The organism is Christiangramia aquimixticola (genome assembly GCF_048285835.1).
In the GTDB taxonomy this organism is placed as follows: domain Bacteria; phylum Bacteroidota; class Bacteroidia; order Flavobacteriales; family Flavobacteriaceae; genus Christiangramia; species Christiangramia aquimixticola.
Window position 1 is genome coordinate 547237 of record NZ_JBLVTL010000001.1, and the last position, 57671, is coordinate 604907.

The window sequence follows — 57671 nt, forward strand, 5'->3', positions numbered from 1 at the left end:
TCTTTAAGCAATCTTTGATTTGTTTCTTAGTTAAAATAACTTGATCAAAATTCTCAATATTTTTAAGAATTACATGGGAAGTGAATACATGATGTTCACCTTCCTGAGACCAGATATGCGTATGATGAAGTGATTTTACATTTTTAACATTCAGTATCTCCTGCTTAATTTTTTCAATGTCCAAATCTTGAGGAACTCCCTGAAGAAATATAAACAGTGTTTCTTTCAACCTTTTAAATACATTATATAAAATGTACAAAGTGATTATTAGCGACAAGGCAGGATCAAGGTAGTGGATATCCTTAAAATAAAGAACAATACCAACTACTAACACGGCAACCCAGCCCAGTACATCTTCCATTAAATGCCAGGATACTACCTTTTCATTCATAGTTTTTCCACTACTTAATTTATAGGCCGCATAACCATTTACGACAACTCCAATAATCGCAAAAATGATCATTCCCTGTGCATCAGAATGTTCTGGTTCCAGAATCCTGCCAACGGCTTCATAAATCACATATATAGATCCCCCAATCAGAACTAGACTATTAATCAAAGCTCCTAGCAAGGAGAACCTTCGATAACCATATGAAAATTTTGAATTGGAGTCTTTTTTACTCTTATTATCCAGATACCATGAAGTCCCGAGAGACAATGAGTCTCCCAGGTCATGTACGGCGTCAGATATTATCGCTACACTATTAACATATAATCCCCCAATAAATTCCAGGATCGTAAAAGCTAGGTTAAGAAAAAATGCCAGCTTTAAATTCTTACCCGAATTATCATGTGAATGTTGATGTCCCATTTTCCTTAGTTTTAGTGACTATGTCCTCCATCGCCTTTATTCATTTCAGCCATAAGGTAATACGCATTATTAAAAGCAAACTTCATTTTTTCAGGCGTTATTTCCAGAAAGTTCACGGTGGTCCACTTATCTTCTGTGACTCCGGTGGTAATTTCCACCGGTTTAAAACTCCATTGTTCACCTTCCCTTTCAGCAGAAAAGATATAAAACCTATCTCCATTTTTAGCAATCGCGGCTTCCGGAAAAGATAATGTCTTATTATCTTCTATGGCAATTCTACCTTTTACATACATTCCCGGTACCAGTTGGCCCGAGCGATTATCAATTTCGGCATGTACATGCAGCGCTTTGGGATCCTGTTCGAAGTTTTTACTAATCGAAAGTATCTCGGCAACCATTTCTTTTCCTGGCTGTGCAGAGGTACTGAAAAAAACTTTTTGACCTTCTTTTACCTTCGGAACATCTTTTTCAAAAACCATTAGATCTACATGTACATCATCTGTATTTATAATTTCAAACATATTTGTTTGGGATTGTACAAACTGTCCTGTTTTAATATTAACCGCCTGCACTGCACCCTTGATAGGGCTTAAAACGGGAATTTGCTGCTGAATATCTCCATTTTTAATAGTTTCAGGGTTAATATGAAGCTGCCTTAACTGAGCTTCCATACCCTTTAAATGTGCTTTTGCACCTTCCAGTTCAGATTCTACTTTCTGAAAAGTTTCTCCTGAACCTACACCTCCATCGTACAGCCTTTTCTGCCTGGAATAATCCTTCTCCAGAAACTTCAGATTGCTTGCCGTGTTTACATAATCTATTTGTACTTTAACAATATCGGGATGACTAAGATAAGCCAGAACACTCCCTTTCTCCACAGCATCACCTTCGATCACTTTAATAGAACTGATGTTACCACCAATTACCGGTGTTACCATAGCTTCACTTTGTGGTGGCACCTCCAGATGACCGTTGGCCTCAATGTAACCACTCATAAGCCTGGATGTTAAAGTGTCAATTTCCATGTCCAGAGCATCAAATTGTTGCTGGGTAAGCATTACTTCTTTTGAAGCTTTAACTTCGCCTGAAATATTCTTTCCTTCTGGAACCTGTTTTTTATTTTCTCCACAGGAAGCAAGAAAAATAGCAGTACTTGCTAATATGATTTTTATAATTTTCATCTCTTTATTTTCTTTTTAGGTAAAATTCCATTTCGGCCAGAGCGACCTTGTAATTTTTATAAGCATTGATGGACCGAAGTTCAGATTGAATGGCATTGTCCATATTCTGGATCATTTCTGTATAATCTATTGCTCCTACATTAAACGCCAGCAAGGTTCCCTGCCGCTGATCTTCCAGTAGCGGAACAACTTCAGTGTGATAAAATTCCCAGGAAGTTTTCCATTTTCTGAAATTTTCTAATGCCGATTGATATTCAGTAGAAATTTGTTCTTTTCTGAATCTTAAGTTTTCTTCGGCTATTTCCTTTTCAATTTTTGCTGTTTTCACATCGGCATATTCCTTGCCTGAAAAAACCGGAATTGAAATTCCCGCCTGATAATTGTAAAACCCGCTGGCTCCATTTACTTCCTGTATTCCATACTGAAGATTAAGAGCCGGAAGAAAATCAGTTTTCTCAACCCTTATCCTGGAATTTGCTATCTGTACTTTTTCTTCGGAAATCTGAATTAATGGATGTTCCTCAATATATTCTGGTAGCAATTCATTTTCAGGATTAGGATTACTTATAGATTCTGCTGCAACATCAAAATTTCCTTCTCCAAGCCATAGATTTAACTCCCTTATTGAATTTTGGTAATCACTTGCTGCCTGATTTTTTTGAATTTCAATTTCCCTGATCCTGTTTTTCGCAGCGAGCATTTCCAGCCTGGAAATCGCTTCGGTTTCATATCTCAAATCCACTGCCTTTTCCAGTCGGGTATACAATGAATCTAATCTATTGAAAAGTTTCAGCTTTAATTTGGCTGAATAGGCAGAAATCCAGACCTTCTTAACCTCGCGGCTAAGCTGTAATCTGGACAATTCCAGGTCACTCACCGCAAGATCGATGCGATCATTGTAAAGTCGGTTTTTACTGGCAATTCCAAAGAGGTCTATTCCCTGTTGCTGAAAACCAACAGTGGTATATATACCTCCTGTTTCGCCAATTTCTTCACCGCCGGTAAATACACTCGTCTTACCAAAATCCCAGGCTGCGGCTTTCATAGCATTTTCCCTATCAACTTCACGGGCCTTATTTTTTAAAAGCGGATAATTCTCCAGTGCTTTTTCAACTGCCTCTTTCTGGGTTATCTCCGGCATATCGTATGTTTCCTGCGCCCTCAAATTATTGCTAAAACCAATTAGCATTATAAGGGGTATAATTCCTGCTAATTTTGGATTCATTTTTAGGATGTTTTTTCTGTTTTCCATCCAGCGATATAGAACCGGAAGAATGAATAAGGTTAGGAATGTTGAAGTTACCAGGCCGCCAATTACCACTGTGGCCAGAGGTCTTTGCACTTCAGCTCCGGCCGAAGATGAGATTGCCATGGGTAAAAATCCTAAAACGTCGGTTAGTGCCGTTAATAAAATAGGTCTTATTCTGCGTTTGGTTCCGAGTTTGATGCGTTTTGATATATCTGAAACTCCTTCTTCCTTCAATTCATTTAAGCCACTTATGAGTACAAGTCCGTTTAATACCGCAACCCCGAACAACACAATAAAGCCTACTCCGGCAGATATGCTAAAGGGCATTCCTCTTAGCCACAAAGAATAGACTCCTCCAATGGCGGCAAGTGGGATTGCCATGTAGATCATGGTGGTTTGTTTAAAAGATTTCAAGGCGAAATAGATTAGGATAAAGATCAGAAACAGGGCAATTGGAACTACAATTTGTAGTCTCTTCCTGGCGCGTTCGAAGTTTTCAAAAGCTCCCCCATACCGGATATAATAACCAGGAGGAAGACTTAATTCATCATTTAATTTAGTCTGTATATCTTCCACGACAGATTTCACGTCACGGTTTCTAATATTTACACCTACATAAGTTCTGCGATTTGTGTTATCCCTGCTTATTTGCATGGGACCAGATTTATAGCTTATGTCGGCCACTTCTTTGAGCGGAATTTGTTCGCCGGAAGGTAGATTCACATACAAATTCTGAATATTACCGATGTTCCTCCGGTTTTCCGGCTGTAGCCGAACTACAAGATCGAATCGCTTTTCTCCTTCAAAAATAACTCCCGCTTTCCCTCCTGCAAATGCCGACTGGATCTGAGAATTAAGGTCATAGATCTGGAGGCCATACTGAGCGACCTTATCTCGGTCATAAACTACAGTGATCTGTGGTAATCCCGTGGTAGCTTCAACCTTCATATCGGCTACACCTTCAATTTTACCAATGAGACCACTAATTTCCTGTGCTTTCGTAGCAAGAAGATCCAAATCCTCTCCATATATTTTCACTGCAATATCTTCACGAACCCCTGTTAATAGTTCATTGAAACGCATTTCTACCGGCTGAGTGAATTCATAACTCACTCCGGGTATAATGCTAAGACTTTCTTTTATTTTTGAGATAAGCTCCTCCTTACTGTCTGCAGATGTCCATTCAGATTTATCTTTTAAGATGATAAAACTGTCCCCAATATCCATAGGCATGGGATCTGTTGGAACATCAGACACTCCAAACCGGGTAACCACTTGTTCAATTTCGGGATATTTGTCCAGTAACATCTTTTCTATTCTGGTTGAAGTTTTTATTCCCTCATCCAAAGAACTTCCCGGTTGAAGAATAACATGAAACGCGATATCACCTTCATCCAGCTGCGGGATGAATTCGCCACCCATTCTGCTAAATAAAAATATGGCAAAAGCAAAGAGCCCGATGGTTAATCCAATAAGAAGTTTACTCTTGCTCAGTGCATTTTGAAGCAGAGGCTCGTATTTATTCTGCACCCATATAACAAATCGATCTCCCCATGTGTTTCTGATCTTTTTAGGTAGCTTGAGAAAAACCGAAGATATCATTGGCACATAGGTTAAGCATAGAATCATGGCACCCAGCATCGCGAAAATAAAGGTGAGCGCCATTGGCTTAAACATTTTACCTTCTACACCTTCTAAAGCGAGTAACGGAAGAAATACGATAAGAATAATTAACTGACCAAAAAATGCCGAATTCATCATCTTCTTGGAAGAGGATGCCACGATTTTATCTTTTTCTTTTTGATCATTCTGCTGATTCCTGCCAATTCTTTGGTATAGCATAAAAACAGTACTTTCTACAATAATTACAGCTCCATCTACAATGATCCCAAAATCGATCGCGCCAAGGCTCATCAGGTTAGCCCAGACATCAAAAGCATTCATCAATATAAATGCGAATAATAATGATAGTGGAATAGTTGAGGCTACAATGAGTCCTCCTCTCCAGTTTCCAAGTAGTAAAACCAGAACAAAGATTACAATTAATCCACCTTCGATCAAATTCCCTTTAACTGTAGAAGTGGTATTAGCTATAAGCTCACTTCGATCCAGGAATGGTTTGATACTCACACCTTCCGGTAATGATTTTTGTATTTGTTTAATCCGGTCTTTTACATTTTCTACCACCTCATTAGAATTCGCTCCTTTAAGCATCATTACCATTCCGCCTACCGCTTCGCCTTCACCGTTTTTAGTAAGAGCACCATAACGTACCGCACTGCCTATTCCAACTTCGGCGACATCACCAATAGTGATAGGAATTCCTTCAGAATTGGTAATCACAATCTTTTGAAGATCTTTAATACTTCTGGCAAGGCCTTCACCTCTGATAAAATTGGCCTGATGATTTTTTTCGATATAAGCGCCACCTGTATTTTGGTTATTATTTTCAAGGGCATTAAAAACATCGGAAATCGTTAGGCCAATCGCTAGAAGCTCATCCGGATCTACCGCTACTTCATACTGTTTGATTTTGCCTCCCACGCCATTAACTTCTACCACGCCGGGAACCATCGCCATCTGTCGACGTACGATCCAGTCCTGGAAAGTTCTAAGTTCGGTGGGCGAATACTTACCCTTATGAGCTTCATCTACCTCTAGAGTATATTGAAATATTTCTCCCAGTCCGGTAGAGATAGGGCCCATTGATGGCTTTCCAAAACCTTGGGGTATATCCTCTTTAACCTGGCCCAGCTTTTCAGCAACAAGTTGCCGGGGAAGATAAGTCCCCATATCATCTTTAAAAACGATAGTAACGACAGAGAGTCCAAATCGTGATACAGATCGTATTTCCTGCACTCCCGGAAGATTACTCATAGCAATTTCCACGGGGTAGGTTACAAATTGTTCTATATCCTGTGTTCCCAGATTGGGCGCTTGGGTAATTACCTGCACCTGGTTATTGGTAATATCGGGTTGGGCATCGATGGGAACCTGGGTCATGCTCCAGATGCCAGCACCTATAAGTACTACGGTAAACAACCCAATAATAAATTTATTATTGATTGAAAAATCAATGATTTTATTAATCATGAATAGTATGTTTAATTCAGTGAATATTAATTCGGTCCAAACAATTAGTATGGTTTGGACATAGGTATCCTAGGACTGAATTAAACCCGGGGTGGTTGGAAAAAGGATTTCGGAATATCGTCTCCCAGCTGGTAATTTACTTCCGGGATTTCTGTGGAAATTTCTAAGGAAATTAACTCCTTATCTTGTGAATCAAAACTTGCTATATGCACATGACAGCAATGGCATTGGCAAAAAGGACTACAATCATCTGCAGAAGAATTGGTGGAATGAGATTTATCAACCTGATGAAATTCTGTAATATCTTCCTGTGCAATAACTTCGTCCTCGCAAGGCATAAAGCTGAGCCCAAGAAAGTATATAGAAAATATGACTGCCAAAATCTTCATATTGCAAATGTAGAAATAATAATATACATTGAAAATACCATGGTTTATCAATTCCTTCAATAATAATTAATAAAATTATAGAAAGTAATTGCACTGGCTACAACAACGGTTATCGCAAATAGTCGGTACCGTTAGAAAGAAATTATTTAACTTGATCAACTATTAAACACTAAACCGACAAATCCGCGTTCCTTACTCCGCCAACTTGCGTTAACCGGGATCGTTGTGGTGCATTTTAAAGAAATGATAAACTTATAAGGATATTGAAAGAATAGTAATCCTTTTATTTTAGAATTATTTGTAAATCTACTTCAATAAATATTCAAATAATCACCAAGAAAATCCCCCTATTTTATTAATAATTTCGATTGTTATTTCTTCTATATTTATACGGTTTTAGCAATAATTGACAATCATTAAATGTACCGCAATAAACATGGTTGTGATAAGTATAATTAGAAATTAGAACAGAAAATGGTAATAGCATTACTATTAATATTCATTGGTTTTACAGCTTTAATATATGGAGCGAATTGGATGGTTGACGGAGCTTCCTCATTAGCCAAAAAACACAATATTTCCGATTTAGCCATAGGATTAACTATAGTTGCTTTTGGAACTTCCGCGCCTGAGTTAGTAGTGAACTCTATGGCATCATTTGACGGATTATATGATATAGTATTAGGAAATATTATAGGTAGTAACAATTTCAATTTATTCCTAATTCTGGGTATAGCTGGCTTAGTTTATCCAATTAAAGTCCAATCTTCTACAGCATGGCGGGAAATTCCCATTTCACTACTCATTACTATACTATTTTTGGTATTAGCAAACGACTTATTTTTAAACTCAAATTCCCGTATTTCCAGATTTGATGGTCTAATTTTATTCACCCTCTTTTTGGTATTTATATTTTACGTCTTTAAACAAATGAAAATTGATGAAGGTGAAGTAGTAGCCTATGAACAAAAGTCAAATTTGAAAATTTGGAAACTGATCTCATTTGGCCTTTTAGGACTTATTATTGGCGGTAAATTAGTTGTAGACAATAGCATATCTGTTGCAACAGATTTAGGAGTGAGTCAAAAGATAATTGGTTTAACTATCATTGCTGCAGGAACATCACTACCTGAACTGATAACGTCGATTGTGGCTGCACTTAAAAAAAACAGTGATATTGCAATTGGAAATGTAATAGGCTCAAATATTTTTAATATTCTACTAATTCTCTCTATTAGTTCCTTCATTAAACCAATTAATTATAATGACATTTTCAACATTGATTTATTCATATTAATTGGCGGAACTTTATTTCTGATTCTTGCTATGTTTACAGGGAAAAGAAAAAAGCTTGATAGATGGGAAGCGGCTTTACTTGTGATATTTTATTTGACTTATACTATTTATTTAATATTAAAGGAAACGTAATAAAACGCACCACAACAACGGTTATCGCAAATAGCCCGTAATGCAAGAAAGAAGTAAATTAACTCTTGCAGTTTACTAGGATTAACTCATTGAGTCGCGTAGAATACCTTTTAGATAACCTTTCCTGTTTTATCTTCCAGGTACGACCTAGATCCTGACCACCGAATTTAACTTTACCATTTTCCCTAAAGTTTAATTGATCTACAACCTTCATCAATTTCTCGTGATTAGGATTTTCCTCTGAGAATAATTTGAACTGTTTTTGTTTTGCCGGAGTAAGTTTCATGGCGATGATCCCAGCCTTTTTATACTGGTAACCTTCCTTATAAATCATCTCCAATCCGATTAAGGCTGTTTTAACCAATGTAATACTCGAGTTAGTTGGAAAAGGAGTATATACTGATATACTTGCCCGATACTGCTTAAAATCATTCCTAAATGGATTTGTAAGCAAGAATACCTGGAGTAGAGAACAATTGCTACCCTGTCGCCTGAGTTTTTCTCCAATTTTAATGGCATAGGTAGATACACGTTCTTTTAATTCATCATAATCACTATACATTCTTTCAAAGGCTCTTGTGACAGCAATATTCTTTTTAACTGGGATAGGTTCTAACGACAAAGTGGTTAGTCCTGATAGATCTCTTTTTAGTCGCAGACCGACAACTGAAAATTCTTTTCGAACATATTCGTCATGTAATTCCACGAACTGCTGTGCGTTTGTGATTTTCATTGAGAGCAATCTCTTTTCATATTGCCTGCCGATACCCCACACATCTCCAATCTTGGTCCACAATAAAGCTTTCCTGGTTTTTTCTGGATCATCAATGATATAGACTCCACCCGTTCGAGCATCAAATTTCTTAGCGATCTTATTAGCAACTTTTGCCAGGGCCTTTGTGGGTGCAATGCCGATACTAATTGGAATACCGGTCCTGCTTTTAACAGCTTTGATCATTTCTTTACCGTAAGAATTGAGATCAAAATGTTCTTCAAATCCTTCCAGCAGCAGAAATGCCTCATCGATAGAATAGATTTCAATATCCGGCGTAAACCGGGAAAGAATGTTCATTACTCTTCTGCTCATATCTCCGTACAAAGCATAGTTCGAACTGAAAACATAAACACCGTTCTTTTCAAAAAGCTTTTCAAACTGAAATGCCGGAGCACCCATGGGAATGTCTAGGGCTTTAGCTTCGTTACTACGAGCAATGACACATCCATCATTATTTGAAAGCACTACCACCGGTTTGTTTTCCAGGGCCGGATTAAAAACTCGTTCACAGGAAGCGTAAAAGTTATTGCAGTCTACCAGGGTGTACATTATACATACTTTATTACGTTGGTAACTATTCCCCAGATCAGGAAGTCATTTTCTGCCGTAACCTTAATAGGTTTGTATTTCTGGTTTTCCGCAACCAACCAGATTACATGTTTCTCAATTTTAATTCGTTTAACGGTAAATTCGCCATCAATAAAACAAACAGCTATTTTACCATCTCTTGGTTCCAATCCTTTATTTATTACCAAAAGATCACCATGTTCAATCCCTGCTCCGGTCATGGAGTCACCTTCCACCCTACCGAAAAAGGTAGCGTCTTTATCTTTTATAATTTCAGCATTAAGATCTATAGATTTATCCAGGTGATCATCAGCAGGGGAAGGGAAGCCCGCAGTTATACTTCCTACAAAGGGAAAATTAAATATTCCTGGAATGACTAAATGAAGCAATACTTTCATGCTTCAAATTTACAAAAATGGAATTATTCCTACTTATAGGAAATAATCCTATTTTTTAATTAATTTTGAGGAAGTGGTTTGCATTTTGTCTTGTCAACTATTTTACGTCGCATTACCCCTTTATCTGTAAAATGCCTTGAAATCTCCATCACTTTTTCTGAGAAATCATCGGTTTCATCATTGCGCCTATGATAAAATACCTTTATGGATTTGCAATTATCATGTTCAAAAATTTCTCGAAGCATGGTTCTATCTGACAAGCCACAAGAATGTCCATATACAAACACCTGATAATTTTCAGCATCAATAAATCTCATCAGATCATGGTAATTTGGAGTCAAGCTATATCTGAAAGACTTAATATGTTCGAAAAAATCATTATCGTTTTGCTTTTCAATTTTAGAATAATCATCATCAATCTCGTCCCCGAATCCGAAGATCAGAGGATTTTTTTCGCTCTTTAATTCTCCATGAATATAATTCCATGATAATTCCGCCTGAGTATATGAACTGAGACTCTGAGTTATCTGAAATAGGCAATTGGTATAATTGAAAGAAAGGAAGAGAATTTTTTTAGGAGAAATATCATTATCAATTAACTCTTTCTCCAATAGATCTTCTTTTTTGATGTTCTCGGAAAATTGACTACTAACATTCCCAATGAAATATCTTGAATTTGGTATATCAAGATGATCTATTTCTAATAGGTATTCTTCGAGTTTTTTAGTTATAAAATTTAGTTGATTATTTAAATGTTGAATTTTATGATGTTTGCTATTAAGTTCCTTTTTTAAGTTTTGATAGAATTCATTTTCAATATCTACCCAGCCTTTATTTTCAAAGTTTTTTAAAAGATCTGATAACAATCCATTTTTAAAGGAAAAATCGACGTTGTAGTGTTCCCGAAAACGATTTAACAATTCAATATTTTCAATCCTATTAATTTCTACTTCATAATCAACATTTGAGTATTCGGTTCTAAAACCAATCCTGTAAAATTCATTTTCTGCGAATCCGGCATTATACATAATACTATTGGAATATTGTCTGGGGGTCCCAAGGGTACTGGTTAAAAGATCTTTAATCAGCCAAAGCATGAAATCTGAATAGGAGGTCTTCAGGCCCAAAGCCAGATCGAATCCATTTCCAATTAGAATTAATCTATTCATCATTAACTATTTTCAACAATTTGGATCTCTTCCTCGGTAAGCCCATAAAGCTCATACACCATTTGGTCTATCTTCTTATCGGTCTCGTCTATTTGTTGCTGAAGTTCCACCGCTTTTTTCTTGTTTTCCTCAAAAAGCTCCATCCATTCGAACTCATCCTTTTTTGTCAATTCTTTTACCGGTTCCAAGCTTTCCTTAACCCGCTCCCTATTTTGCTTTTTAATTGCTTTATTTAGTTCTTTGATAAATTCACCGAATTCCAGTTCGTGCCAAGTTTCTAGATTTCTAGATATTGAGTCAAGACTGGAAGCCTGTTTAATATATTTTATAAAATTTTCAGATTCAACTAACATCTTTTTATTAAGTTCAAGCATCCTATCAACTTTGGCTATAAATGGTTCTTGTAGATCAAGATTTATACTTTTTATTGGAAATTTTCTAAGATCCTTCAAAATAATTTTTGGGAACATTTTCCTTACTGATTTTGCGGTGTTTTTTAAGAACCAATAAGAAATAAGGGTACTATTTAATATTCCTAAAACATACTTTAGCGAAATTTCAATGGAAGGCTTGGAAATAATGGCAATATTACTTCTATTAAATAGATACAGGTCATCGGAATAGGTCGCTATAATATTTCTGGGGTATTTACCTGTTATTTCCCGAACTATAATTTTTTCTCCCTCAAATAAATCAATAGATCTCGGTGAAGCTAGATGTTCTCCATATCTCAAATATAAACTGGACCAGGTATTATAATACCTAGATACATCTTTTCCTTCCAAATATTTATATGTGTCTTTATCATATTTGTAATCGTAATCGTACGGCCTATCTTTTACATCTTGGGCGGTCTGTTTGGGATTACCTTTATTTTTTTCATAGGCTTGTAATCCAGCTTTTATGAGGACTAACTCATCCAAAATTACGGATCCCTTCTTCAATTTATCAGTTAATTCGAAACCTTTACGATTTGAGAAAATTCTAAATTCGAATCCATCATTTTTCAAAAAATCAGACTGATTTCTTTTATGAAGTAACTCAAACATTTTTTCATTATTCTGATAAATGTGAATATCATTATCAGAAGTCTCAATTTTTTGAGCTATAAGGATAATTGTTTCAACGTTTACCCCTTCAAATGAATATCCCGAAAGGTTTAAAATTTGGTTTATCCTACTGGTCTCCAAAAGAAACTTCCTCAACTCTTCACCTGAATAGACCATTAACCATGCATTTGGAACAATTAATCCATAAGCACCGTTTTTCTTTATGATTTTTACTGACTGTTCAATAAATAATACATAGGTATTAATCTGATACTTCGAAGATTTGAATTTTATTTGGTAAAAGTCTTTTTCTTCAGTTTTAAAATTATCCCTTGCAAATACATAGGGTGGATTCCCTATCACCACATCAAAACCTCCATTTTTAAATACCTCTGGAAATTCGGCATCCCATTTAAAAGCCTTATCGCCAGCTACCTTTTTATCATCAATTAGGGAGTTACCACATTTGATGTTGCTGCTTAAATCGTTCAGCTTTCTATGGGGCTTAGCTGTACGTAGCCATAAACTTAAACGAGCGATCTCTACGCTTTCTTCGTTGATATCTACCCCGTAAATATTATTCTCCAGGATGGTATTCTCGATACCTGGAAAGCGAAAACTTTCACCAAGCAGTTTACCGCGCATTTCATCGATATAGTGGTGTTCCCTAATCAAAAAGTCTAGTGCCTGGTTTAAAAAGGCTCCAGAACCACAGGCTGGATCGCATATGGTAAGTTTCAAAAGCCAGTCGCGGTAATCATTAAGAATTTTTAAAAGTTGTTCTAAAGTTGCTTTATGGCGTTTTTTTCTTCCTTTATAATATTCTTCTTCCCGGAAGCCAAGTTCGATCTTTTTTTCCTCGCAAAGCTTCCCAACAGTATTTTCCACGATATACTTGGTGATATACTTGGGCGTATAAAAGACTCCATCCTTCTTCCGCTTACTATTCTGCTTATCAAAGTCAGCTCCCTCGATCTCTGCATTTACGCTTTCGATCTCGTTCAGCGAGTTTTCGAAAATATGTCCGAGGATATTCACGTCTACCTGGCTTTCAAAATCGTAAGTAGCCAGCTTCTTTGTATGCTTCAGTAACAGCTCGTTATCGATCTTCAGCATATCCAGAATGGGATCTGGTTTAAAGAGTCCGCCATTATAAGCGAAGATCTCTGCATGGTCGCCTTTGGCCTCTCTACCAGTATTTAGATAATTGAAATAGATCTTATATCTATCATAAAGCGATTGCTCTACATCCATATCACGTAACATCTCCCAGTTCTGTATGATCTTATGAATGGAATTGGGAGGAAGCAGTCCGCGATCTTCCGCGAAGAAAACGAAAAGAAACCGGTCTATCAGCTTCTGGGATTTCTTAAAAAGGTTAAGCTTGACGTTCTTTTCCAGGCCATTTACCTCTTTTTGGAATACTTCATCTTCGAGAGATTCTGAAGCAAGTTCTGAATGACGAATAGATTTTAATTCTTTCGCATTTTTCTTAACCAGGTCACGGTATAATTCCCTTTTAAATACAGAGTAATCCTTATAGAACTCCTTAGTGATCGCCTCTTCTTCCACTAGAGATGCTTCTTTGATCTTGAGAGGTAGGCCGTTCATGATATTATCATGATGCAAGCAAAGCCATAACAAACCAAAGTCATCACGGTTAAGTTCAAAAAGATCGAATTCCAGGAATTCGGTCGCATCGTTTATATAGAATCTTAGCTTCTCGAAATTGGAAGTGATCACATAAACGCAATTTTTCTGGTTGGCCTTGTAATCGAACGCCTGTTGCCTTATCCCTTCCAGATGCTTTGTGTTAGTTCCCTTTAATTCAATTACCCCAATGGCATTTCCCTGTTTCAGGATCGCACCATCAGCCTTGCGGTTGTTCGATTCGTTCTTGAATTCCGTAGTAAGATTATAATTAGGATTGGGATTCAGTTTATACCCGAGAATATTGACAAACAGTTCACTTAGAAAGGTTGCCTGGAATTGTTCTTCCTTGGACTTCCTGATATTTTCCTGGATCTCGGGATGCTGAAAGTAAGAGGTGAATTTTTTATACGCTTTATCGATGATCTTCTCATCCTGAAGTTTGAGGTATTTCTTTAAAACAGAAACCTGGAATAAGGCCATAAAATCGATTGGTTAGTATTACTTTCTGCCTTACTTATAGTAGGGTAAGAGTAGTAGCAGATTTTAGGATAGTAAAACTAACCAATCTTAAGTATTAATCAAATAAATTTTAATAATGTACTAACTATGTAATAATCGTATATATACTGACTACATTTCGATATTCTCGCCGTTGCAATGGCTTTTGTATTCACCGTTGCGGTCACCGTTGCGGTCACCGTTGCAGCACTTAAATTAACAAAAAAAATATCTAAACACCTTATTTTCAGCAAATAGAAAGTTATCATGTTGTTGCAACAGTTATTATACATACCATTGCAACGGTTACTCATAAAATACTTTATTAGGTTTTATAAAATTTAATATACAGAATTTTTTCTACTATGTAGAGAATGTACAAATTTCAAATTTATATTCCCTTTAATTATAAACCTGCATGTGTATATTTTTCAATTATATACACGGACTACATTTCTAATTAAAACAAAATGTAAATCCTTCACTTGTTCTTGGGCCTCTTAAGACTTTTAATCCCTTGTAATTTGCATATAACTCAACCCATTCAATCATGGTCTTTACATCCCTTTTTAAGAACATATATTTCTCACCATAAATAGCAATCATTTTATCCCGAATTGAGACAAAGGAATTATAAACATTTTTTTCGGCATAATTTGATTCCATAAAGTCAATAAAGTCAGGAGAAGTTTCATTTTTTAAAATTTTCAATTCCCATTCTGGATCGTTATATTTTATAAATCCCATAGACAGGTATAATCTCAAACAACACATCATGAAGAAGTCGAAATAATACCACTCTTCCTCATCCCAACCATGGAAAAATTCATTCCCGAAATCATCGGCAGGTGTATGACTAGCATTGTAATAATTATTAAGAAACACATCAAATCTCCTTCTTTTAAAACTAGAACTAGTACCTTTTATAGTATAGTTAGTAGTAATTACAAATTTTGGACTTTCCTTATATGGCAAGGCTAATACAGGCTGATGTTTTCTTTCTATCGGCATATCTTCTGTCAGAACACTAAATAGAGCTTCAAAATTAAAATTTCTGGGAGCATCGTCTATAAATAAAATATTTGATGTTTCTGAAACATTCTGATAGGCAAATTTGTTATTTGTGAAATCAGCATTCTTTCCATTATATAATGCTTTTTCAACAATCTTAGATAAACCTTTAATTAATAAGCCTTTTCCTGTTCCCCCTTGCGGTTTTCCATCATCAATTAAATTTTGATCATTCACTATTATAGCTACTGGCTTTCTTTGATCCTTGTAATTGTGTAGCAAATATCCAACTGCGCTACAAATAGAATTAAAATGGTCTTCATTATTAGAAATATTCTTAATGAACTTAGCAAATATGGCATCCTCAATAAATTTTTCTTCCAAAACTTTAAACTTCCTTTTTATAATGGTTTCTTGCCAAATGAAACCGTCTATTTCTTCATATTTTAGGATTTCAAATGCTTTATTTTTTTCCACTTTTAAAATGGCTCCATCATAAAATTTATAGCTTATAAACTCACTGTCTTTTAAAGGTCTAAATTCGCATTCTTGTAGAGATATGATGATTGCTTTATTTCTTAATAATAAGGCTTCTCCCATTTTTATAAAACTCGCTTCTAGATTCTTATCTTCAAAAGTTTCAACATAGCGTAGGGTATAATTAAATATGTCGTCTGCGGTAACCTTACTAGCAACTCTACCCGTCAACTTAATAGGTTCATTTTTAAATAACCTATAACCTTCATTTTTCAAATATACCCTTAAGGCTGGAGCATCAATTTTATAGTCATAAGCTTTCAACCTAGGATTATACTCTTCGGTCCAAAAGACTTCTTTATTTTTAATTTCTTGTTTTTTTGATTGATTTCTCATAAAATGATTGATGAGCATATAAAAGACGTTGATTAAGTTTCTTTCCTAATCCATTACATCCAATAAATGCAGGATGATTAATTTCTTTTATACTTAATTGATTTTACTTCAGAAAGAGCTTTCTGAAATTCTTCTTCCTCGATAAAGATTCTACGGCCAAGACGCTTGGCTTTAATTTTACCATCGGTGATCCAGTTGCGAACAGTAAGTTCTGCAACCCCACAATGACTAGCCAATTCCTTAATTGATCTCTTATTAATCTTTTGATTTAGATTTTCTAATCGATCAATTTTCTGGTTCAGCTCGTCAAGCTTTTTACTAATTTGTTGAAGTGGTTCAACATCAAATACTAATTTCATAATACTGTGTTTTTAAAAATTATTTTTACAAATTTTCAAAAAACAGTACTGGAATGTACTTTATATATACTACGTATAGGGTATACGAAATTTAGGTGGAATGAAATACCATCTTTTCAAATTGAGGTATCAGGGAGGGATAATCATTTTTTAACAATATTAAAACAGCCTGGATATCTTTGTTAGAATAGCCTTCTAAACCTCTACTATTATTAATGGCATTATATTTCATTTCGAAATTTTTCCAGCCAATTTTATATTCCTTGGCCAAAGCTTTAATTTCACTTGTTTTTTCATGAAAAGGAGGCATAATTTTATTTTCCTGTAAAAAATAATAATACAGTGCCCATTGAGCTGCAGTAGTTTTTATATCTTTTTCAGAAATAGCTTCTGTTTCTCGAGTCTTTAAAAATTTCAGTATTTTACCAAAACTAATACAAAGATTTTGTGCGACCATTCGGTCTATTTCTCCATTCTCTTTCCTAATTTTCTCATATACCTTCCAAATTACACCATCGCCATTCAATAAGCTTTTTGGAAACCACCCTATGGTATCACCTGCAAAGCCTCGATCAATCTTCGCAGTTTCCAGACACTTCTGATACCATTCAGTTTGCAAAGAAATGAACTCATCTTCGTCGTTATCTTCGTAGGCATTTACGAAATCATTCTTAATTTTTTCATAGTTTCGTTTATACTCAGTAAGAGTAAAGAATATTTCATCAATCATTTATTCAGCTTTCTTTACGGTATTGAAATTTATTTTAAAAGTTTCTGCTACGGCTTCTTTCTTAGCGTCATCATCAACCTGATAATACTGGTTTAAGGTTTTTAGGTCTTTATGTCCCGTAATTTTCGAAATAAGCTTATCACTTTTCCCGTCTCTTTTCAGCATTGTAATAAAAGTCCTTCTTGCCGTATGGGTGCTAACTCTATCCTTAAATAGAACAGGAATTCTTTCTACCTGTTTTCCTCGAATAACGATTCTTTCAACTTCATGAGTATATCCTGCTTTTTCAAAAACTTCTTTGATGTACTCATTTTGTTTTTGATTTGCAATAAGTGGTAGTTTATATTCGTATTTTCTGAGTAGATAGAGTGCTAAATCATTTAAAGGAATGGTTCTTACCTCCTTTTCAGCTCCTTTCTCCTCTTTTAAATGTAGAAGATCATCTTTAACACTGGTTTTGGAAACCAAGCTTAATTCTCCAAATCTGAGTCCAGTTATACAAGCAAAAACAAACACGTCTCTCACTCTTTCTAGACGATCATTTTTGAAGTCATGCTGCATTAGCTTTTCAAGATCAGTTTTCTGCAATGCTACTTGCGGAATGATGACCTTTGGAACCTTTTGCATTTCTCTAAATTCTTCATTGTAAGTATACCCATTTTTAAATGCCCACAACATGAAAGTCTTGAAAAGTCCAAAGTTCCTAGAGTATGTATTATTTACATGTTGCTTTTCACCCATACAATAATCTGTAAATTCAGCGTGAAATTTACTATTAATCGCATTAAAGGTCAGTTTGTACTTTCTATCCTTTTCAAATTCTTTAAGGATATTCTTAATATTCTTATATCGCTTCTCAGTGGAAGGCTTCCACTCCTGATTCTTTATCTTTTGATCCATAAATTCATCATAGGCATCGAAAAAAATGTTCTTCCCCCCTGGCGCCTTTTTGAATTGCTCATCAAATTCCTTTTTTAGAAGCCTCGACGTGAAATCTACTTGCATGGAGATACAACGGTTTCGGATTTCATTAAAAATCCTTGAATACCGATCTAATTGACCTTTAATAATTCCCCTATTAGCTGCTTTATTTTTCCCTTTAGTTCTTGGAATGCGTCCTTCCTGATCCCAATGAGCTGGTAAAATTCTTTCGCCTGTGGAGTACACAAACTTTTTTCCTTCCTCTTTAAAATAGCAAGAAAAGTAAATTAATGATTCCTTTTTTGACTTGGGTTCTTTGAGATAAAAAGTGCTGGTCATTGGATTATCTTTTACCGATCCGGTGACAATATAAGGTGACAAGATCGGTGACAATATTACATATAATTACTATATAATCAAATGATAATAAGTTTAAGTTTATCAACAATACCAGGCATTTATCAAGTAACCATAACAGTTGAGTAAAATTAAAACTAAATAAGTTCGATAGCCTCCGACTCCACTATCAAGCGCAGCGATGCTGCGGATTAAAACAGGAAAATCCCGCTAAACACATTGGTGTTTAAGTGGGATTTTTTCGTTTGAGACGCCAGGGTTGTAGGGACAAGAAAGAATAGCTGCATTTACAGAAAGGGGACAATTCTATATATGTTGGCTGCACTTCCAATTTTACACGAAGGGAAAAGAAACATATTACCAGGCTCAACTCGAAATTTAAAAACCAGTTAACACTTGATTGTTAAACACTGTTAGATATTTTCTTATCGACCTTCAAAAACCTTTTCCTTAAGCTAGAAAATAATAATTTTAAAACATACTATCTTATGGAAACACCAAATTACGACAAGCAACAAGGGAAACATCCAATTCCACATGCCGAAGGAATTGCAAAAGATGAGAATGCCGAGATCAAGAAGAAAAAGGATGATGCCTCAAAGAAAAAAGATAAGAAAGAGGAATAGGCAGCAAATAACATTTTAATCCCGTTCTCCAAGGAGCGGGATTTTTTTTTGGAGAATCCTTTAGCTTCTCAAGGATCAGGATGCATGTATCCAATTTACAATCAGAATTTAAGAAAGCTTTAATCCTGGATTTCTCAGCTTATAAAAGCAAAAACCTAACTTTATTCTGCAACAAATTTTCGGGTTTAACCCCCGGGCATAATATGGATATTCTAACAGATTTGCTGAGATTTTTTATTTTTTATACGGGTGTATTTTTTCTGCTTATCGTATTCCGCTACTTTCTGGCCGCGGGAATCTTTTACTACTATTACTACATAAAGAATAAGCAAAGACACCTTTCAAAAAAGTTAAGCAAGCGAAAGCCTAAAAACCGGCAGATTAAAAATGAAATCAAATGGAGTATCATTTCTTCTGCGATTTTCGCCGTTGCCGGGACGCTTATATATTATATGTATGAGCAAGGCTTAACAGGCATTTATATAAGTGTTGGCCTATCTGATATATTTTATATACCCTTCAGCTTGTTGTTGATCCTACTTATCCATGAAACTTATTATTACTGGATTCACCGATGGATGCACCTTCCTGCGATCTATAAATATGTTCATAAAGTGCATCATGACAGCCTTACTCCCACTCCCTGGACCGCATTTTCCTTTCATCCATGGGAAGCTCTGATAATGGCCATTATCATTCCGGCGGTTTTAATATTTCTTCCCGTTCATCTATATGTCATCATGTTCTACCTTATCCTAATGACCATTAGCAGCGTTGTGAATCATTTAGATATTGAGATCTATCCCAGAAAGTTTAGAAACAGTATTATTGGCCAGCAGTTTATAGGTGCGACTCATCATCATTTTCATCATTCAGAATTTAATACAAATTATGGTCTGTATTTTACCTTTTGGGACAGATGGCTGAAAACTGAAAGTAAGCAGATGCCTCAATAAAAATATTACTGCCGTGAACTTTTCACTTGACCAAAGGGATTAACCACGAAAAATTCCAATTATACCATTTTAGAAGAACGGAGCTTGTAGGATTGGGTACCTTTTCAGTTGGCTGGATGAAACAGGGGCATTAAATATTTTTTATATATTTAACACTTCAATCATCCCCGGTTTAAATGAATACATTGTTTTCAAGGATACTCCTTTGTGTTATCCTTTTTCCATTTTTGGCCACAGCCCAGGAAATGCCCGATCCTTTAGTCCCAACCGAACGTATAACCTATGGAAGTAATGACCACACCAGCCGGGATGCAATATTTTTTTCAGAAAAAGACAGCCGTGGAAATTTAATAGTTGCTGGATATACAGAAAGAGATTTTTCATTTGCTGATGTTAAGATCATCAGTCTTAATGAGAACCTGGAGGAGAACTGGAGCAACCAGTTGTCCTGGGACGGTGTTAGTTATGATTATCCTATGAATCTCCTGTTAGATAAAGATGATCATATCTGGGTGATTTCAAAGAATTATATCGGGGGATCCGAGGCCAACTATATAATTGTAAGATTTAGCCCTTCCGGTGAAAAGCTTTGGGAATACAAATCACCCGAATCCCTGGAGAGTCATACTCTCAACGTGAATCAATATTATTATTTTATTGATGATGACGGCTACCTCAACTTTACATATCGGGAGAAACCGGAGAATGGTGACTTACATCTTCCCCAAAACTTTTTTAGAATATCTCCGGAGGGAATACCTTCTGAAGAATTTCAAGCCAATGGGCCATTTTCGCATTTATCCTATTCCGGGGAGCACTATAAGGGATTTAGCTTAAAGTATATAAACCAGCAGGAACTTTTATATTATGTGAAATTCAATAAAACTGAATATAAAGAGGAATTTTTAGACCTAAACGTAGATCAAATTTCCGAAATAAGTAACACTCTTTTTGAGAAAACTACCAGTTCTTTTATTGATCGTGATGGAAATTATATTTACGTGGGAGGTGGAAAGTTTATAAATGAGGCTCAAAAACAGCATCCCGGGAATATTATCTTATCCATTTCCCCTGCTAATCAAATCAATTTCTACGTTGAAGATGAAGGTATAACCGATAAATATATTTTAGACGCATTTGTAAATGACAAAAATGAAATTATCCTATTAAGTAACACTCAGCCAAATTCTGATGTAGTTAATGAACCATTCCTAACTCTAGAAAAATATGCCAATAATGGGGACCTTCTATTCAAAAAGAGGATTGAAGCGGTAACAGGAAATATGGGAAAAATTGCAGACGGAGAAATTCTGGTTCGAACATTATCTGGCGATTTGCACAAGTACGACCTTGATTTGAACCTGCTGGAGTCGATAAGGGTTACTCCAACCGAAGTATTTTTTCAACCACAGGACCTCCACTCTATCAATGGAAATACATTTTTAGTAGGAACCACAATTTCTTCAAAGTATGAAGGGTCAGATTTTGTTTCTGAACAGAATTATTATGTTAGGAAATTTGAGAATCAAAATCTTACCGCAGAATTTAATTATAATGGTGAAGGCACCTCAGGGCATTATTATTACCACATGATTCAGGATACCAATAGTGATATTCTTGTTTCCTGCAGAGAATTCTACGGTCCTAATAATCTTTTAAAGGGAGGCTCCAGGGCTCCATATAAGAAAAAAGTAATTCGTTTTAATTCTAAGCTGGAATACCTGAATCAGGAGGTTGTAGAAGAAAATTTTCATTTATGGAAGGAACCCGATTTAACCTTCGAAGCTATGAATGGTGATCATTACAGATATGAAATTTCTGAAGACGAAAAGACCATACATTTCTATAAAAATGAAATACACACCTGGGAACGATCACTATTTCTTGGAGCTGGTAAAATTAGCTATCAGCATGTTATTGACAAAGAAGGAAACCTTCTTATAACCTCCACCTTGTATGAAAGTTATGAAGGCAAAATTCATAAGTTAAGCCCAGAAAATGATTATAAGTATATTCCTACAGGAGATGTCGTAGGCAGGATGGCTATTCTGGATAATGACAAAATATTCAGTTTTTTAAAAGATTATTCGATAAGAGTTTATTCACCAGAGCTTGAGTTGCTAAGCCACAAGCAGTTTGATAAAGATTACTTCGATGGAGAGTCCTACCCTACACTTATGGTAAAGAACAATAAGGTTTTACTTAATGTAAGACATAGGCAACTGGTAATGGTGTTCAATCAATTTGGAGACTATGAGAGCAGGTTCCGTCTTGATGGTCAAATGCATCCAAGTGTTGCCTTTTTCGATGAAAACGATGTGCTTAATGTATATCATACGGTTGGAAAAGGAGTTTATCTCGCACATGGCTTTAGCTGGACGCGGCTGGCGATAAGCCGATATTCCAATATAGTAGATGATTTTATTGGACAAATTGAAGATCGTGATCAGGATGGTGACGGAGTTTTGGATTTTAGTGATCTATGTCCCAACACTCCGGCGGGGCAACCTGTTAATGAAAAGGGTTGTCCAATTATAATTCTGCCTGAGGACAACTTTTCTTTATCAACGAGAGATGAAACCTGCAAAGGCAAAAACAACGGCCATTTTAGGATTAATGTGCTTGAAGAGCATAATTATATTGTTAATTTAAATGGAGAGGAGCATGACTTTAACCTGGGCTTAAGCTTTGAAATGCTCTCCCCGGGAAATTATACAGCTTGCATGAGCGTAAAAGATCAACCTCATACAGAAAAGTGCTTTGAATTTGAAATTAAACCGGGTCGAACCTTTGAGGCTGACAGCAAAATAGACAACAAAACAATGACAGTTAAAGTAAAGGACGGAAGCGGACCTTTTCATGTTAGAGTAAATGGAATTGAATCCGGCATTTATCATAATTCGAATTTCGACATCTCCATACATGACGGAGACCGGGTAGTCGTAAAATCTTCCAAAATTTGTGAAGGGAATCTGGAATTTCTGGTAAGCCTGGCGAATGTGCATCTGGTTTCGAATCCGGTTGATGAGGAAGCGTTAATAGTGATTCCAGGTTCAATTAATGATCTTGTATTTGTTCAAGTTTATACCAGTTCAAGTCAACTGGTCTTTTCAGAAAAATTAAAGCCGGATAACGACCAAAAATTAAGAATAGACACCTCAGCTTTTCCTACCGGGATATATTATGTACAGGTGCAATTAGGAAAACTACATTCCCTTAAATTGATTAAAAAATGAAAATAATTTTTCGATTCGTTTATATAATACTGGGTCTTGGTATTACGGCATGTTCTGGAGAAGCTGTAGAAGGATCTAAAGGCCCCAGTAACAAAGCACCTTCAGCTCCCAGGCTAATATCTCCGGAAAATGCTTTGGCCTGTTCTTATTCCCCTCTATCCTTTGAATGGGAAACTTCTACAGATCCTGAAGGAAATAATGTGAGCTATTATTTAGAGGTTTCAAAAGACGAAAATTTTAATGATCTCTTTGCTCAACGGGAGGTTGACACAACTAAAGCAACTCTGGATTTAGACAAGGGTTCGACCTATTACTGGAGAGTTTTAGCCATGGATGAAAAAAAGAAAAAAAGTGGCTATGATGAAACCCGTTCATTTTATACCGAACCTAACCTTGCTTATAATTCCATTCCACAGACCCCACATTCAGAAACTCCTGTAAATAACTCCAGCATAAATGAATTTTCTGTTTCTCTGGGATGGGAAAGTCAGGATGCTGATGGTGACTCAATAAAATACGATCTTTACTTTGGCACTGACAATCCTCCATCTTTAATCAAGGAAAATCTGATTCAAACTTCATTAGATGTAGAACTTGAACTAAATACCACTTATTTCTGGCAAGTTGTCGCTAAAGATGATAAAGGAGCAAAAGCCATAGGCCCGGTCTGGACCTTTAATACGATCTAGGGCCTTTTGTTATAAGAATTGCAGATAAGGCTTGAATCTCAAAAAAGGAAACGAAGGATTTTATTATTTTTTAGAAACAGCTTTCCAAACTTTCTTCCCTAAAGCAACCAGCAGTAGCACTACAATCCCGACTATAAGGCCAATTAAAAACTCCACCATAATAGCAGGGATATTTTCGAGGATGCCATGAAGAAAATGGATATTATGTGTAAAAATTCCTCCGGCAACTAGGAGTAAAGCTATCGTTCCAATAATCCCAAGACTTTTAATAACCCATGGCAATGCATTCACAAGAAGTTTTCCAACTTTATCTGAGAAACTATCATCCCTGTCGTTTAAATCAATGAGTTTCGCGCCAAATTCATCCATACGAACAATTAGGGCAACTATCCCATAAACTCCAACGGTAGCAACCAAGGCGATCAATGAGACCACCATGATTTGGGTGACTATAGGCTCACCGGTAACTGTACCCAAAGCAATTATTACAATTTCTACGGACAAAATAAAATCTGTAAGAATTGCCGATTTTATCTTTTCCTTTTCATGGGCCAGTACTTCTTCTTTAGAGAGATCTTCTAAATCCTGAATTTCGGAATGATGCTTATGAGGGAATAAGTATTCATAGATCTTTTCAGCTCCCTCGTAAGCCAGATATAAACCTCCAATTACAAGAATGACGGTTACTGCTGTGGGCAAATAAGCACTTAGAAGAAAGGCTATGGGAAGTATGATCAATTTATTAAGAAAAGACCCCTTGGTAATTGCCCATAAAACGGGAATCTCTCTGGAGGATAAAAACCCTGATGCCTTTTCGGCATTTACGGCCAGATCGTCTCCAAGAATCCCTGCGGTCTTTTTACCGGCAACCTTGCCCATTACCGCAACATCGTCCATAAGTGCTGCTATATCATCTAATAATGCGAAAAATCCTGAAGCCATTTAATATAAGTTTTCTTTTATGCCTGGGGAAGTTCCTATTTTTAGTTGAATTGAAAAAAAAATTATCAATTTGTTAGCAGCCAGGTGGGAAATTCTTCATTCCTCTTTAAAATTAGATATATCTATTCTAGAAATATTCCCTGAGGCAGAGATACCCAGTACATTACCAAACAACTTCCCTAAACCAAGACGAATTCCTGACTTTAAATTGAAAAATTAAGGATTCTGAACTTTTTACCACATTAATATTTTAGATTTAACCTGATCTCTTTTTACAAACGAAGATTTATAATACAAGTTAATTTTTGCACATCCCAGGCCGGGCTACAGATATCCAGTACAGAATTGAAATTTAATTAATCCAATTACCGTAAACCAGACAGACCATGAAAACCTTAAAATACATCCTGGTTTTATCCATTTATTTAATCTGCATTTCCTTTACCATAGTAGACCCGGATTTTAAAATTCTTTTTGTTGGAAACAGTTTAACCTATACCAATGACTTGCCTAAACTTGTTAAAAAATCCGCCGCAGAAAAGGGAATGGCTATTCAGGTAGAAACACTCGCTTACCCCAATTATGCGTTAATTGACCACTGGAAGGACGCTAAAGTTCAAAAACTAATATCGAACAATAATTATGACCTTGTAATTGTGCAACAAGGCCCGTCTTCCCAGGCTTATGGAAGAAAGATCCTGTTGGAATACGGAAAGAAATTTAGTGACCTTTGTAAATTGAATAACTGTAAATTGGGTTATTTCATGGTATGGCCATCCCGGGAGTATTTCCATACTTTTGAAGGAGTGATAAAAAATTACCGCGAAGCTTCAAAAGCTCATGCAGCCATCCTATTCCCGGTAGGCGAGATTTGGAAAGAACATTTTGAAACAACCGGCGATTTTGATTATTATGGTGCAGATCAATTTCATCCTTCTAAAAAAGGGAGTCTTGCCGCGGCGAAAGTGATCGTTAATGAACTAATGAAGTTGAAAATTACTTCTGAATAAAGTCCTCTATTGTTGGGTTTCTTTCACAGAGAAATTAGCATTAGCTAAAGAAAATCCCGCCTAAATTAAGCGGGATCTATTTTTAATAAAACTTGTACCTGAAAGTAAATTAGGCCGGGATCATTTTTGCCTGATCCTCTCTTTTCCAATTTCGGTGCATAGCGATAGCTTTTATAAAATCTGCAGGTTTTTTATTGATGCAAACCGCCTCATCATCTTTGAAATCTTTTCCATAGGTTTCATCAAATAATTCCTCAGCTTCAGTATCCACAGCGATGGCCTTACAATGTTTTAAAGCTTCGTTTATAAATTTCTTTGCCTTTGCTTCTTTTTTCAAAGCTTTTACACTTTTAGCTCCCCCCGGGATATAGATCGCATCAAAAGCGACACTTTCCGTAGTCATTATAGCGGCATCAACTTTATGCTTTTTATCATCTGAAGCTTGTACCGTTCCTCCATGAGGGGCAACCAGATTTACGATTGCATTTTTCTTTTCGAGCTCTTCTTTCATAGCAGTAGCCTTTTCTGCATTAAAGCCATCACTTACCAAAAAGGCAATTTTTCTAGTCGCAATACTATCGGTTTTAATGTGAGTTTGACTTAGTGCCTCAGATTTATCAAGGTAGTCCTTTCTTTCCTTAGGTTCATTCTTAGTACCGTCATCATCTGCTCCAATAGCCTGGTTTACCGGTTTTTCAATTTTTGAAGGAATCTTCAATCCCAGATTATCTGCAACCTTTTTCGCCAGATCTTTATCTATTTTTTCAATAAGCCACAACATACGCTCCTTAATATGGTCCTGGGTACATTTACCCAGTTCAAACGAGTAAGCATCTGCAACATGATTTTTTCCCCAATCTTCTAAACTTCTGTAAAAAATTCCCGGTTGGGAAAAATGGTCGTTAAAACTTTCACTACGTGCTCTCACCTTATTGGCGTCTATCCTTTCTTCATAACTGGTAAAACCTCCATCGGCCATTTTTGCCAAATGTGGACATCCTCCGCCCATCGAATTAGGAAAATATGCTGTATTCCCTTTATTTATAGTCATCCTCATATGACCATCCCGCTGATTATTATGCACGGGATTAATTGGTCGGTTAATTGGAATCTCATGAAAATTAGGACTCCCCAACCTGGAAAGTTGAGTGTCTGTATACGAAAATAGTCTTCCCTGCAGCAATGGGTCATTACTAAAATCTATCCCGGGAACTATATGCCCCGAATGGAAGGCAACCTGTTCAGTTTCTGCAAAGAAGTTATCCGGGTTACGATTAAGGGTCATTTTTCCTATACGCTGTACCGGCACCAATTCTTCCGGGATAAGTTTGGTAGGATCTAAGAGGTCAAATTCAAATTTATGTTCATCTTCTTCAGGAACTATTTGCAGTCCTAATTCCCATTCCGGAAACTGCCCAGAATCTATCGCATCCCACAAGTCCCTTCGATGAAAATCACTATCGGCACCATGAAGTTTCACTGCCTCATCCCAGGTTACAGATTTTACCCCCAGCAAAGGTTTCCAGTGAAATTTAACGAAATGAGATTTTCCTTCTTTATTAATTAATCTGAAGGTATGAATTCCAAATCCTTCCATCATTCTTAAACTTCGTGGAATAGCACGATCACTCATAACCCAGATATGATTATGCATAGTTTCCGGTGTTCGCGATATAAAATCGTAAAAGGTATCGTGCGCTGAGGCTGCCTGGGGAATTTCGCGATGAGGCTCAGGTTTAACCGCGTGAATAAGATCTGGAAACTTCATAGCATCCTGAATAAAGAAAATGGGCATATTGTTTCCCACAAGATCAAACACACCTTCTTCAGTATAAAATTTCACGGCAAAGCCCCTTACATCCCGGGCCAAATCTGCAGAACCTTTGGATCCAGCCACCGTGGAGAATCTGGCAAAAACCGGAGTTTTTCTACTGGTATCTGTAAAAATACCGGCTTTAGTATATTTCTCCTGACTTTCATATAATTCGAAAATACCATGAGCAGCACTCCCTCTGGCGTGGACAATTCGCTCCGGAATTCTTTCATGGTCAAAATGGGTGATCTTTTCCCTTAATATAAAATCCTCTAAAAGCGTTGCTCCCCGCTCTCCTGCTTTTAGAGAATTATTAGTATCATTTACTTTTAAACCCTGATTAGTAGTCATGGTTTGGCCCTCTGCCTCAGATAAGTTTTTCTTTAAATCCTTGTCTTTGGCATTATCTTTATCCTTCTTCATTTTTGAGAAATTAGTTCATTTAAAGTTATCGCAATGAATGAGTTACATCCCTCAAATCCTTGTTAAAGATTTAGCAATTATTTCTTAATTCGGAAAAAAAATTATTCCTGGTTACGAATGGATTTATACCAATTAATAAGTCTGATTTACATCGGTCTGAATTAAGAACTGTTCGTATTTTCTTATATAAGAAGCTGATGGTAGGTAGGTCTTTACAAGACAAAACTAAATTGCTCTTAAAAGCAGATCAGGAAATAATTTTTATTATCGCCATCAAAGAATTAGAGGAAATAAATTATATTTTCTCCCGTAAATTCCTTCTTAGAGAGAATTATTGCACTGAAGTAATCTCTAATAAATTATTTAGGAGGAAGTGAAAATTGCAGAATACGTACCTCCTAAAAATGAAACAGCCCTGTTGTAGGGGACAGGACTGTTTCATTGTTAACCAATTAATTCTAAAAAATTCAATCTTGCAAATAAAGTTCAACCGTGCATTTAAACCATTTAAAAGCACCGTTGCCCAGCATTCCAGTTCAAATTTGGTGCAAAAAAGGTCATCTCTATTTCAATTCCGTTCAATATAAAAACTTATTTTATTTCATTAAAATCCTTAACTTTTCTTTTGAACAGTTTTAAGGACTTTTTAAAAAAAATTTAAGGGCCAGGTGATTTTCATAAAACAAGTCTTGAACCTGTATTAATCGATAAGCTTCAATTTCCCTGAATAGCTTAATTTCGGAAATTTTCCATCAATTAGGATTTTTTCCTTTTCATTTTAGAGGTTTTGTAGTAATTTGCGCGGTATGAAGGATTTGAAATTCGCAGTAGTCGATATCGAGACAACGGGCAATGGCATTAAAGGCAACCGAATTACTGAAATTTGTGTTATAATTCTTAACAATGGTGAGGTTGAAGAAAAGTTTACTTCCCTGGTCAATCCAAGTCAGTCAATACCCCTTTATATTGAAAGTCTAACCGGGATCAATGATGATATGGTTAGTTCTGCTCCCGCTTTTTCTGAAATTGCAGACGAGGTATTAAAAATTACCAGGGATTGCATTTTCGTGGCCCACAATGTAAATTTTGACTATAATATTTTAAGAGCTGAATTTGCTGCCATTGGAATGGAATTTAAACGAAAGCGAATATGCACCGTTAGACTAACCAAAAAGCTTATCCCGGGCTTATTCTCCTATAGTTTAGGCAACATCTGTACTTCCATAAATATTCCTCTCTATGACCGGCATCGTGCTGAAGGAGATTGTGAAGCTACCGTGATCCTTTTAAAAAGATGTTTGTCGCTGGATGAAAACGGAGAGGTTATCGACGAGTATTTGAAAAGAAAAAGTGGTGCCGATTATTTACCTCCGAATTTTAAAAATTCAGATTTCGATAAACTCCCTACTGCAACCGGAGTTTACTTTTTTAAAGATAAGGACGGAGTTCCTCTGTATATAGGGAAAGCAAAAAATATAAAAACCAGGATCAAATCTCATTTTCAGGAAAAAAGCAATCGAAAATATGAGTTAATGCAACAAACTCATAGTATTGATTTTGAGCTTACCGGAAGCGAATTTCTGGCACTATTACGCGAAGCCGAACTTATTCTTAAGTTCTATCCTAAATACAACAAAGCTCAAAAGAAGGTTTCCAGACCATATACCCTTACTTCATATCATAATCAAAAAGGCATTGAAGTATTCGCACTACATAAAAATAAAATTGCGCCTGTAAGCTGGATGAAATTCTATACCAGAGAAGAAGCGATCAAATTTATGGAAGAATTATGTATAAAATTTGAGTTGTGTCCAAAGTACTGTGGCCTTCAGGCACAGGTAAATGCTTGTGATCATTATAAAATCATGGAATGTAGTGGGGTTTGTGAAGAAAAGATCTCTGTGGAGGAATATAATTCGAGAGTAGCGAAAGCCCATGAATTTATTGGTCATTACGATGATTCCTGTTTATTACTGGAAAAAGGCCGGACTAAAGGTGAAAGATCCTTTATTTATTTAAATAAAGGGAAATACGCCGGATATGGGTATATAGGCCCCATGGACGAAATGAACCACCCGGAAGAATTCACCAATTATCTTATTCCGGCAAAAACATCCAGTTATGCTGATAGAATTGTAAATAGATATATTAATTCAAAAAAGAACTTATCCAGGATCCCATTAACGCAAACCAACGAGGTGCCACATGAAGAAGAAACCGAACTCTGGTTTTCTTGATTCCCTTTAAAAGCTAAAGGCATATAGAATTTAATCACCTTAAGAATAGGGATATCCTGTCATCCTATTTATATATTAAAGACCGTAAATTAAATTTTTAAAGTATATTGCTGTAAATCAGCCTTAAAACTCATGTATCTTTTACTTTCCCTGCAGAAAAAAATCCTTTCGTTTACAAATGAACAACCGGGAATTTCATAAAATCAGGGATAATGTGCTAGCTCGCCTGGAAAGTGAACTTCCACCCCACCTTACTTACCATGATGTGAAACACACCATGGAAGTAGTTGAAAATGTAGAATTCCTGGCTGAGTTAAATTCACTGAATAATAAAGATACTATCCTTATTAAAATCGCAGCTTTATATCATGATTCCGGCTTTATAATAAGCAAGGATAATCACGAAGAGAATAGTTGCCGTCTTGCCACCAAAGATTTGGAACAACTTCAGTTTCCTCAGGATGTTATTGAGTTTGTTTGTGAAATGATACTCGCAACCAAAATTCCTCAGGATGCAAATAACATATCCCAGCAAATAATTGCAGATGCAGACCTGTTTTACCTTGGAACCGATAAGTATAACCACTATGCCAAAAAGCTTTTTAATGAGTTAAAACATTTCAAGCCGGAAATTACCCAACTTGAATGGTTAAAAATTCAAATTGAATTTATGGAACAGCACCGGTTTTATACCCAATACGGCCAAACTGAACTTGCTCCCGTTAAAATGAATCATCTAAAGCGCTTAAAAGTTACCAGAGATTCCCTTTAATCTCCTTATTTCGTTTGTCACTTTTATTCCGGATTTCACCTCAATAATTATTTTAACTTTTTCAATAATATTAGCGTTATTGTAACCTAATAAATTGAAAGTATACGCATGATCCAACTTGCCACTATAGATTACATTCTAATCTTTTCATTTTTTGCTCTTACTCTTGGAATAGGCTTTTATGTTTCTAAAAGGTCTGGAAAAAGTTCTTCTGAATATTTTCTTTCAGGAAGAACCATGCCCTGGTGGTTACTGGGAGTTTCTATGGTTGCCACTACTTTTTCTACAGACACTCCTAACCTGGTAACAGATATTGTTCGAACCAACGGAGTTTCGGGAAACTGGGTATGGTGGGCCTTTTTATTAACGGGTCTGCTAACCGTTTTTATATATGCCAAGCTCTGGCGCAAGTCAAATGTGAATACAGATATAGAATTCTATGAATTAAGGTATGGAGGTAAACCGGCAAAATTTCTTCGGGCATTCAGGGCTATATATCTGGGAGTAATATTTAATGTTCTTGCCATGGCAGCCGTAACTCTTGCTGCGATTAAAATAGGTCAGGTGATGTTAGGCCTTTCTGCTTTAGAAACTATTGCTCTTGCTGGAATTGTGACCGTGGTATTTAGTACCCTTGGTGGTTTTAAAGGAGTTGTTTATACTGATTTCATCTTATTTTTTACCGCTATTATTGGCGGAGTTGGTGCAGCATATTACTGTGTAAATCTTCCGGAAATTGGAGGCCTCCATAATTTATTAACTCATGAAAATGTAAGCGGGAAACTGGACCTGATCCCGGATTTTAGTAATACAGAAGCTCTCATAACTTTACTAATAATTCCCCTGGCCGTACAGTGGTGGAGCGCGTGGTATCCCGGAGCCGAGCCTGGTGGAGGTGGTTATGTAGCCCAGCGAATGCTGGCAGCTAAAAATGAAAACCATGCCATGGGAGCAACATTTTTCTTTAATGTGCTTCACTATGCCTTAAGACCCTGGCCATGGATTATTGTAGCACTGACTTCCATAGTTATCTATCCCGATATCGCCAGTATTCAGCAGGCATTTCCTAATGTAAGCGCAGATAAATTGGGCCATGATCTTGCCTATTCAGCCATGCTTACTAAACTACCTACTGGCCTCTTAGGTCTGGTTATCGCGTCCTTGGTGGCTGCTTATATGTCGACTATTTCTACCCATTTAAACTGGGGCTCATCGTATATAGTAAACGATTTTTATTCAAGGTATATTAAAAAGGATGCTTCGGAAAAAGAGCTGGTAAATGTTGGTCGTATAAGTACTGTAATTTTAATGGTAATTAGTGCTGTTTTAGCTCTTGTGCTGCAAAATGCTCTACAGTTATTCAACCTCATTCTTATGTTTGGAGCTGGGACCGGACTTATTTTCTTATTGCGATGGTTCTGGTGGAGAATCAATGCCTGGAGTGAAATTACGGCTATGTTAGTATCGGGCATCATTTCCATATTATTCAACTTTACAGGAGTAGGAATTTACCTTTTTGGCGGAACGGACAGCATTACAAATTCCGTTCTCACCGGGGTGTTACCTGGCTGGGCAACTTATCCACTTGTGGTTTTGGTTACTACAGTGGCCTGGCTTGTAGTTACATTTTTAACCAGACCGGAAAAAGAGGAAGTGCTGATTAAGTTTTATAAACAAACAGAGCCCGGAGGCCCGGGATGGAAAAGGATTACCCGGCATATTAGCAATTCAAAGGTTCAAACAACATGGAATGTTCCATCTGGCATCCTGGCTACGATCCTGGGTTGTTTCACCATCTACGGCGCTCTTTTCGGAACCGGCTACTGGATCTATGGAGAATATTTTAAAGCATCAATATTAACCGTAATGGTTCTGCTATTATCCCTTCTTTTGAGAAAACTATGGTTCAGAATAAAATCGGATATTTTCTAAAATAAAAATGCTCCATTATCTGGAGCTTTTTTATTAATTATTTCGGGATTTTTAGAAATAGCAACCACCTTTTCGTCTACCCGGATTTGCTGCACTATCAAATATTTTAAAACTCAGACTTAACAGGATTTGATTAAGCCTGGCATCATCAAAATTTGCTTTGTTGATACCGTAGTCGGCATTAATTATATCAAGGCCTTGAGATTCTGCAGTTGAAAGTGAATGATCATACCTAAGATCCAGTTCAAATCTTCCAAAACCAGCCTTTACACCTATTTGACCAGCCAGTGGAGTATTTTGTGCTATTATTGTCTGGTTTGGCGGTTCAGTTCCTTCCAGGGTTCCATCCAGAATATTCTGGTAAGCAGGACCTCCATAAATATCTATAGGACCCCATATATTGTAACCAAAAAGTAATGGAACACTTATTTTATCAACAGAATATATTGCAGGAGCTTTTGGGAATGGAAATTCCGTTTCCATAGCGCTGTAAATGAATTCCGGTCTTAGGAAAAACTTACCGAATCTTACTTCGAAAAAGGCACCTCCATGAAATCCCACCTGGGACTCAGCTTCAACGGTACCATCAAAATAAAGTCCGTTAGAACTATTTCCGGTTATTTGACCTCCCATTACATAATTGGCTCCACCTTTGATTCCAAAACTAAATTCCTGAGCATTAGCGGCGGAAAAAAAGAAGAAACCAATAAATAATAAGTAAAATGCTTTATTCATGATCATAGTATAAATCGCGGACAATCGGGGTTAAATATATCAATTTAATGGACTAATTAAATAGTCCTTCCTATGTTTTTAACGTAAAAAAAATGTTTTGAGTATTTGAAATATAAAGCACCATCGAATAATGGTGCTTTATATTTTAAATAATTAGGTAATCTATTTAGTTTCAGATTCTCCCTGCCATTCAGAAAATCCACCTTTCAAATTATAGGTTTCGCTAAAGCCCATTTGATCCAGCAGACTACAAGCCTGAGAACTTCTTTTTCCGGAGCGGCAGTATATATAATAATGTTTGGATTTATCCAGTTTTTCAACTTCGTCTATAAATTCCTGTCCTTTATATATATCTATATTTTTCGAATTCGGGATGTACCCCTCTTCTACTTCTTCCTCGGTACGAACATCAAGAATAACAGATTTTTCATCGTTTTCCATCTTTTCTTTCCATTCCTGCTGAGATAACTCTTTCATGTTTGTAGGTTTAAAAGTTTTGATATGTAAAGATAAGTTTATTTTTTCTCTGAGAAATTTTATAGCCGCTCTTCAGTCAATTTAACAAAAGATTAATGCTGATATACTAAAATTCACTTATATTTGTACCTACAATTGTTGTTTATACAAATGAAAATAGAAACACTTTTAAAAACAAATAGTGATTTAGCCCTTTCAAAGAAACTGGTGCTCAATATAATTGTGACAGCGAATCATATTAGTGAAAAAGTGCAGGAAGCAATTAAACCTTTTGGAATAAGCACTCCGCAATTCAATGTGCTTAGAATTCTACGAGGTCAAAAGGGGAAACCGGCGAATCTCAGTACTATTCAGGAACGTATGGTGAGTAAAATGAGTAATACCACCAGATTGGTTGACAAACTCGTAGAAAAGGGTTTAAGTGAACGAATTACCTGTCCCTCCAACCGAAGAAAGGTAGAGATTAGAATTACTGAAGATGGATTAAATCTTCTCTCGGAACTGGATCCGATTATAGAAAATATCGAGAATAGTTTTATTAATAAACTAAATGAAAAAGAAATAGAAACTTTAATAATTAAACTTAATGAACTCAGAAGTTAAAACTCAAAATACTTACAACGAAGATCTAAACTGGCGCTATGCGACCAAAAAATTCGATGCATCTAAAAAGTTATCTCAAGAGGAACTAGAACAGATTTTAGAAAGCATACAACTTACGGCATCTTCTTACGGTTTACAACCTTACGAAGTAATTGTGGTGGAGAATGAAGAAATCCGTGAAAAATTAAAAGCAGTAGCCTGGAATCAAACTCAGGTGACTGATGCTTCCCACCTATTAGTTTTCGCCAACCTTACTAAGGTGACTGAAGGTTATGTACATAACTATCTGGATAACATTGCTAATACCCGTAATATTTCCCGTGAAGACCTGAAAGGGATGGAAGACATGATAAAAAATACCGTTTTGCAATTACCTGCACAGGCACAGGAAATCTGGGCAGCGAAACAGGCCTACATCGCACTTGGAAATTTATTATCCTCTGCCGCAAACTTAAAAATAGATACCTGTCCTATGGAAGGTTTCGATGCTGAAAAATTTGATGAGATTCTTGGTCTAAAAGAACGAAATCTTACTACTGCAGTTATTGCTCCAATTGGATTCAGAAGTTCAGAGGACTACTATCAGGATCTTGCTAAAGTAAGAAAAGCAAAATCAGACTTAATTGAAATAATATAACTTAATTATAATATCATGAATAAAGGATTTTTAAAAAGTGCCGTTGCTATCGTTGTTGTGTTTACCACACTTGCATTTAGCCAAATTAAGAAAGAAGTAAATATTGAAGCCAGTACGGTTACCTGGACAGGTGAAAAAGTGACCGGTTCTCACCAGGGAACAATTGCCCTCGAAAAAGGTTTCTTTCTTATGGAAGATGATAAAATTGTAGGCGGTGAATTTGTGATGGATATGAGCAGTATTCAGGTTACCGATCTAAAGGGTGAAAACAGACAAAAACTAGAAGGCCACCTTAAATCTTCAGATTTCTTCGGAATAGAAAAATTCCCTGAAGCTAAATTGGTTATTACAAGTGCCGCAGCTAAAGGAAATGGAAAATATGGAATAGTTGGTGATCTTACTATTAAAGGGGAAACTCATCCCATTACATTCGATGTAATGATGGAAGGTGATTCAGCTAAAACCCATCTAACCATCGACAGATCTAAATATGATGTTCGATATGGTTCCGGAAGCTTTTTCGACAATTTGGGAGACAAAACCATCTATGATAATTTTGAACTGGATATTGTTTTGAAATTCTAATTAAATAATCCCGGGAATTTCCCCGGGATTATTTTAAGTTAATTTATTTGATTACAAATAATTGATTTCTATCTTTGAGCTCATGTTCAAAACTAAAAGAAATAACTGGTGGTGGAATAACTTACGTGAAAACTCGTGAGCTGATACGCCATTCCATAAATAGAATATAAAAGGCTTGTCTCACGACAAGCCTTTTTTTATTCCACAAATTCAAAATTGAATGTTTAAACTTACTACTCAATACAAAAAGATCCTTGCAGATACCATCACCCCGGTGAGTATCTATTTAAAACTCAGGGATAAATATCCCAACAGCCTGCTTCTGGAAAGTAGTGATTATCATGCCAGTGATAATAGTTTCTCCTATATCTGCTGCAATCCTATTGCCTCATTCAAAGTAGAACAAGAAGAAATCACTGAAAAACTTCCTGATGGTTCTGTGGTGAATACACCCATAGATGCTTCAGTTTCCATACCTGAAGCTATACAGAATTTCTCTAAGAAATTCCAAACAGATGCTTCAGATTTTAAATTTATAAATAATGGAATATTTGGTTACATCGCTTATGATTCTGTACGGTATTTTGAAAATGTAGAAATCCGTAGAAAGGACAAAGACCTCCAAATTCCTGATATTTATTATGCCGTTTATCAAAATATAATTGCCATCAATCATTTCAAAAATGAGGCATATATTTTTGACCACAGCTATGATTCGACAAGTAATCTTAAAGAAATTGAGCAGTTACTGAAGGTTAAAAATTTCGCGACCTATAATTTTACCAGATCAGAGGATCCTTATTCAAATTTGAATGACAAGGAATATAAAGAAGTTGTAAATGCTGCCAAAGAGCATTGTCATCGGGGAGACGTTTTTCAAATGGTTCTTTCCAGAAGATTTTCTCAGAAGTTTAAAGGAGATGAATTTAATGTATACCGCGCACTAAGGAATGTAAATCCTTCCCCCTATTTATTTTATTTTGATTACGGGAATTTTAAAATTTTTGGAAGTTCACCAGAAGCTCAATTAGTCGTAGATCATGGCCGGGCAGAAATTCATCCTATTGCCGGGACTTTCAAACGTACCGGAAACGATGAAAAAGATGCTGAAATTGCCAAACAACTGGCGGCAGACGAAAAGGAAAATTCTGAACATGTGATGCTGGTTGATCTTGCCCGTAATGACCTCAGCCGGAATGGAAAAGATGTAGTGGTAGAAAATTATAAAGAGATCCAGTTTTTCTCACACGTAATACATCTTGTAAGCAAGGTTACCGGAAAGATTAATAAGAATATTGCCACTCCACAAATCGTTGCTGATACCTTCCCGGCAGGAACTTTAAGCGGAGCGCCCAAACCCAAGGCTTTACAATTGATCGAAAAATTCGAAAATGTAAACAGAAGTGCGTATGGTGGGGCAATTGGATTTATGGACTTTGAGGGAAACTTTAATCACGCTATCATTATTAGATCTTTTGTGAGTAAAAATCACGAATTACATTATCAGGCAGGTGCAGGAATTGTTTCTGAATCCAAAGCAGAAAATGAATTACAGGAAGTGTATAACAAATTAGGAGCTTTAACCAAAGCATTGGAATTAGCTGAAGAAATTTAGAATGAAAGATAAAATGAAAATACTGGTCATAGATAATTACGATTCTTTCGTATACAACCTGGTTCATTATCTGGAAGAACTCGATTGCCTGGTCACCGTAAAGAGAAACGATCAGTTAGATATCGAAGATGTCGAAAATTACGATAAAATATTACTCTCACCCGGTCCAGGTATCCCGGATGAAGCAGGACTTTTAAAATCCATTATTCAGGAATATGCAGCTTCAAAAGGTATATTGGGAGTCTGTCTCGGTATGCAGGCCATTGGAGAAGTTTTTGGAGGACAATTATTGAATCTTGATGATGTTTACCACGGTGTGGCCACAGATATTGAAATATTTGTTGATGATGAATATTTATTTGATGGTCTTGATAAAACCATTCAGGTAGGGCGATACCATTCATGGGTGGTAAAAAAAGATCTTCCTCCTCAACTTCAGGCGACCAGTTATGACGAAAAGGGAGAAATCATGTCTCTAAGACATACTGAATTTGACGTACGCGGAGTGCAATTCCATCCCGAATCTGTTTTAACACCAACCGGAAAAACAATGATCAAAAACTGGGTAAATCATTCTGAAACTGCCCAAACTACTATAAAGGAAGCTGACGAAAAGACTATATGAAAGAATTACTGAACAGGCTAATAAGCCATGAAACCATCACCGCAACAGAAGCTAAGCAGGTAATTTTCAATATCTCTGAAGGACGGTATTCTGAAACTCAGATCGCAGCTTTTCTAACAGTTTATATGATGCGTAGTATTACCATCGAAGAACTGGAAGGTTTTAGAGATGCACTACTGGAATTGTGTATAAAGGTTGATCTCTCTGCTTATGATGCGGTTGATCTTTGTGGAACCGGCGGAGACGGAAAAGATACTTTTAATATTTCCACCACCTCTTCCTTCGTTACAGCCGGGGCAGGTGTAAAGGTTTCAAAACACGGAAATTATGGAGTATCTTCCATTAGCGGTAGTTCCAATGTAATGGAAACGCTTGGGATCAAATTTAGCAGTGATAAGGATTTTCTTGAAAAATGTATCGAAGAAGCGAATATTTGCATTCTTCATGCTCCCTTGTTCCACCCTGCCATGAAAAATGTGGCTCCGGTTAGAAAAAGCCTGGCGGTTAAAACCTTTTTTAATATGCTGGGTCCTATGGTGAATCCTGCATTCCCAAAAAATCAACTGGTTGGGGTGTTTAGTCTGGAGCTAGCGAGGATGTATGCATACTTGTACCAGAATACAAATAAGAACTATACCATATTATACGCTCTTGATGGCTATGATGAAATTTCGCTTACAGGAGAAACCAAGAGTATAAGTAATAACACTGAAAGAATTTTAAAACCTTCAGATTTTGGTGTTTCTCAATTAACTCAAACTGAAATTGCCGGTGGAGGAACCGTTGAAAGTTCAGCTAAGATTCTGGTAGAAATTTTAAAAGGCAACGGTACTACTGCCCAGGAAAACGTGGTTTGTGCCAATGCAGGGATGGCGATTGCCACCTCTCGTAATCTTAGTCCACAAGATGGATTTGAAGCTGCCAGGGAGTCTATAAGATCGGGCAAGGCGTATGAAAGTTTTAGAAAATTACAGGAGCTGAGCCAAAAATAAAATAAGAGCAATGAATATTTTAGACAAGATCATAGCAGATAAATATCGGGAAGTAGAATTAAAAAAGTCCTTAATTCCGGTTTCTCAATTAGAAAGTTCGAAACTTTTTGAAAGAGATACGGTTTCCCTGGCGGCAAACTTAAAAAGTTCATCCAGCGGAATAATTGCGGAGCATAAACGCAGGTCTCCTTCAAAAGCTGTTATCAACCAAAACCTGAATGTACAGGATGTGGCTGTGGGGTATGAAAACGCAGGAGTTTCAGGAATTTCGGTTTTAACAGATTGCAAATATTTTGGCGGATCCCTGGACGATCTCGTGTATGCAAGAGCATCGGTTAAAACGCCTATTCTTAGAAAAGAGTTTATCATAGATGAATATCAGATTTTAGAAGCAAAAGCATACGGTGCAGATGTGATCCTTTTGATCGCTGCAGTGCTGGACAAAAATCAGCTTAATAGATTGGCTGATTTCGCAAAAAAATTGAAACTTGACGTATTACTGGAAGTTCATGACCTTCAGGAATTGGAGAAATCCCTGGATGCGAAGGTGGATATGATTGGTGTAAATAACCGGAACCTGAAAACATTTGAAGTTGACATTGCTAACTCCAAGAATCTGGCTTCTAAAATACCAGATCATTTCATCAAGGTTTCAGAAAGTGGGATAAGCAACACTATTGCCATATCTGAACTTAAAGAATATGGTTATAAGGGATTTCTTGTAGGTGAGAATTTTATGAAGACCACCGATCCGGGAAAGGCGGCTACAGATTTTATCTTTGAACTGGAAACTCAATTTAAAAAGTCAGTTTAAAAATGGGAGAACAGAATCTTACTACCCCTGCTTCAGGACAAAGTTCAGGATTAAGTTTAAAAGTTTGCGGCATGCAGCAGGCTGGGAATATGATTCAGGTTGCCGATATTCAACCGGATTATATGGGCTTTATCTTTTATGAAAAATCTCCCCGATATTTTGATGGGAACTTACCCGAACTTTCTTCTGAAATTAAAAAAACCGGCGTTTTTGTTAATGAAACTCTTTCCATAGTATTAGAAAAGGTCACCACATATAATCTGAATGCAATTCAGCTACACGGAGAGGAATCGGCTGCATTTTGCAAACAATTACGAACAGAATTACAAAAAAGAGGAAATACGCCAGAGCTCATAAAAGTATTTAGTGTAGGTAGTGATTTTGATTTTCAGGAGATCAAAGCCTATGAAGGTATAGTTGATTATTTTCTCTTTGACACCAAAGGAGAATTTAAGGGCGGGAACGGTGTGGAATTCGACTGGAAAATTTTAAAAGATTACCCTTCCTCCACCCCATTCTTTTTAAGTGGCGGAATTGGTTTGGAACATGGCAAGGCTATTGCAGAATTAAAGAGGCATTTTAATTTAAATGGCAAACCCGAAATTTTATACGCGGTGGATGTAAACAGTAAATTTGAACTGAAACCCGGGTTAAAAAAATTGAAAGAATTAAAAGAATTCAAAGAACAGATAAATTCATAAAATGAGCTATCAGGTTGATGAAAAAGGATATTACGGGGAATTTGGGGGAGCTTACATTCCCGAAATGTTATATCCTAATGTTGAAGAATTAAGATCCAGATATCTGGATATCATGAAAGAGGATTCCTTTCAAAAGGAATTCAGGGATCTATTAAAAGAATATGTGGGACGTCCTACTCCTTTGTATTACGCAAAACGCTTCAGCGAAAAATATGGCACGAAAGTTTACTTAAAACGCGAGGATCTTTGTCACACAGGAGCGCATAAGGTTAATAATACCATAGGGCAAATCCTGATGGCTCAAAAGCTTGGAAAGAAAAGGATCATTGCCGAAACCGGTGCCGGGCAACATGGAGTAGCAACTGCGACTGTTTGCGCCCTTATGGGAATGGAATGTATCGTTTACATGGGAGAAGTTGACATTGAGCGTCAATCCCCTAACGTGGCCAGAATGAAAATGCTGGGTGCCACGGTAGTTCCTGCAAGATCCGGTAGTAAAACCCTAAAGGATGCCACTAATGAAGCTATAAGAGACTGGATCAATAATCCTGTGGATACACATTACATTATAGGATCTGTGGTAGGACCACATCCGTATCCAGACATGGTAGCAAGGTTTCAAAGTGTGATATCTGAAGAAATAAAAATTCAGTTAAAGGAGAAGGAAGGCACTGAAGATCCTGATTTTGTAATTGCCTGTGTGGGCGGCGGCAGTAACGCAGCCGGAGCCTATTATCACTATCTGGATAACCCAAAAGTTGGGATCATAGCCGTTGAAGCTGCAGGAAAAGGTATAGATACCGGGGAAAGTGCAGCTACTTCTGCCCTTGGAAAACCAGGGATTATTCATGGAAGTAAAACACTTTTAATGCAAACCGGTGACGGACAAATTACCGAGCCTTATTCCATTTCAGCAGGATTGGATTACCCCGGAGTTGGCCCAATGCATGCCAATTTATTTACCAGCAAACGCGGTGAATTTATTAGCATTACAGATGATGCCGCCATGAAAGCCGGACTTGAACTCGCAAAACTCGAAGGAATAATTCCGGCGATTGAAACATCTCATGCCCTGGCTGTTTTTGAAACCAGAAAATTTAAAAAGGATGATTTGGTAGTGGTAAATCTATCAGGCCGCGGAGATAAGGATCTTAATACCTATATCGATTATTTTAAATTATAATCCATAGCGGTTCCTTAAGCAAGTTAAAAAATCACCTTTAACGGTATAAGCTGAATTACAATGAATAGAATTGAAAAAAAACTTAAAGCAGATCATAAACTGCTTTCCATATATTTTACTGCCGGTTATCCTAATGTAGATGATACCACCAGGATCATTCTAAACCTCGAAAAAAATGGTGTGGATTTTATTGAAATAGGTCTCCCTTTTAGTGATCCCCTGGCAGATGGGCCAACCATTCAGGAGAGTTCTACCAAAGCATTAAAAAATGGGATGACCACCCAGAAACTTTTTGAGCAGTTGGAAGGTATAAGAGAGAAAGTCAATATTCCATTGATCATCATGGGCTATTTTAACCCCATACTTCAGTACGGAGTTGAAGCTTTCTGTAAGAAATGTCAGGAAACAGGGATAGACGGCCTTATAATTCCGGATCTTCCTGCTGAAGAATATCATGAACATTATCAGCAGCTGTTCGAGAAATATGGTCTTATAAATGTATTTCTTATTACCCCACAAACGTCTGACGAGAGAATCAGGTTTATCGATTCCATTTCCAATGGATTCATTTATATGGTAAGTAGTGCCAGCGTGACCGGTTCAACTTCGAGATTTGGAGAAGAGACCAAGGAATATTTTAAACGAATTGATGAACTTCAGCTTCAAAATCCTCAAATCGTAGGCTTTGGGATTAACGATAACTCAACTTTTGATCAGGCTACGCAATATGCCAAAGGAGCTATTATAGGCAGCGCATTTATTAAATATCTTACTAAAAACGGAGTGGGAGAAATCGATACTTTTGTTAAAGATGTAAAAGGTTTAACCTAAATGTAACAAGGCGTTAGGAGGTTTTAAGACTCCTTCTTTCTATATTAGTTCTGAATCAAAAAACATTGAATTATGGGAGGACCAATTGAAGATAACCACAGAGAAAGAAGTAAAGATCAAAAAAATCCAACAAATCCTACCGGAAACAGAAATGAGAAAACCAATGAGGTAGATTTTGATGAAAAAACGATCAAGAAGCAGCAAAATAAGCAGTAAATGGGGAGAGGAGACAAAAAAACAAAAAGAGGTAAGATCGCGATTGGAACTCACGGTAAATTAAGACCAAAAAGGAGAAAATTCAAGATCAAGCCTACAACTCTTGCAAACCAGGATAAAAAAGAGTTACAGTAATCAAAAAAATTCCTGATACTGTAGAACCCTGAAATCAATCGTATTGAATTCAGGGTTTTTCTTTTTTAGTTCTTTATACAGAGCTGTACTTCCAATAGAAATATTGGCCGCACCAGAAGGAGCTATTAAAGAAACCGTTTTCACCAACCGATCTTTAACCAGCACCTGATGAATGCGCGGGGAAGTATTGGATACTAACTTCATTTTAATCTCGGGATACTTTTCCCTCAGCAATCTTCGGAAAAAATATTCTGGACCATTTTTAGAATTACCCCCGGTAAAAAGTAAAGTATCAATTGAAGGGTTCTGATCTATAATATTCACCACATCCCTTAGCTCCACTTTTTGCATCCCAAGGTCTGAAGCATCAATCTTTTCTCTCCTACTGCTTTCTACTACATCACAAATCCCAATTCCACGGGACTTAAGAAAATTCTTCCTTTGCTCAATAGCCTCTTCAGTATTTTCAAATTTTAAGTTAAGATCAAAAATTTTATCAAGTACCACCCATAATAATCCATCTCCGCTTCCGTAGCAAAAATCCACATCATCATTTCGAAGTTGTCTTTTAGTAAACCTTGGAGGAGGTAAGGTCCCTACGATGAGTTTGGTGGCATTTTCCGGAATAAAAGGTCGGTAAGGATGTTTATGATGAAATAGATCCAATAGAATTCAATGTTTTATTTAAAATTTAAGCTTTCGTAATCCACTCCTATGAATTATCTTATAAACGTTGGTTCCTGTTCTTTCTTAGTATGTTCCTCACTAAACCTGTACCCATCATAATCAAATCCCCTGATGTCATCCAGAGTTTTACAATTATTATCGATAGCATATCGGGCCATGGACCCTCTCGCTTTTTTTGCAAAAAAACTTATGATCTTTAATTTACCGTTTTTAAAATCTTTAAACACCGGGGAAATAACCGGCACCTTCAAATTTTTAGCATCGACTGCTTTAAAATATTCATTACTGGCAAGGTTGAGAAATAATTCGTCGTCCTCTAATTCATCATTTAAAAAATCGGTCACCTTTTTCTTCCAAACCTCGTATAAATTTTTCTTCCTCTCAATTCCTATTGAAGTTCCCATTTCGAGTCGGTAGGGCTGGATAAGATCCAGAGGACGCAATACTCCATACATACCGGAAAGGATACGCAGGGAATTCTGCACATCATCAAGTCGATCCCCGGGGATAGTGTAAGCATCAAGGCCGGTGTATACATCTCCATTAAAAGCATACATAGCCGGTCTGGAATTTTTATGATCATGATCCTCCTGAAATTCCTGATAGCGCACATGATTTAGTTCTGCGAGCTTATCACTAATGCCCATCAATCTTGATAATTCCTTTCTTGACTGTCTGGATAATTTTTTATTTAATTTCACTGCGGTCTCAAGAAACTTTGGTAGAGTTCCACGTGTGGTAGGTAATTTAGATTCATAATCCAGCGTTTTAGCCGGAGAAACTACGATTTTCATTTGTCTAAAAGTGTTTAGACCAAAGATAATCTATAGGCCGAAAAAGAGAAATCTTCGGCCATTTAGTTTTTTATGGAATTATAGAGAAGGCTTATTTCTAAAGATCTTCAAGCTGATTCTTTGCGTAACCTCTCCATTTTTCAACACAGTCTGCAATATCCTGAGGAATATCAGAATTAAAACTCATCCATTTCCCGGTTACGGGATGAATGAATCCTAAGGTCTTGGCATGTAAAGCCTGTCGTGGTAAGATCTTAAAACAATTATCTACAAATTGCTTGTATTTGGTAAAGGTGGTTCCTTTTAATATTTTGTCTCCACCATAACGTTCATCGTTGAAAAGGGTGTGACCAATATACTTCATATGAACCCTGATTTGATGTGTTCTTCCGGTTTCCAGTCTACAGGATACCAAAGTAACATAACCCAATCGTTCCAAAACTTTAAAATGAGTTACTGCAGGTTTTCCATTTTCAGCATCATCCCCTTCATAAACAATGTTTTGTAACCTGTTTCGCGGATTGCGGCCAATATTGCCTTCAATAGTACCTTCATCCTCTTCCATATTTCCCCAAACGATCGCCACATATTCACGCTCACTCGTTTTATCGAAGAATTGTTTAGAGAGATGAGCCATAGCTTCTTCCGTCTTCGCGATCACCAGTAAACCACTGGTATCTTTATCTATCCTGTGTACAAGTCCCGGGCGGTCACTACTGTTATTCGGTAAATTTTCAAAATGATGAACCAGCGCGTTGATAAGTGTTCCGCTGTAATTACCGTGTCCGGGATGCACCACCATTCCGGCAGGCTTATTTACAACCAGTAAGGTTTCATCTTCATACACGATATCCAGAGGAATATCTTCAGGCACCAAAAGGTATTCATAAGGCGGATGCTCGAACATTACCTGTACAGTATCCCCACCTTTGACCTTATAATTCTGCTTTACGGTTTCTCCATTCACATAGATATTACCGGTCTTGGCAGCTTTTTGAATTTTATTACGGGTTGCGTTCTCGATAAAATTCATTAGATATTTATCGACCCTCAACGGCTTTTGCCCAACCTCAGCTACAAATTTATGATGTTCATAGAGACTTTCATCCTGATCCTGCTCTTCCGGTCCTTCATTAATATCCATATTAAAATTCATCTACTTCTGTTTGAGTTTGTTCATTTGTACTAAGGGTGTCACTTTCAACATTGCGATATCTCCCACTACCATCACCTAAAACAAGATCGATCACAGAAGTTTTCATTAATTTTTCTCCCGGTTGCACCTGTCTTCCCTTATGTCTTAATTCCAGTACCGCATCTTCAGCAATATCCGGCTTATAGGAAATCTCCCCTATTTCAAAACCAAGCGATCTTAAAGTTGGTTCTACCTGTCTTCTGGTTTTTCGAATAAGGTTATTAGGCACTTCTATCTTACGGTAACCTGAAGGATTGAGCGTTAAATAAATCTTACGGTCTTCTTTCACAAATTTCCCCGGTGCCGGTACCTGGTCGATAACCGAATATCTTGGAAATTCAGGATTATAATTGGCTGAATCAAGGATCTCAAAATCCAGTTCGAGTTCGTCCAACTTACTTTCAACCATATTCAGCTTCATTTTTGCCAGATCTGGTACCTCGATCCTTTGATCCTGATTAGTCGAATAATCCAGCCATTGCATGGTCAGGAATCCAAGTACAATCAATATAATACCTGCAAGAACCAGTTGAATTAAAAAGGTCTTGCTAAAAATAAAACGAAATAATCCCATAGTTAAGTGATAATGGGCAAAGATATAAAACCCTTTGGTTTTGGTGACTGCCCTTTTAAGTGATATTTTTGTTTAACGATTTCTAACAGGAAATATTGAATATGAAGAAAAAGATTGCCATCGCCATGGGTGGATATTCCAGCGAATATCGCATTTCTATTAATAGCGGAAACATCGTATATAAGAACCTTGACCGCGATCTATATGAACCATATCGGGTTCATATTTTGCAAAGTGAATGGTTCGTGGTAACCGAGGATGATACGCCATACCCTATTAACAAGAGCAATTTTACCGTTACTATTGATGACCTGATCATTGATTTTGATTGTGTTTTTAATACCATTCATGGGACTCCGGGAGAAAATGGGCTTTTACAGGCTTACCTGGAATTGATTGGTGTACCTCAAACCAGTTGTGACTATTACCAGTCTGCACTCACCTTTAACAAGCGCGATCTAATAAGTGTTTTAAAACCTTATGGAGTAAAGGCTGCCACCAATTATTTCCTGAATAAAGGCGAAGAGATCAATACTTCTGAAATCGTTAATAAAGTGGGATTACCATGTTTTGTGAAGGCCAACAGAGCCGGAAGCAGTTTTGGTGTTTCCAAGGTTAAAACTGAAGATGAAATTATCGCTGCGGCGAAAAATGCATTTACTGAAGATGATGAAGCAATTATCGAATCTTTCTTAGATGGAACCGAAGTTTCTGTAGGTGTAATTACCTATCGCGGGGAAGTTATTGCTTTACCTGTTACTGAAATTGTACCGGACGGAGAATTCTTTGATTATGAAGCAAAGTATCTTGGAAAATCTCAGGAGATCACTCCAGCAAGAATTTCAGAGGAAGACACCAAAAAAGTACAGGATATAGCCATAATGATCTATAAAAAACTTAAAATGAAAGGTTTTTCCAGGTCTGAATTTATCTTCCATAAGGGCGAACCATATTTTATAGAAATGAATACGAACCCGGGAATTAGCCAGGCAAGTATTTTACCTCAACAGGCAGAGAACGCCGGGATTAGTTTAAAAGATTTATTCGGCAGCGCCATCGAAGCGGCTTTAAATCAATAAAATAAATAATTCTCCCTATCTTTTTCTTGAAAATTCTTGAATAAACCTTAGATGAAAAAAGCAGTTTTCCCGGGTTCTTTTGATCCGCTCACCCTTGGACATACCGATATTATTGATCGTGCCTTACCCTTATTTGATGAAATCATTCTGGCCATTGGCACCAACTCCAGTAAAAAATACATGTTCAGCCTGGAAGAAAGACTGGAATTTTTGAAGGAAACTTACAAGAATGAATCTAAAATAAAAGTGGAAACCTATAGTGGGCTCACGGTCGATTTTTGTAAATCTCAAAATGCAGGCTTTATTCTTCGCGGCTTACGAAACGGTCAGGATCTGGAATTTGAGAAATCCATTGGTCAAACTAATTTTAAAATGGCAGGTATTGACAGTGTGTTCTTATTATCAAGCCCGGGAATGGGTCATATTTCATCCACGGTTGTTCGTGATGTTATGAGACACGGTGGGAATTATGAATTCATGGTTCCGGATGTAGTAAGGAAAAAATAATATTTTACACCCCCTGCTGTATTTTCAAAGATCAAATCTAAATATTACACCACCATAAAAATTCCTGGGTTTACCGGGATAATAATATCTTGGCGCAGCCCCTCCAAATCCCATGGCATTGGGAACTATGCTGGAGGCATATTGCTCATCGAACAAATTGTTTACTCCCATATTAAATTCAGCAGTTATAGATTGACCAACCAACCAATGGTACATCAATTTAAAATTGGTTACAGCATACGCGTCTGTAAAAACACTGTTTTCATCATTTAAAGCCATTTCCCCTACGGCTGTCATGTTTAAATAAAACTTCCAGTTATCAATATTATATTCTACTGAGGGACTTAAGCTATATTTAGGAATGGCAGGCAGATCGTTCCCTGAAAAGTTGTTCTCCCGGTCTATAAATTCTTCAAACTTATGGAAATTAAAGGCGGAGTTTAATTCAAATTGAAGATTTGAACCTCGGCCCATATCAAGGCGATATTGGGAAAAAAATTCAACTCCGTTATAATGAGCTTTACCAGCATTAATACCAATGTATTGGTCTTCACCTATCCGCTGTGCTACAAGCAGATCTGAAACCCGTATGGTATACAAACTTAACTCAGTATACAATCGATTTTCCAACCAGGATCCTTTAAACCCAATTTCATAGTTCCAGCCTTTTTCCGGCTTAAGCTCTGTATTTATCAAACCTTCAGGTGTTAAGGTTTCACTAACCGTTGGAGTAGAAAATCCGTGACTTAAAGAAGCATAGAAGTTTTTACTATCAAAAGCCTCATAGCTCAGGCCGAATCTGGGAGATATAACAGGATCAAAATTGTATTCTCCTGATTGAACTTTTTCATCAGAATTAAATTTATCATCCAGTTTATAAGAAGTAGTATTGAAATTAAACCCGGCTTCGGCAGTTAGAGCGGTAGTTATTTGCATGTTCAGCTGACTAAAAACATTTAAATATTTTCTGTTTTGTTCATTAAAACTTAACCTCTCTCCCTGAATACTTTTTTGCTCATTAGAATCTCTATATAAATTCTCATAAGTAGCAACTGAGGTTTTTTCCAGCATCGCTTCAGCACCAAAACCTATCTCAGCAGGTAAATTAATAATTTCCTGAACCATATTGAACCGGGTTCTGAGACCAACTCCTAAAATATCATCATCAAGAATATTGAAAGGTCGGGGTTCATACCCATCTCTGGAATTGGCAAAGACAGATGTTTCGTTCTTGAGTTGTGCAGAAAATGCATGAGAATAGGATAGACCCAGAATGTTTTTATCATAAGATTCATAACCTCCCGAGGCATTCCAGGTAAATGCAGCTTTTTGCGGTGAATAAAGGAAATCTTGTTCATTCAAACTACTGGGTATATGTGCTTTTAAATTTAAATATGAATAGAACAAAGTCCAGCGATTGCCCAGCTTGTTCAAATAATTTGCGGTTCCATTTAAACCTATCCGCTCATAATTTCCGTTAGCTCTATATCCATCACTTAATAGTTGGTGATAATTAAGGTGAAAGCCTAAACTGTCCTGAACCCGGTTAAACCCTACATTGATTTTTCTGGTATTAAAACTTCCATAATCATATCCTGCTTTTAAATTTCTATGATTTTTGGCTGGATTAAGAGTATATAAGTTTATCGCACCTCCCAATCCCGCACCGAACATGGAAGATACCGGGCCCTTATGAACTTCAATTCTATCAATAAGTTGCGGGTCGATATCATCAATAGTAAGCTCCCCTTCAGCAGTAGTTAATGGTATTCCATTTATATAACCTTTGATCCTGTTGGTTCCATACTGTGCGCGGGAACCAATCCCCCGGATGTTGAGCTTATTGGTATTTAATGCCCCCTGTCCCACGAAAACTCCCGGAACACGGTTTAAATTCTGAACAAGATTAAAATTGTTGCCGGATTTTATAGAGTTTTTATCGATAAGGCTAACAGATGCCGGAGTACGCCTTATTTTTTCCGGAATTACAGAACTATAAAGTACAACTTCAGCTAATTGATCTGCTTTTTTAAAAAGGATAACTTTTACAACTTCGGTACCTTCAAAAATCTTCAAAAATTTCACTTCATAACCCTCCTTACTAAATTCGAAATTTGCCGGATAGGTATCAACCTCTATTTGAAAAAGACCATCATCATTGGTATTCACATGATCCTGTGAATCTAATATTCGTATTTGAACACCTTCAATTGGACCATTCTCATCAGAAACTTTCCCTGATATTATTTGCGAATAACCGCTAAGGTTAAATCCAAGAAAAATAAGAAGCAGTAATATATATTGTTTCAAAGTATGTAAAATTTGTAGGTGCGGTTATAACATTATGATTCAGTTGTAATTTCAAACCAGATGTCAAACTAATTTTTCAATGTAAAATTCAGCCATAAAATGCGATTAATATTTTGAGCTCCGGATTGATATTGAGCTTAAAACATAAAAGAAATCCTAAATTTTTCAGACTGGAAAAAATACGGCAAATAAATAGATTTTGGTGTAATTAGCTACTCTCTGAGTTTTTAATTAAGTTTACGGCTAATTTTTTTACAAAATTTTATGAAAAAATTGTGGTTGATATTGGGGATTTTGATCAGCCTTAGTTCCTGTGATTTCTCTAAATATAAATTGGTAAAGGAATTTGATTTTGAAACCCGTTTCGAAAAGTCGGGAGGTACCGAAACAGGAACCTATGCTGAAGTAATAAAATTTTATACGCAACTGGCAGAGGCTTACCCATCTGTCACCCTGCAAACCTTTGGTGAAACAGATAGCGGCTTACCCCTTCACCTCGCCATTTATAATCCTTCCGGTGAACCGGATCTGGAAAAGTTAAGAAAGTCTCACAGCGTAATGCTTATTAATAACGGGATACATCCCGGGGAAAGTGATGGTATCGATGCTACCATGATGCTTTTTCGAGATCTCGCTTCAGATTCTATTGCTTCACCTAAAAATACCATTATTGCCACTATCCCTATATATAATGTAGGTGGTGCATTAAACCGAAATTCCACTACCAGAACGAATCAAAACGGACCTAAAGAATATGGTTTTAGAGGAAATGCGCGTAATTATGACCTGAACCGGGATTTTATAAAGGCCGACACCAAAAATGCTAAAACCTTTTATGAGATATTTCACCTTCTGGATCCAGAAGTATTTATCGATAACCACGTAAGTAATGGTGCCGATTATCAATATACCCTTACTCATCTTTTTACTCAACATGATAAACTTGGAGGAACTCTGGGAGAATACCTTCAGAATAAAATGATGCCTGCGCTGGAAGATTCATTAAAATCAAAAGACTGGGATATCACTCCCTATGTAAATGTTTTCAACGAGGTACCGGAAAAAGGTTTTACACAGTTCATGGATTCACCAAGGTATTCAACAGGTTACACCACGCTCTGGAATACACTGGGAATGATGGTTGAAACTCATATGCTTAAACCTTATGACAAAAGGGTCATGGGCACTTATGAACTTATGAGATCAATGATAGATATTACCGATGCTGAATCAAATTTCATAAAAGATCTTCGCAATCAGGCCAAACGGAAATATTTAACCGACAGGCATTATAATTTAAAGTTTGAACCGGACACTGAAAATCCTTCCAAAAGACAGTTCAAGGGCTTTGAAGGAGAGGAAATTACCAGTGAAATTACTGGAATGCAACGATTAAAATATGACCAAAACCAGCCATTCACAAAAGAAATTGAGTATTTCGATAATTTTAAAGTAACCGAAGAAGTGGAAATTCCTCGTGCTTATGTAATTCCTCAAGGCTGGTGGGAAGTATTGAACAGGTTGAAACTAAACAATATAAAAATGGAGCCTTTGGAACGGGATACCGTTTTAAGCGTTGAAGTATACAAAATCCAGGATTTTGAAACTTCAGAACAGGCTTATGAAGGTCATTACCCTCATCGAAATACAAAAGTAACCAAGAGCATAGAAAGGGTTAATTTTAGAAAGGGTGATCTATTGGTAACAACATTTCAGGATGGAGCCAGATACTTACTGGAAACTCTGGAGCCCTCGGCAGTGGATTCATTTTTTAACTGGAACTTTTTTGATACCGTGCTGCAACAAAAGGAGGGTTTCTCCCCTTATGTTTTTGAAGATAAAGCAAAAGAATTACTGGAAAATGATCCGGAACTAAGGAAAAAGTTCGAGCGCAAAAAAAGTCTGGATAACGACTTTAGTAATAGCTGGTATGCCCAGCTGGACTGGTTGCATAAAAATTCACCTAATTACGAGCCGGCACATTTACGCTACCCAGTTTTTAGACTTCCCCGCTAAAAATTTTTCAGGGAAAAGCATTTTGATATTGGCGTAGGATTTTTGAAGAGCCTTTTGGGATTTTTCAAAGTTCTTCCATTTGGCTTTTTTAATGCCTTCGCTTAATTCAGGTACGAGTTCCCCTTCATATTCGGTATACATTTCATACCAATGGGTCTCTTTTAAGCGCAGTTTGCCGTTTCTTTTAAAAACGTGATAGGTTTTTGTTATAAAGCGTTTTATCTGCAGGTCTTTTACTCCGGTCTCCTCTTCTACTTCCCGAATTGCTGAGCTTTCTATACTCTCATTTTTTTCGGTTTTACCCTTGGGAAGATCCCAGCGGTGATTCCGGTATATAAAGAGAATTTCCTCTTTGGAATTGACTACCAGGCCACCGGCAGCTGTCACCACTTTCATTTTTCTTAAAAGCAGTTTTAGTAATTTTTTCTCATTCTTGTGATAAAGATTAACATAGAGCAGGTCTCCATTCAGAATCTTTTTGATCACCTTTTTAAGCCGAACAGTTTTTAAACGATAGTTCGTATATTTTTCACCTAAATCTTTCTGTGTAGAAATAATTATGGGAATATCATTCACAAAAACTTTATACATTTGCAGCTATGATTTTGAATAAAGAAACAGCGAAAAAAACTGCTGAGCTTTTATTGCAAATTAAAGCAATAAAATTAGAACCGCAAGAGCCTTTTACATGGGCCAGCGGATGGAAATCACCTATATATTGCGACAACAGGATCATCTTATCTTATCCTGTGATGCGTAATTATATTAGAGAACAGTTTGCCAGACAAATCGAAGAAAAGTATGGAAAACCTGATGTGATTGCTGCAGTAGCCACAGGAGCCATAGGAATTGGAATGCTGGTGGCAGAATATTTAAGCCTCCCTTTTATTTATGTTAGACCCGAAGCAAAAGGTCATGGCAGGAAAAACCAGATTGAAGGAAATCTGGAAGAAGGTCAAACCGTAGTGGTGGTAGAAGATCTTATTAGCACCGGAAACAGTAGTCTTAATGCTGTTAAAGCTTTAAAAGAAGCCGGAGCTCAGGTAAAAGGCATGTTTGCCATTTTTACCTATGGCTTTGATGTTTCCACTTCTAATTTTACTGAGGCAAACGTGGAGTTACACACCCTGAGCGACTACGAAAATTTGATCGAGACTGCTCAACACACAAATTATATAAATACTGAAGAAGCCGGAATCTTACGAAAGTGGAGAGAACAACCGGATAATTGGACCCCATAATATGAAATTAGAAAGCCAGAAAGTTACCGCAAATAAAAGTCAGCAGGAATTATTCAATTTTCTCACGAAGGTTGAGAACTTTGAGCAGATCATGCCTCAAAGCAAAGAAAAATTTGAAGTTACTTCAAATGATACTTTCCTATTCCAGCTAAAAGGTATGCCTGAAATAAGATTAAAAATTATTGAAAATAAAGAACCGGAACTTATTGTTCTTGGATCGACATCAGATAAATTTCCTTTTACGCTTAATACCCATATTGAAAGTAAAGGAGATAACGAAAGTGAAGTTTTTATGGATTTTGAAGGTCAGTTTAATGCTATGATGAGCATGATGATCAAATCTCCGTTGAAAAAATTCATCACTGCTCTTATTGAGAATATAGGAAAGCTATAAACGAATTTAGGTTCGTATTTCTGGCCGGAGTTTTAACTCCGGCTTTTTTGTTTAATACAGTAACTGAATTTCTTTGAGCCCAAACTCTTCCAACTTATCATCTTCGGTTTTCAATAAAAGCTTTCCATCGGGAGTCACCCCTTTGATAATCCCATTTAATTTATCACTGTTGGGTTTCTGAAAAACAGTAACTTTATCCAGCATAAACATGTTTTCTTGATATTTTTTCAGCAAAATTTCTTCTGAAGTAGTAGACAATCTGGATAATGCGGTATCAATTTCAGGAATTAAAATTTCGAGAATTTCATCAAGGTCATAACTGTTACCGGTAGCTAATTTTAAAGATGAAGCCTGGGGCAAATTATGAAATTCGGTCTGGTTTACATTTATTCCTACTCCAATGATACTGGCAGCAATCCCATCATTTTTTATTATATTTTCAATCAAAATGCCACCAACTTTCTTTTTGGATGACATTATGTCGTTAGGCCATTTAACTTTTAATTGCGGAATATTCAGTTGTCTGAAAACCTTTAAAATAGCGAGCGAAATGGAGGCACTTAATAAAAAATATTTGGAAATTTCAAGTTGGGACTGCGGGTACAGAATACTAAACGTAAGGTTTTGTCCGGGTTTTACCTCCCAATTGGAACCTCTTTGCCCTCTCCCGGCTGTTTGATGAATTGCACGAACACATACAGGCGAAAAATCGCTGGCTCCTTCGTAGAACTTCCTCACAAAGGAATTTGTGGAATCAATGGCATCAACTTTGATTATACGCATAAGTATATATAGGAGGTTAGGAGTTAAATCTTCAGAAAGAATCTCTTTAAAAGAGCAAAAAATGATAAATTTGCGTAAATAAATTAATTTAATGTCGAAAAAGGAAAAAAACAGCGATCAACTTATTGCACATATTATAAAAGGGATTGAGGAAGTTAAGGGAAATGATATTGATATCCTTGATCTTAGAGAAATTGAAAACACAGTTTGTGATTATTTTATTATCTGCAACGGTACTTCTAACACGCAGGTTAACGCCATAGTCAATTCCATACAAAAAACCGTTAGTAAAAACCTTAAGGATAAACCCTGGCATATTGAGGGTAGCGAGAATGCGGAATGGGTTTTAATGGACTACGTTGATGTAGTGGTTCATGTTTTCCAGAAGCATATTAGGGAATTTTACGATATTGAAAGTCTGTGGGGTGATGCTAAAATCACATCTATACAGACAAGTTACTAAATTCAAAACATTAGCACGACAGAATGGCGAATCAAAAATCGAAGAAAAAATTAGATCCCAGAAAACCTAAATTTAGTGCATACTGGATTTATGCTGCGATCATCATCATATTTCTAGGCCTTAATTTGTTTGGAGATGGTGGGTTCTCAGAACCTGCTAAAACAAATCCGGCTGAATTTAAAGAGTATTTAAGAACAGGCGATGTAAAAAAGGTAGAGATCATCAACCGTAATCAGGCTCGTGTTTACCTTACAGATGAAGCCAAGCAGAAGGAAATCCATAAGAAAAATATAGATCCGGATCTTTTCCCTACGGGAGAAACGCCTACCTATAGTTTCCAGTTTGGGGATCTTCAAAATTTTGAGAACGATATCAATGAGATCAAGCAGGAAAGCAACCTTGATACGGTTATTACCTACGACACTTCAAGTGACGTGATTGGAGACCTTTTCTGGGCTTTACTTCCATTTATCCTCATCATTGGAGTTTGGATTTTCATTATGCGAAAAATGAGTTCCGGAGCCGGCGGTGGTGCTGGTGGACAGATTTTTAATATTGGAAAATCCAAGGCTAAACTATTCGACCAAAATACAGATGTAAAGACTTCGTTCAAAGATGTTGCAGGTCTTGAAGGAGCGAAAGAAGAAGTACAGGAAATTGTAGACTTTTTAAAGCATCCTGAAAAATATACTGCCCTTGGTGGTAAAATTCCGAAAGGAGCTTTATTGGTAGGTCCTCCGGGAACCGGTAAAACTCTTTTAGCGAAGGCAGTTGCCGGGGAAGCAAAGGTTCCCTTCTTCTCTCTGTCAGGTTCAGACTTCGTAGAAATGTTTGTTGGAGTTGGAGCCTCAAGGGTTCGTGACCTTTTCAAACAGGCAAAGGAAAAATCACCTTCTATCATTTTTATTGATGAGATCGATGCAATTGGTAGAGCTCGTGGAAAAAGCAACTTTTCAGGTTCTAACGATGAACGTGAAAACACCCTTAACCAGCTTTTAACCGAGATGGATGGTTTTGGAACAAACACCAATGTAATTGTAATTGCCGCTACCAACCGTGCAGACGTTTTGGATAAAGCACTTATGAGGGCAGGTCGTTTTGACAGACAGATCTATGTAGATCTTCCTGACCTTAACGAAAGAAAAGAAATATTTGAAGTTCATCTTGCGCCTCTTAAAAGAGTTGCAGACGAGCTGGATACTGAATTTTTAGCAAAGCAAACACCAGGATTTTCAGGTGCAGATATTGCCAACGTTTGTAACGAAGCTGCGCTTATTGCTGCCAGAAAAGGTAACAAGGCAGTAGGAAAACAAGATTTCTTAGATGCTGTTGACAGGATAGTTGGAGGTCTTGAGAAAAAGAACAAGATCATCACTCCTAGTGAAAAGAAAGCAATTGCTTTTCACGAAGCAGGTCATGCTACGGTTAGCTGGATGCTGGAACATGCAGCTCCACTGGTTAAAGTAACCATTGTACCAAGAGGACAATCTCTGGGTGCGGCCTGGTATCTACCTGAAGAAAGGTTGATCGTGAGACCGGAGCAGATGCTTGATGAAATGTGTGCTGCCTTAGGAGGGCGTGCAGCAGAGAAAGTGATCTTTAACAAGATCTCTACCGGAGCACTGAGTGATCTTGAAAAAGTTACCAAGCAGGCAAGAGCCATGGTAACGATATACGGTTTAAATGAAGCAGTAGGAAACCTGACCTATTATGATAGTTCAGGACAAAGTGAATACAATTTTACTAAACCTTACAGTGAAAAAACTTCTGAGCTTATAGATAAGGAGATCTCGAATCTTATCGAAGCACAATATAAAAGAGCGCTGGAGCTTCTGGAAAACAACAAGGATAAACTATCTCAACTTGCAGAAATTCTGCTGGACAAAGAGGTTATTTTTAAGGATGACCTTGAAAAGATCTTCGGGAAACGACCTTTTGAGGTTGAAGAAAGAGTAGCTTCAGAAAAGGCAAAACCTACCATTACAGGGGATGAAGATGCTAAAACGAAGGATATCAATGAAGAAGAAAAATTAACCGAAAACGATTCGGTTAATAAGTAGTGTAGAAGTTGAAGTAAAAAATCTGAAATTAAACAATGGTTAATTTCAGATTTTTTAACTTTGATAAAATGACTGTAAGAACCATACTCACCACCCTATGAATCTATTCAAGAGGTTTCTTAATCCCAAGGCGAAAGCGACGCAGGATCAGGACGTTCCTGAAAAGGCCGACAGAGGGAAATACATGCCGGAGGTAAAACTGCCTACCGATGAGCGCTTTATGCTCAATTTTAAGAATAATGGTGGTAAATTCTTATACTGTGTTGAAGATT

At 36.8% G+C, this 57671-nt stretch carries 52 protein-coding genes (1 of these 52 running past the window's edge); 29 read left to right on the plus strand and 23 right to left on the minus strand.

Features of this window, described 5'->3' with window-relative positions:
- From ACNKXV_RS02455 to ACNKXV_RS02470, 4 genes are all read right to left on the minus strand, one after another.
- Window positions 1-811 (minus strand): cation diffusion facilitator family transporter (locus ACNKXV_RS02455; protein ID WP_417906110.1); only part of this gene is annotated, 811 nt, incomplete at its 3' end.
- Between the two features lie 11 nt (window positions 812-822).
- A complete protein-coding gene (locus ACNKXV_RS02460; protein WP_417906111.1) occupies window positions 823-1992 on the minus strand; it encodes an efflux RND transporter periplasmic adaptor subunit in 1170 nt (389 codons plus the stop codon).
- A gap of 4 nt (window positions 1993-1996) precedes the next feature.
- Complete coding sequence (locus ACNKXV_RS02465; protein WP_417906112.1) at window positions 1997-6334, minus strand: CusA/CzcA family heavy metal efflux RND transporter; 4338 nt, start codon at window positions 6332-6334, stop codon at window positions 1997-1999.
- Window positions 6335-6414: 80 nt separating this feature from the next.
- Window positions 6415-6723, minus strand: coding sequence for a DUF6660 family protein (locus ACNKXV_RS02470; protein ID WP_417906113.1), 309 nt, complete (start codon window positions 6721-6723; stop codon window positions 6415-6417).
- A 474-nt stretch (window positions 6724-7197) separates the two neighbouring features.
- Here ACNKXV_RS02470 and ACNKXV_RS02475 point away from each other — a divergent pair, with 474 nt between their 5' ends.
- Window positions 7198-8151, plus strand: coding sequence for a calcium/sodium antiporter (locus ACNKXV_RS02475; protein WP_417906114.1), 954 nt, complete (start codon window positions 7198-7200; stop codon window positions 8149-8151).
- 58 nt (window positions 8152-8209) lie between these two features.
- Here the strand turns inward: ACNKXV_RS02475 and ACNKXV_RS02480 are convergent, their stop codons facing one another.
- The 8 genes from ACNKXV_RS02480 to ACNKXV_RS02515 all read right to left on the minus strand — a co-directional run bounded on the left by ACNKXV_RS02480 (window position 8210) and on the right by ACNKXV_RS02515 (window position 18238).
- Window positions 8210-9475, minus strand: a complete 1266-nt coding sequence (locus ACNKXV_RS02480; RefSeq protein WP_417906115.1) for a Y-family DNA polymerase — start codon at window positions 9473-9475, stop codon at window positions 8210-8212.
- Entirely contained in the window at window positions 9475-9891 is a 417-nt protein-coding gene (locus ACNKXV_RS02485; RefSeq protein ID WP_417906116.1) for a LexA family protein, read from the minus strand. The genes ACNKXV_RS02480 and ACNKXV_RS02485 overlap by 1 nt, the downstream gene beginning before the upstream one ends.
- 59 nt (window positions 9892-9950) lie before the next feature.
- On the minus strand, window positions 9951-11063 hold the full coding sequence (locus tag ACNKXV_RS02490) for an AbiH family protein (RefSeq protein ID WP_417906117.1): 1113 nt from the start codon (window positions 11061-11063) through the stop codon (window positions 9951-9953).
- Window positions 11063-14242, minus strand: a complete 3180-nt coding sequence (locus ACNKXV_RS02495) for an Eco57I restriction-modification methylase domain-containing protein (RefSeq protein WP_417906118.1) — start codon at window positions 14240-14242, stop codon at window positions 11063-11065. The genes ACNKXV_RS02490 and ACNKXV_RS02495 overlap by 1 nt, the downstream gene beginning before the upstream one ends.
- Window positions 14243-14716: 474 nt before the next feature.
- On the minus strand, window positions 14717-16144 hold the full coding sequence (locus tag ACNKXV_RS02500; protein WP_417906119.1) for a DUF5906 domain-containing protein: 1428 nt from the start codon (window positions 16142-16144) through the stop codon (window positions 14717-14719).
- Between the two features lie 77 nt (window positions 16145-16221).
- A complete protein-coding gene (locus tag ACNKXV_RS02505) occupies window positions 16222-16503 on the minus strand; it encodes a helix-turn-helix domain-containing protein (RefSeq protein WP_417906120.1) in 282 nt (93 codons plus the stop codon).
- Between the two features lie 91 nt (window positions 16504-16594).
- Complete coding sequence (locus ACNKXV_RS02510; RefSeq protein ID WP_417906121.1) at window positions 16595-17233, minus strand: hypothetical protein; 639 nt, start codon at window positions 17231-17233, stop codon at window positions 16595-16597.
- Window positions 17234-18238 (minus strand): tyrosine-type recombinase/integrase, encoded by a 1005-nt coding sequence (locus ACNKXV_RS02515; protein WP_417906122.1) that lies wholly within the window; start codon window positions 18236-18238, stop codon window positions 17234-17236.
- A 761-nt stretch (window positions 18239-18999) separates the two neighbouring features.
- Between ACNKXV_RS02515 and ACNKXV_RS02520 the strand changes: the two genes are divergently transcribed.
- The 4 genes from ACNKXV_RS02520 to ACNKXV_RS02535 all read left to right on the plus strand — a co-directional run bounded on the left by ACNKXV_RS02520 (window position 19000) and on the right by ACNKXV_RS02535 (window position 24018).
- Window positions 19000-19137 carry a hypothetical protein gene (locus ACNKXV_RS02520; protein ID WP_417906123.1) on the plus strand — a complete coding sequence of 46 codons (138 nt, stop codon included), beginning with the start codon at window positions 19000-19002 and terminating at the stop codon, window positions 19135-19137.
- Between the two features lie 203 nt (window positions 19138-19340).
- Window positions 19341-20093: a sterol desaturase family protein gene (locus tag ACNKXV_RS02525; protein ID WP_417906124.1), complete on the plus strand. Its 753-nt coding sequence runs from the start codon at window positions 19341-19343 to the stop codon at window positions 20091-20093.
- A gap of 176 nt (window positions 20094-20269) precedes the next feature.
- A complete protein-coding gene (locus tag ACNKXV_RS02530) occupies window positions 20270-23329 on the plus strand; it encodes a T9SS type A sorting domain-containing protein (protein ID WP_417906125.1) in 3060 nt (1019 codons plus the stop codon).
- Window positions 23326-24018 carry a fibronectin type III domain-containing protein gene (locus ACNKXV_RS02535; protein WP_417906126.1) on the plus strand — a complete coding sequence of 231 codons (693 nt, stop codon included), beginning with the start codon at window positions 23326-23328 and terminating at the stop codon, window positions 24016-24018. Before ACNKXV_RS02530 ends, ACNKXV_RS02535 begins: the two co-directional genes overlap by 4 nt.
- A 63-nt stretch (window positions 24019-24081) precedes the next feature.
- Here ACNKXV_RS02535 and ACNKXV_RS02540 read toward each other — a convergent pair whose 3' ends face one another.
- Entirely contained in the window at window positions 24082-24960 is an 879-nt protein-coding gene (locus ACNKXV_RS02540) for a DUF808 domain-containing protein (RefSeq protein ID WP_417906127.1), read from the minus strand.
- A 386-nt stretch (window positions 24961-25346) separates the two neighbouring features.
- Here ACNKXV_RS02540 and ACNKXV_RS02545 point away from each other — a divergent pair, with 386 nt between their 5' ends.
- Window positions 25347-25970: an SGNH/GDSL hydrolase family protein gene (locus tag ACNKXV_RS02545; RefSeq protein ID WP_417906128.1), complete on the plus strand. Its 624-nt coding sequence runs from the start codon at window positions 25347-25349 to the stop codon at window positions 25968-25970.
- 109 nt (window positions 25971-26079) lie between these two features.
- On the opposite strand, the gene ACNKXV_RS02550 is transcribed toward ACNKXV_RS02545, so the two are convergent.
- Entirely contained in the window at window positions 26080-28206 is a 2127-nt protein-coding gene (locus ACNKXV_RS02550; RefSeq protein ID WP_417906129.1) for a catalase, read from the minus strand.
- 806 nt (window positions 28207-29012) lie between these two features.
- Here ACNKXV_RS02550 and ACNKXV_RS02555 point away from each other — a divergent pair.
- The 3 genes from ACNKXV_RS02555 to ACNKXV_RS02565 all read left to right on the plus strand — a co-directional run bounded on the left by ACNKXV_RS02555 (window position 29013) and on the right by ACNKXV_RS02565 (window position 33147).
- Entirely contained in the window at window positions 29013-30443 is a 1431-nt protein-coding gene (locus ACNKXV_RS02555; protein WP_417906130.1) for an exonuclease domain-containing protein, read from the plus strand.
- A 178-nt stretch (window positions 30444-30621) separates the two neighbouring features.
- Window positions 30622-31215: an HD domain-containing protein gene (locus ACNKXV_RS02560; protein WP_417906131.1), complete on the plus strand. Its 594-nt coding sequence runs from the start codon at window positions 30622-30624 to the stop codon at window positions 31213-31215.
- 108 nt (window positions 31216-31323) lie between these two features.
- Window positions 31324-33147 (plus strand): sodium:solute symporter family protein, encoded by a 1824-nt coding sequence (locus tag ACNKXV_RS02565; RefSeq protein ID WP_417906132.1) that lies wholly within the window; start codon window positions 31324-31326, stop codon window positions 33145-33147.
- Window positions 33148-33198: 51 nt separating this feature from the next.
- Here the strand turns inward: ACNKXV_RS02565 and ACNKXV_RS02570 are convergent, their stop codons facing one another.
- On the minus strand, window positions 33199-33882 hold the full coding sequence (locus ACNKXV_RS02570) for a porin family protein (RefSeq protein WP_417906133.1): 684 nt from the start codon (window positions 33880-33882) through the stop codon (window positions 33199-33201).
- 162 nt (window positions 33883-34044) lie between these two features.
- On the minus strand, window positions 34045-34359 hold the full coding sequence (locus ACNKXV_RS02575) for a rhodanese-like domain-containing protein (protein WP_417906134.1): 315 nt from the start codon (window positions 34357-34359) through the stop codon (window positions 34045-34047).
- A 150-nt stretch (window positions 34360-34509) separates the two neighbouring features.
- On the opposite strand from ACNKXV_RS02575, the gene ACNKXV_RS02580 reads away from it, so the two are divergent.
- The 12 genes from ACNKXV_RS02580 (at window position 34510) to ACNKXV_RS02635 (ending at window position 43296) form a co-directional block, all read left to right on the plus strand.
- Window positions 34510-34962, plus strand: a complete 453-nt coding sequence (locus ACNKXV_RS02580; RefSeq protein WP_417906135.1) for a MarR family winged helix-turn-helix transcriptional regulator — start codon at window positions 34510-34512, stop codon at window positions 34960-34962.
- Complete coding sequence (locus ACNKXV_RS02585; protein ID WP_417906136.1) at window positions 34946-35599, plus strand: NAD(P)H-dependent oxidoreductase; 654 nt, start codon at window positions 34946-34948, stop codon at window positions 35597-35599. The genes ACNKXV_RS02580 and ACNKXV_RS02585 overlap by 17 nt, the downstream gene beginning before the upstream one ends.
- Window positions 35600-35614: 15 nt before the next feature.
- The gene (locus tag ACNKXV_RS02590; RefSeq protein WP_417906137.1) at window positions 35615-36184 is read left to right on the plus strand and encodes a YceI family protein; all 570 of its coding nucleotides are present in this window, start codon (window positions 35615-35617) and stop codon (window positions 36182-36184) included.
- 220 nt (window positions 36185-36404) lie between these two features.
- Window positions 36405-37799, plus strand: coding sequence for an anthranilate synthase component I family protein (locus ACNKXV_RS02595; RefSeq protein WP_417906138.1), 1395 nt, complete (start codon window positions 36405-36407; stop codon window positions 37797-37799).
- A 1-nt stretch (window position 37800) separates the two neighbouring features.
- Window positions 37801-38424, plus strand: coding sequence for an anthranilate synthase component II (locus ACNKXV_RS02600; protein WP_417906139.1), 624 nt, complete (start codon window positions 37801-37803; stop codon window positions 38422-38424).
- Window positions 38421-39416 (plus strand): anthranilate phosphoribosyltransferase, encoded by a 996-nt coding sequence (gene trpD, locus ACNKXV_RS02605; RefSeq protein ID WP_417906140.1) that lies wholly within the window; start codon window positions 38421-38423, stop codon window positions 39414-39416. Before ACNKXV_RS02600 ends, trpD begins: the two co-directional genes overlap by 4 nt.
- Window positions 39417-39426: 10 nt before the next feature.
- Window positions 39427-40230, plus strand: a complete 804-nt coding sequence (gene trpC, locus ACNKXV_RS02610) for an indole-3-glycerol phosphate synthase TrpC (protein WP_417906141.1) — start codon at window positions 39427-39429, stop codon at window positions 40228-40230.
- Between the two features lie 2 nt (window positions 40231-40232).
- Window positions 40233-40931, plus strand: coding sequence for a phosphoribosylanthranilate isomerase (locus tag ACNKXV_RS02615; RefSeq protein ID WP_417906142.1), 699 nt, complete (start codon window positions 40233-40235; stop codon window positions 40929-40931).
- 1 nt (window position 40932) lies between these two features.
- Window positions 40933-42114, plus strand: a complete 1182-nt coding sequence (gene trpB, locus ACNKXV_RS02620; RefSeq protein ID WP_417906143.1) for a tryptophan synthase subunit beta — start codon at window positions 40933-40935, stop codon at window positions 42112-42114.
- Window positions 42115-42174: 60 nt separating this feature from the next.
- Window positions 42175-42945: a tryptophan synthase subunit alpha gene (gene trpA, locus ACNKXV_RS02625; RefSeq protein WP_417906144.1), complete on the plus strand. Its 771-nt coding sequence runs from the start codon at window positions 42175-42177 to the stop codon at window positions 42943-42945.
- 72 nt (window positions 42946-43017) lie between these two features.
- Window positions 43018-43161 (plus strand): hypothetical protein, encoded by a 144-nt coding sequence (locus ACNKXV_RS02630; RefSeq protein WP_417906145.1) that lies wholly within the window; start codon window positions 43018-43020, stop codon window positions 43159-43161.
- Window positions 43162-43296 carry a 30S ribosomal protein THX gene (locus ACNKXV_RS02635; RefSeq protein WP_417906146.1) on the plus strand — a complete coding sequence of 45 codons (135 nt, stop codon included), beginning with the start codon at window positions 43162-43164 and terminating at the stop codon, window positions 43294-43296. It begins immediately after the preceding gene.
- Here the strand turns inward: ACNKXV_RS02635 and ACNKXV_RS02640 are convergent, their stop codons facing one another.
- From ACNKXV_RS02640 to ACNKXV_RS02655, 4 genes are all read right to left on the minus strand, one after another.
- Window positions 43297-43962, minus strand: coding sequence for a uracil-DNA glycosylase family protein (locus ACNKXV_RS02640; protein ID WP_417906147.1), 666 nt, complete (start codon window positions 43960-43962; stop codon window positions 43297-43299).
- Window positions 43963-44015: 53 nt separating this feature from the next.
- The gene (yaaA, locus tag ACNKXV_RS02645; RefSeq protein ID WP_417906148.1) at window positions 44016-44777 is read right to left on the minus strand and encodes a peroxide stress protein YaaA; all 762 of its coding nucleotides are present in this window, start codon (window positions 44775-44777) and stop codon (window positions 44016-44018) included.
- Between the two features lie 97 nt (window positions 44778-44874).
- Window positions 44875-45933, minus strand: a complete 1059-nt coding sequence (locus tag ACNKXV_RS02650) for an RluA family pseudouridine synthase (protein ID WP_417906149.1) — start codon at window positions 45931-45933, stop codon at window positions 44875-44877.
- Window positions 45923-46546 (minus strand): PASTA domain-containing protein, encoded by a 624-nt coding sequence (locus ACNKXV_RS02655; RefSeq protein ID WP_417906150.1) that lies wholly within the window; start codon window positions 46544-46546, stop codon window positions 45923-45925. Before ACNKXV_RS02655 ends, ACNKXV_RS02650 begins: the two co-directional genes overlap by 11 nt.
- A 101-nt stretch (window positions 46547-46647) precedes the next feature.
- On the opposite strand from ACNKXV_RS02655, the gene ACNKXV_RS02660 reads away from it, so the two are divergent.
- Complete coding sequence (locus ACNKXV_RS02660) at window positions 46648-47625, plus strand: D-alanine--D-alanine ligase (RefSeq protein ID WP_417906151.1); 978 nt, start codon at window positions 46648-46650, stop codon at window positions 47623-47625.
- A 51-nt stretch (window positions 47626-47676) separates the two neighbouring features.
- Window positions 47677-48132 carry a pantetheine-phosphate adenylyltransferase gene (gene coaD / locus ACNKXV_RS02665; protein WP_417906152.1) on the plus strand — a complete coding sequence of 152 codons (456 nt, stop codon included), beginning with the start codon at window positions 47677-47679 and terminating at the stop codon, window positions 48130-48132.
- Window positions 48133-48156: 24 nt separating this feature from the next.
- Here the strand turns inward: coaD and ACNKXV_RS02670 are convergent, their stop codons facing one another.
- Window positions 48157-50442: a TonB-dependent receptor domain-containing protein gene (locus tag ACNKXV_RS02670; protein ID WP_417906153.1), complete on the minus strand. Its 2286-nt coding sequence runs from the start codon at window positions 50440-50442 to the stop codon at window positions 48157-48159.
- Between the two features lie 264 nt (window positions 50443-50706).
- Between ACNKXV_RS02670 and ACNKXV_RS02675 the strand changes: the two genes are divergently transcribed.
- A complete protein-coding gene (locus ACNKXV_RS02675) occupies window positions 50707-52458 on the plus strand; it encodes a M14 family metallopeptidase (RefSeq protein ID WP_417906154.1) in 1752 nt (583 codons plus the stop codon).
- Here the strand turns inward: ACNKXV_RS02675 and ACNKXV_RS02680 are convergent.
- Window positions 52426-53049 (minus strand): NUDIX hydrolase, encoded by a 624-nt coding sequence (locus tag ACNKXV_RS02680; protein ID WP_417906155.1) that lies wholly within the window; start codon window positions 53047-53049, stop codon window positions 52426-52428. The genes ACNKXV_RS02675 and ACNKXV_RS02680 overlap by 33 nt on opposite strands.
- 8 nt (window positions 53050-53057) lie before the next feature.
- On the opposite strand from ACNKXV_RS02680, the gene pyrE reads away from it, so the two are divergent.
- On the plus strand, window positions 53058-53699 hold the full coding sequence (gene pyrE, locus ACNKXV_RS02685; protein ID WP_417906156.1) for an orotate phosphoribosyltransferase: 642 nt from the start codon (window positions 53058-53060) through the stop codon (window positions 53697-53699).
- Window position 53700: 1 nt separating this feature from the next.
- Window positions 53701-54093: an SRPBCC family protein gene (locus tag ACNKXV_RS02690; RefSeq protein WP_417906157.1), complete on the plus strand. Its 393-nt coding sequence runs from the start codon at window positions 53701-53703 to the stop codon at window positions 54091-54093.
- Window positions 54094-54144: 51 nt separating this feature from the next.
- Here the strand turns inward: ACNKXV_RS02690 and ACNKXV_RS02695 are convergent, their stop codons facing one another.
- On the minus strand, window positions 54145-54876 hold the full coding sequence (locus tag ACNKXV_RS02695; protein WP_417906158.1) for a biotin--[acetyl-CoA-carboxylase] ligase: 732 nt from the start codon (window positions 54874-54876) through the stop codon (window positions 54145-54147).
- A gap of 91 nt (window positions 54877-54967) precedes the next feature.
- On the opposite strand from ACNKXV_RS02695, the gene rsfS reads away from it, so the two are divergent.
- From rsfS to ACNKXV_RS02710, 3 genes are all read left to right on the plus strand, one after another.
- Window positions 54968-55339, plus strand: coding sequence for a ribosome silencing factor (gene rsfS / locus ACNKXV_RS02700; RefSeq protein WP_417906159.1), 372 nt, complete (start codon window positions 54968-54970; stop codon window positions 55337-55339).
- Window positions 55340-55362: 23 nt separating this feature from the next.
- Window positions 55363-57399, plus strand: coding sequence for an ATP-dependent zinc metalloprotease FtsH (ftsH, locus tag ACNKXV_RS02705; RefSeq protein WP_417906160.1), 2037 nt, complete (start codon window positions 55363-55365; stop codon window positions 57397-57399).
- Window positions 57400-57496: 97 nt separating this feature from the next.
- A protein-coding gene (locus tag ACNKXV_RS02710) for an LUD domain-containing protein (protein ID WP_417906161.1) crosses the window boundary here: on the plus strand, window positions 57497-57671 show its beginning. It continues 437 nt past the right edge of the window; only the first 175 of its 612 coding nucleotides appear in the window; the start codon lies at window positions 57497-57499; its stop codon lies off the right edge, out of view.

Excerpts from the sequence above, each read along its gene's own strand:
- ACNKXV_RS02690 (WP_417906157.1), top strand. The coding sequence starts at position 53,701 with ATGAAATTAGAAAGCCAGAAAGTTACCGCAAATAAAAGTCAGCAGGAA.
- trpC (WP_417906141.1), top strand. The coding sequence starts at position 39,427 with ATGAATATTTTAGACAAGATCATAGCAGATAAATATCGGGAAGTAGAA.
- ACNKXV_RS02630 (WP_417906145.1), top strand. The coding sequence starts at position 43,018 with ATGGGAGGACCAATTGAAGATAACCACAGAGAAAGAAGTAAAGATCAA.
- ACNKXV_RS02600 (WP_417906139.1), top strand. The coding sequence starts at position 37,801 with ATGAAAGATAAAATGAAAATACTGGTCATAGATAATTACGATTCTTTC.
- ACNKXV_RS02495 (WP_417906118.1), bottom strand. The coding sequence starts at position 14,242 with ATGGCCTTATTCCAGGTTTCTGTTTTAAAGAAATACCTCAAACTTCAG.
- ACNKXV_RS02530 (WP_417906125.1), top strand. The coding sequence starts at position 20,270 with ATGAATACATTGTTTTCAAGGATACTCCTTTGTGTTATCCTTTTTCCA.
- ACNKXV_RS02510 (WP_417906121.1), bottom strand. The coding sequence starts at position 17,233 with ATGATTGATGAAATATTCTTTACTCTTACTGAGTATAAACGAAACTAT.
- ACNKXV_RS02615 (WP_417906142.1), top strand. The coding sequence starts at position 40,233 with ATGGGAGAACAGAATCTTACTACCCCTGCTTCAGGACAAAGTTCAGGA.
- ACNKXV_RS02575 (WP_417906134.1), bottom strand. The coding sequence starts at position 34,359 with ATGAAAGAGTTATCTCAGCAGGAATGGAAAGAAAAGATGGAAAACGAT.
- ACNKXV_RS02475 (WP_417906114.1), top strand. The coding sequence starts at position 7,198 with ATGGTAATAGCATTACTATTAATATTCATTGGTTTTACAGCTTTAATA.
- ACNKXV_RS02635 (WP_417906146.1), top strand. The coding sequence starts at position 43,162 with ATGGGGAGAGGAGACAAAAAAACAAAAAGAGGTAAGATCGCGATTGGA.
- ACNKXV_RS02470 (WP_417906113.1), bottom strand. The coding sequence starts at position 6,723 with ATGAAGATTTTGGCAGTCATATTTTCTATATACTTTCTTGGGCTCAGC.
- ACNKXV_RS02545 (WP_417906128.1), top strand. The coding sequence starts at position 25,347 with ATGAAAACCTTAAAATACATCCTGGTTTTATCCATTTATTTAATCTGC.
- ACNKXV_RS02560 (WP_417906131.1), top strand. The coding sequence starts at position 30,622 with ATGAACAACCGGGAATTTCATAAAATCAGGGATAATGTGCTAGCTCGC.
- trpB (WP_417906143.1), top strand. The coding sequence starts at position 40,933 with ATGAGCTATCAGGTTGATGAAAAAGGATATTACGGGGAATTTGGGGGA.
- ACNKXV_RS02465 (WP_417906112.1), bottom strand. The coding sequence starts at position 6,334 with ATGATTAATAAAATCATTGATTTTTCAATCAATAATAAATTTATTATT.
- ACNKXV_RS02480 (WP_417906115.1), bottom strand. The coding sequence starts at position 9,475 with ATGTACACCCTGGTAGACTGCAATAACTTTTACGCTTCCTGTGAACGA.
- ACNKXV_RS02535 (WP_417906126.1), top strand. The coding sequence starts at position 23,326 with ATGAAAATAATTTTTCGATTCGTTTATATAATACTGGGTCTTGGTATT.
- ACNKXV_RS02520 (WP_417906123.1), top strand. The coding sequence starts at position 19,000 with ATGGAAACACCAAATTACGACAAGCAACAAGGGAAACATCCAATTCCA.
- ACNKXV_RS02460 (WP_417906111.1), bottom strand. The coding sequence starts at position 1,992 with ATGAAAATTATAAAAATCATATTAGCAAGTACTGCTATTTTTCTTGCT.
- ACNKXV_RS02590 (WP_417906137.1), top strand. The coding sequence starts at position 35,615 with ATGAATAAAGGATTTTTAAAAAGTGCCGTTGCTATCGTTGTTGTGTTT.
- ACNKXV_RS02540 (WP_417906127.1), bottom strand. The coding sequence starts at position 24,960 with ATGGCTTCAGGATTTTTCGCATTATTAGATGATATAGCAGCACTTATG.
- ACNKXV_RS02695 (WP_417906158.1), bottom strand. The coding sequence starts at position 54,876 with ATGCGTATAATCAAAGTTGATGCCATTGATTCCACAAATTCCTTTGTG.
- ACNKXV_RS02585 (WP_417906136.1), top strand. The coding sequence starts at position 34,946 with ATGAACTCAGAAGTTAAAACTCAAAATACTTACAACGAAGATCTAAAC.
- ACNKXV_RS02570 (WP_417906133.1), bottom strand. The coding sequence starts at position 33,882 with ATGAATAAAGCATTTTACTTATTATTTATTGGTTTCTTCTTTTTTTCC.
- ACNKXV_RS02490 (WP_417906117.1), bottom strand. The coding sequence starts at position 11,063 with ATGATGAATAGATTAATTCTAATTGGAAATGGATTCGATCTGGCTTTG.
- yaaA (WP_417906148.1), bottom strand. The coding sequence starts at position 44,777 with ATGAAAATCGTAGTTTCTCCGGCTAAAACGCTGGATTATGAATCTAAA.
- ACNKXV_RS02580 (WP_417906135.1), top strand. The coding sequence starts at position 34,510 with ATGAAAATAGAAACACTTTTAAAAACAAATAGTGATTTAGCCCTTTCA.
- ACNKXV_RS02550 (WP_417906129.1), bottom strand. The coding sequence starts at position 28,206 with ATGAAGAAGGATAAAGATAATGCCAAAGACAAGGATTTAAAGAAAAAC.
- ACNKXV_RS02525 (WP_417906124.1), top strand. The coding sequence starts at position 19,341 with ATGGATATTCTAACAGATTTGCTGAGATTTTTTATTTTTTATACGGGT.
- ACNKXV_RS02595 (WP_417906138.1), top strand. The coding sequence starts at position 36,405 with ATGTTTAAACTTACTACTCAATACAAAAAGATCCTTGCAGATACCATC.
- coaD (WP_417906152.1), top strand. The coding sequence starts at position 47,677 with ATGAAAAAAGCAGTTTTCCCGGGTTCTTTTGATCCGCTCACCCTTGGA.
- ACNKXV_RS02485 (WP_417906116.1), bottom strand. The coding sequence starts at position 9,891 with ATGAAAGTATTGCTTCATTTAGTCATTCCAGGAATATTTAATTTTCCC.
- ACNKXV_RS02660 (WP_417906151.1), top strand. The coding sequence starts at position 46,648 with ATGAAGAAAAAGATTGCCATCGCCATGGGTGGATATTCCAGCGAATAT.
- ACNKXV_RS02555 (WP_417906130.1), top strand. The coding sequence starts at position 29,013 with ATGAAGGATTTGAAATTCGCAGTAGTCGATATCGAGACAACGGGCAAT.
- ACNKXV_RS02650 (WP_417906149.1), bottom strand. The coding sequence starts at position 45,933 with ATGAATTTTAATATGGATATTAATGAAGGACCGGAAGAGCAGGATCAG.
- ACNKXV_RS02680 (WP_417906155.1), bottom strand. The coding sequence starts at position 53,049 with ATGTATAAAGTTTTTGTGAATGATATTCCCATAATTATTTCTACACAG.
- ACNKXV_RS02515 (WP_417906122.1), bottom strand. The coding sequence starts at position 18,238 with ATGCAAGTAGATTTCACGTCGAGGCTTCTAAAAAAGGAATTTGATGAG.
- ACNKXV_RS02565 (WP_417906132.1), top strand. The coding sequence starts at position 31,324 with ATGATCCAACTTGCCACTATAGATTACATTCTAATCTTTTCATTTTTT.
- rsfS (WP_417906159.1), top strand. The coding sequence starts at position 54,968 with ATGTCGAAAAAGGAAAAAAACAGCGATCAACTTATTGCACATATTATA.
- ACNKXV_RS02505 (WP_417906120.1), bottom strand. The coding sequence starts at position 16,503 with ATGAAATTAGTATTTGATGTTGAACCACTTCAACAAATTAGTAAAAAG.
- pyrE (WP_417906156.1), top strand. The coding sequence starts at position 53,058 with ATGATTTTGAATAAAGAAACAGCGAAAAAAACTGCTGAGCTTTTATTG.
- trpA (WP_417906144.1), top strand. The coding sequence starts at position 42,175 with ATGAATAGAATTGAAAAAAAACTTAAAGCAGATCATAAACTGCTTTCC.
- ACNKXV_RS02500 (WP_417906119.1), bottom strand. The coding sequence starts at position 16,144 with ATGAGAAATCAATCAAAAAAACAAGAAATTAAAAATAAAGAAGTCTTT.
- trpD (WP_417906140.1), top strand. The coding sequence starts at position 38,421 with ATGAAAGAATTACTGAACAGGCTAATAAGCCATGAAACCATCACCGCA.
- ftsH (WP_417906160.1), top strand. The coding sequence starts at position 55,363 with ATGGCGAATCAAAAATCGAAGAAAAAATTAGATCCCAGAAAACCTAAA.
- ACNKXV_RS02655 (WP_417906150.1), bottom strand. The coding sequence starts at position 46,546 with ATGGGATTATTTCGTTTTATTTTTAGCAAGACCTTTTTAATTCAACTG.
- ACNKXV_RS02675 (WP_417906154.1), top strand. The coding sequence starts at position 50,707 with ATGAAAAAATTGTGGTTGATATTGGGGATTTTGATCAGCCTTAGTTCC.